62 protein-coding genes (2 of these 62 running past the window's edge) are annotated in these 55,292 nt (G+C 58.1%); 35 read left to right on the top strand and 27 right to left on the bottom strand.

The features are described 5' to 3' along the window. On the bottom strand, positions 1-1,049 hold the 5' portion of the coding sequence (locus tag J3361_RS15930; protein ID WP_207965387.1) for a hypothetical protein. 181 nt of this gene lie to the left of the window's left edge; 1,049 of the gene's 1,230 nt are visible here — the first part of the coding sequence; its start codon is at positions 1,047-1,049; its stop codon lies beyond the left edge, outside the window. 32 nt (positions 1,050-1,081) lie between these two features. After that, on the bottom strand, positions 1,082-1,531 hold the full coding sequence (locus J3361_RS15925; RefSeq protein WP_207965386.1) for a YcgN family cysteine cluster protein: 450 nt from the start codon (positions 1,529-1,531) through the stop codon (positions 1,082-1,084). 160 nt (positions 1,532-1,691) lie between these two features. On the opposite strand from J3361_RS15925, the gene J3361_RS15920 reads away from it, so the two are divergent. Then, the gene (locus J3361_RS15920) at positions 1,692-2,285 is read left to right on the top strand and encodes a nitroreductase family protein (RefSeq protein WP_207965385.1); all 594 of its coding nucleotides are present in this window, start codon (positions 1,692-1,694) and stop codon (positions 2,283-2,285) included. A 271-nt stretch (positions 2,286-2,556) separates the two neighbouring features. Here J3361_RS15920 and J3361_RS15915 read toward each other — a convergent pair whose 3' ends face one another. From J3361_RS15915 to J3361_RS15890, 6 genes are all read right to left on the bottom strand, one after another. Continuing rightward, a complete protein-coding gene (locus J3361_RS15915) occupies positions 2,557-3,489 on the bottom strand; it encodes a D-2-hydroxyacid dehydrogenase (RefSeq protein WP_207965384.1) in 933 nt (310 codons plus the stop codon). A 123-nt stretch (positions 3,490-3,612) separates the two neighbouring features. Beyond that, positions 3,613-3,906 carry a YcgL domain-containing protein gene (locus J3361_RS15910; RefSeq protein ID WP_053120094.1) on the bottom strand — a complete coding sequence of 98 codons (294 nt, stop codon included), beginning with the start codon at positions 3,904-3,906 and terminating at the stop codon, positions 3,613-3,615. After that, entirely contained in the window at positions 3,903-5,036 is a 1,134-nt protein-coding gene (rnd, locus tag J3361_RS15905; RefSeq protein WP_207965383.1) for a ribonuclease D, read from the bottom strand. Before rnd ends, J3361_RS15910 begins: the two co-directional genes overlap by 4 nt. 121 nt (positions 5,037-5,157) lie before the next feature. Next, complete coding sequence (locus J3361_RS15900) at positions 5,158-5,799, bottom strand: class I SAM-dependent methyltransferase (protein WP_207965382.1); 642 nt, start codon at positions 5,797-5,799, stop codon at positions 5,158-5,160. A 69-nt stretch (positions 5,800-5,868) separates the two neighbouring features. Further along, positions 5,869-7,518, bottom strand: coding sequence for a phosphoethanolamine--lipid A transferase (locus J3361_RS15895; RefSeq protein WP_207965381.1), 1,650 nt, complete (start codon positions 7,516-7,518; stop codon positions 5,869-5,871). A 201-nt stretch (positions 7,519-7,719) separates the two neighbouring features. Beyond that, complete coding sequence (locus J3361_RS15890; RefSeq protein WP_207965402.1) at positions 7,720-9,087, bottom strand: glutamine synthetase family protein; 1,368 nt, start codon at positions 9,085-9,087, stop codon at positions 7,720-7,722. A gap of 536 nt (positions 9,088-9,623) precedes the next feature. Between J3361_RS15890 and J3361_RS15885 the strand changes: the two genes are divergently transcribed. Continuing rightward, a complete protein-coding gene (locus J3361_RS15885; protein ID WP_207965380.1) occupies positions 9,624-10,565 on the top strand; it encodes a LysR family transcriptional regulator in 942 nt (313 codons plus the stop codon). Here the strand turns inward: J3361_RS15885 and J3361_RS15880 are convergent. The 6 genes from J3361_RS15880 to J3361_RS15855 form a co-directional block, all read right to left on the bottom strand. Continuing rightward, entirely contained in the window at positions 10,559-10,924 is a 366-nt protein-coding gene (locus J3361_RS15880) for a 5-carboxymethyl-2-hydroxymuconate Delta-isomerase (protein ID WP_207965379.1), read from the bottom strand. The two genes, J3361_RS15885 and J3361_RS15880, sit on opposite strands and share 7 nt — an antisense overlap. Positions 10,925-11,030: 106 nt before the next feature. Beyond that, positions 11,031-11,954 (bottom strand): LysR family transcriptional regulator, encoded by a 924-nt coding sequence (locus tag J3361_RS15875; RefSeq protein ID WP_186704563.1) that lies wholly within the window; start codon positions 11,952-11,954, stop codon positions 11,031-11,033. A gap of 208 nt (positions 11,955-12,162) precedes the next feature. Then, positions 12,163-14,247, bottom strand: coding sequence for a DUF6311 domain-containing protein (locus J3361_RS15870; protein ID WP_207965378.1), 2,085 nt, complete (start codon positions 14,245-14,247; stop codon positions 12,163-12,165). Beyond that, the gene (locus J3361_RS15865; protein ID WP_207965401.1) at positions 14,244-14,579 is read right to left on the bottom strand and encodes a GtrA family protein; all 336 of its coding nucleotides are present in this window, start codon (positions 14,577-14,579) and stop codon (positions 14,244-14,246) included. Before J3361_RS15865 ends, J3361_RS15870 begins: the two co-directional genes overlap by 4 nt. A 44-nt stretch (positions 14,580-14,623) precedes the next feature. Continuing rightward, a complete protein-coding gene (locus J3361_RS15860; RefSeq protein ID WP_207965377.1) occupies positions 14,624-15,334 on the bottom strand; it encodes a methyltransferase domain-containing protein in 711 nt (236 codons plus the stop codon). Positions 15,335-15,336: 2 nt separating this feature from the next. After that, positions 15,337-16,305 carry a glycosyltransferase family 2 protein gene (locus J3361_RS15855; protein ID WP_207965376.1) on the bottom strand — a complete coding sequence of 323 codons (969 nt, stop codon included), beginning with the start codon at positions 16,303-16,305 and terminating at the stop codon, positions 15,337-15,339. Positions 16,306-16,608: 303 nt separating this feature from the next. On the opposite strand from J3361_RS15855, the gene J3361_RS15850 reads away from it, so the two are divergent. The 3 genes from J3361_RS15850 to J3361_RS15840 all read left to right on the top strand — a co-directional run bounded on the left by J3361_RS15850 (position 16,609) and on the right by J3361_RS15840 (position 18,307). Further along, the gene (locus J3361_RS15850) at positions 16,609-16,800 is read left to right on the top strand and encodes a DUF1508 domain-containing protein (RefSeq protein WP_014337049.1); all 192 of its coding nucleotides are present in this window, start codon (positions 16,609-16,611) and stop codon (positions 16,798-16,800) included. A gap of 231 nt (positions 16,801-17,031) precedes the next feature. After that, the gene (locus tag J3361_RS15845) at positions 17,032-17,838 is read left to right on the top strand and encodes an AraC family transcriptional regulator (RefSeq protein ID WP_207965375.1); all 807 of its coding nucleotides are present in this window, start codon (positions 17,032-17,034) and stop codon (positions 17,836-17,838) included. A 100-nt stretch (positions 17,839-17,938) separates the two neighbouring features. Next, a complete protein-coding gene (locus J3361_RS15840; protein ID WP_186730570.1) occupies positions 17,939-18,307 on the top strand; it encodes a cupin domain-containing protein in 369 nt (122 codons plus the stop codon). 11 nt (positions 18,308-18,318) lie between these two features. On the opposite strand, the gene J3361_RS15835 is transcribed toward J3361_RS15840, so the two are convergent. Both J3361_RS15835 and J3361_RS15830 read right to left on the bottom strand, forming a co-directional pair. Next, entirely contained in the window at positions 18,319-19,065 is a 747-nt protein-coding gene (locus J3361_RS15835; RefSeq protein WP_207965374.1) for a phytanoyl-CoA dioxygenase family protein, read from the bottom strand. A gap of 12 nt (positions 19,066-19,077) precedes the next feature. After that, positions 19,078-20,712 carry a methyl-accepting chemotaxis protein gene (locus tag J3361_RS15830; protein ID WP_207965373.1) on the bottom strand — a complete coding sequence of 545 codons (1,635 nt, stop codon included), beginning with the start codon at positions 20,710-20,712 and terminating at the stop codon, positions 19,078-19,080. Positions 20,713-21,054: 342 nt separating this feature from the next. Here J3361_RS15830 and J3361_RS15825 point away from each other — a divergent pair, with 342 nt between their 5' ends. Next, positions 21,055-21,321: a hypothetical protein gene (locus J3361_RS15825; protein WP_041475780.1), complete on the top strand. Its 267-nt coding sequence runs from the start codon at positions 21,055-21,057 to the stop codon at positions 21,319-21,321. A 586-nt stretch (positions 21,322-21,907) separates the two neighbouring features. Here J3361_RS15825 and J3361_RS15820 read toward each other — a convergent pair. From J3361_RS15820 to J3361_RS29715, 4 genes are all read right to left on the bottom strand, one after another. Next, the gene (locus tag J3361_RS15820) at positions 21,908-22,096 is read right to left on the bottom strand and encodes a hypothetical protein (RefSeq protein WP_207965372.1); all 189 of its coding nucleotides are present in this window, start codon (positions 22,094-22,096) and stop codon (positions 21,908-21,910) included. A 307-nt stretch (positions 22,097-22,403) separates the two neighbouring features. Beyond that, the gene (locus J3361_RS15815) at positions 22,404-23,252 is read right to left on the bottom strand and encodes a hypothetical protein (protein ID WP_207965371.1); all 849 of its coding nucleotides are present in this window, start codon (positions 23,250-23,252) and stop codon (positions 22,404-22,406) included. 402 nt (positions 23,253-23,654) lie between these two features. Then, positions 23,655-24,464: a DUF4393 domain-containing protein gene (locus J3361_RS15810; RefSeq protein ID WP_207965370.1), complete on the bottom strand. Its 810-nt coding sequence runs from the start codon at positions 24,462-24,464 to the stop codon at positions 23,655-23,657. Between the two features lie 793 nt (positions 24,465-25,257). Continuing rightward, positions 25,258-26,070, bottom strand: a complete 813-nt coding sequence (locus J3361_RS29715) for a hypothetical protein (RefSeq protein ID WP_207965369.1) — start codon at positions 26,068-26,070, stop codon at positions 25,258-25,260. Between the two features lie 1,252 nt (positions 26,071-27,322). On the opposite strand from J3361_RS29715, the gene J3361_RS15800 reads away from it, so the two are divergent. Then, a complete protein-coding gene (locus J3361_RS15800) occupies positions 27,323-27,856 on the top strand; it encodes a hypothetical protein (RefSeq protein WP_207965368.1) in 534 nt (177 codons plus the stop codon). After that, positions 27,853-28,839 (top strand): HEPN domain-containing protein, encoded by a 987-nt coding sequence (locus J3361_RS15795; protein WP_207965367.1) that lies wholly within the window; start codon positions 27,853-27,855, stop codon positions 28,837-28,839. Before J3361_RS15800 ends, J3361_RS15795 begins: the two co-directional genes overlap by 4 nt. Positions 28,840-28,880: 41 nt before the next feature. On the opposite strand, the gene J3361_RS15790 is transcribed toward J3361_RS15795, so the two are convergent. Continuing rightward, positions 28,881-29,918 (bottom strand): phage portal protein, encoded by a 1,038-nt coding sequence (locus J3361_RS15790; RefSeq protein ID WP_207965366.1) that lies wholly within the window; start codon positions 29,916-29,918, stop codon positions 28,881-28,883. Continuing rightward, complete coding sequence (locus J3361_RS15785; protein ID WP_207965365.1) at positions 29,915-31,672, bottom strand: terminase ATPase subunit family protein; 1,758 nt, start codon at positions 31,670-31,672, stop codon at positions 29,915-29,917. The genes J3361_RS15790 and J3361_RS15785 overlap by 4 nt, the downstream gene beginning before the upstream one ends. A gap of 138 nt (positions 31,673-31,810) precedes the next feature. On the opposite strand from J3361_RS15785, the gene J3361_RS15780 reads away from it, so the two are divergent. The 10 genes from J3361_RS15780 to J3361_RS15735 all read left to right on the top strand — a co-directional run bounded on the left by J3361_RS15780 (position 31,811) and on the right by J3361_RS15735 (position 37,646). Beyond that, positions 31,811-32,641 (top strand): GPO family capsid scaffolding protein, encoded by an 831-nt coding sequence (locus J3361_RS15780; protein ID WP_207965364.1) that lies wholly within the window; start codon positions 31,811-31,813, stop codon positions 32,639-32,641. Between the two features lie 16 nt (positions 32,642-32,657). Next, positions 32,658-33,665: a phage major capsid protein, P2 family gene (locus tag J3361_RS15775; RefSeq protein WP_207965363.1), complete on the top strand. Its 1,008-nt coding sequence runs from the start codon at positions 32,658-32,660 to the stop codon at positions 33,663-33,665. Positions 33,666-33,675: 10 nt separating this feature from the next. Then, positions 33,676-34,374, top strand: a complete 699-nt coding sequence (locus J3361_RS15770) for a terminase endonuclease subunit (RefSeq protein ID WP_207965362.1) — start codon at positions 33,676-33,678, stop codon at positions 34,372-34,374. Between the two features lie 104 nt (positions 34,375-34,478). After that, positions 34,479-34,940, top strand: coding sequence for a head completion/stabilization protein (locus J3361_RS15765; RefSeq protein WP_207965361.1), 462 nt, complete (start codon positions 34,479-34,481; stop codon positions 34,938-34,940). Continuing rightward, the gene (locus J3361_RS15760; protein WP_207965360.1) at positions 34,940-35,152 is read left to right on the top strand and encodes a tail protein X; all 213 of its coding nucleotides are present in this window, start codon (positions 34,940-34,942) and stop codon (positions 35,150-35,152) included. Before J3361_RS15765 ends, J3361_RS15760 begins: the two co-directional genes overlap by 1 nt. Positions 35,153-35,187: 35 nt before the next feature. Next, positions 35,188-36,030, top strand: a complete 843-nt coding sequence (locus J3361_RS15755; RefSeq protein ID WP_207965359.1) for an N-acetylmuramidase family protein — start codon at positions 35,188-35,190, stop codon at positions 36,028-36,030. Continuing rightward, complete coding sequence (locus tag J3361_RS15750) at positions 36,027-36,509, top strand: hypothetical protein (protein WP_207965358.1); 483 nt, start codon at positions 36,027-36,029, stop codon at positions 36,507-36,509. Before J3361_RS15755 ends, J3361_RS15750 begins: the two co-directional genes overlap by 4 nt. Beyond that, positions 36,506-36,712 (top strand): hypothetical protein, encoded by a 207-nt coding sequence (locus tag J3361_RS15745; protein ID WP_207965357.1) that lies wholly within the window; start codon positions 36,506-36,508, stop codon positions 36,710-36,712. Before J3361_RS15750 ends, J3361_RS15745 begins: the two co-directional genes overlap by 4 nt. Continuing rightward, complete coding sequence (locus tag J3361_RS15740) at positions 36,709-37,185, top strand: phage tail protein (RefSeq protein ID WP_207965356.1); 477 nt, start codon at positions 36,709-36,711, stop codon at positions 37,183-37,185. The genes J3361_RS15745 and J3361_RS15740 overlap by 4 nt, the downstream gene beginning before the upstream one ends. Further along, positions 37,182-37,646 (top strand): phage virion morphogenesis protein, encoded by a 465-nt coding sequence (locus J3361_RS15735; RefSeq protein WP_207965400.1) that lies wholly within the window; start codon positions 37,182-37,184, stop codon positions 37,644-37,646. The genes J3361_RS15740 and J3361_RS15735 overlap by 4 nt, the downstream gene beginning before the upstream one ends. Here the strand turns inward: J3361_RS15735 and J3361_RS29525 are convergent. Continuing rightward, positions 37,636-38,424 carry a DUF4145 domain-containing protein gene (locus J3361_RS29525; protein ID WP_243458889.1) on the bottom strand — a complete coding sequence of 263 codons (789 nt, stop codon included), beginning with the start codon at positions 38,422-38,424 and terminating at the stop codon, positions 37,636-37,638. The two genes, J3361_RS15735 and J3361_RS29525, sit on opposite strands and share 11 nt — an antisense overlap. 108 nt (positions 38,425-38,532) lie before the next feature. On the opposite strand from J3361_RS29525, the gene J3361_RS15725 reads away from it, so the two are divergent. The 17 genes from J3361_RS15725 to J3361_RS15645 all read left to right on the top strand — a co-directional run bounded on the left by J3361_RS15725 (position 38,533) and on the right by J3361_RS15645 (position 51,587). Continuing rightward, positions 38,533-39,105 carry a phage baseplate assembly protein V gene (locus J3361_RS15725; RefSeq protein ID WP_207965398.1) on the top strand — a complete coding sequence of 191 codons (573 nt, stop codon included), beginning with the start codon at positions 38,533-38,535 and terminating at the stop codon, positions 39,103-39,105. Beyond that, positions 39,102-39,446 (top strand): GPW/gp25 family protein, encoded by a 345-nt coding sequence (locus J3361_RS15720; protein ID WP_207965355.1) that lies wholly within the window; start codon positions 39,102-39,104, stop codon positions 39,444-39,446. Before J3361_RS15725 ends, J3361_RS15720 begins: the two co-directional genes overlap by 4 nt. Then, positions 39,443-40,354, top strand: a complete 912-nt coding sequence (locus J3361_RS15715; protein ID WP_207965354.1) for a baseplate J/gp47 family protein — start codon at positions 39,443-39,445, stop codon at positions 40,352-40,354. Before J3361_RS15720 ends, J3361_RS15715 begins: the two co-directional genes overlap by 4 nt. Then, positions 40,354-40,971: a phage tail protein I gene (locus J3361_RS15710; RefSeq protein WP_207965353.1), complete on the top strand. Its 618-nt coding sequence runs from the start codon at positions 40,354-40,356 to the stop codon at positions 40,969-40,971. Before J3361_RS15715 ends, J3361_RS15710 begins: the two co-directional genes overlap by 1 nt. After that, positions 40,968-42,167: a phage tail protein gene (locus tag J3361_RS15705; RefSeq protein WP_207965352.1), complete on the top strand. Its 1,200-nt coding sequence runs from the start codon at positions 40,968-40,970 to the stop codon at positions 42,165-42,167. Before J3361_RS15710 ends, J3361_RS15705 begins: the two co-directional genes overlap by 4 nt. Positions 42,168-42,169: 2 nt before the next feature. Next, entirely contained in the window at positions 42,170-42,586 is a 417-nt protein-coding gene (locus tag J3361_RS15700) for a tail fiber assembly protein (protein WP_207965351.1), read from the top strand. A 409-nt stretch (positions 42,587-42,995) separates the two neighbouring features. Beyond that, a complete protein-coding gene (locus J3361_RS15695; RefSeq protein WP_207965350.1) occupies positions 42,996-43,355 on the top strand; it encodes a DUF6124 family protein in 360 nt (119 codons plus the stop codon). A 129-nt stretch (positions 43,356-43,484) separates the two neighbouring features. Further along, positions 43,485-44,654, top strand: a complete 1,170-nt coding sequence (locus tag J3361_RS15690; RefSeq protein WP_207965349.1) for a phage tail sheath protein — start codon at positions 43,485-43,487, stop codon at positions 44,652-44,654. A gap of 29 nt (positions 44,655-44,683) precedes the next feature. After that, positions 44,684-45,199 carry a phage major tail tube protein gene (locus tag J3361_RS15685; RefSeq protein WP_207965348.1) on the top strand — a complete coding sequence of 172 codons (516 nt, stop codon included), beginning with the start codon at positions 44,684-44,686 and terminating at the stop codon, positions 45,197-45,199. A gap of 24 nt (positions 45,200-45,223) precedes the next feature. Next, on the top strand, positions 45,224-45,553 hold the full coding sequence (locus J3361_RS15680) for a phage tail assembly protein (RefSeq protein WP_207965347.1): 330 nt from the start codon (positions 45,224-45,226) through the stop codon (positions 45,551-45,553). 8 nt (positions 45,554-45,561) lie between these two features. Beyond that, positions 45,562-45,681: a GpE family phage tail protein gene (locus J3361_RS15675; protein WP_207965346.1), complete on the top strand. Its 120-nt coding sequence runs from the start codon at positions 45,562-45,564 to the stop codon at positions 45,679-45,681. Next, the gene (locus J3361_RS15670) at positions 45,671-48,214 is read left to right on the top strand and encodes a phage tail tape measure protein (protein WP_207965345.1); all 2,544 of its coding nucleotides are present in this window, start codon (positions 45,671-45,673) and stop codon (positions 48,212-48,214) included. The genes J3361_RS15675 and J3361_RS15670 overlap by 11 nt, the downstream gene beginning before the upstream one ends. A gap of 6 nt (positions 48,215-48,220) precedes the next feature. Continuing rightward, the gene (locus J3361_RS15665) at positions 48,221-48,661 is read left to right on the top strand and encodes a phage tail protein (protein WP_207965344.1); all 441 of its coding nucleotides are present in this window, start codon (positions 48,221-48,223) and stop codon (positions 48,659-48,661) included. Further along, positions 48,658-49,914, top strand: a complete 1,257-nt coding sequence (locus J3361_RS15660; protein ID WP_207965343.1) for a phage late control D family protein — start codon at positions 48,658-48,660, stop codon at positions 49,912-49,914. The genes J3361_RS15665 and J3361_RS15660 overlap by 4 nt, the downstream gene beginning before the upstream one ends. Continuing rightward, positions 49,911-50,159: a Com family DNA-binding transcriptional regulator gene (locus J3361_RS15655; protein WP_347709632.1), complete on the top strand. Its 249-nt coding sequence runs from the start codon at positions 49,911-49,913 to the stop codon at positions 50,157-50,159. Before J3361_RS15660 ends, J3361_RS15655 begins: the two co-directional genes overlap by 4 nt. After that, positions 50,120-50,971 (top strand): DNA cytosine methyltransferase, encoded by an 852-nt coding sequence (locus tag J3361_RS15650; protein WP_207965342.1) that lies wholly within the window; start codon positions 50,120-50,122, stop codon positions 50,969-50,971. Before J3361_RS15655 ends, J3361_RS15650 begins: the two co-directional genes overlap by 40 nt. Before the next feature lie 130 nt (positions 50,972-51,101). Beyond that, positions 51,102-51,587 (top strand): hypothetical protein, encoded by a 486-nt coding sequence (locus J3361_RS15645; protein WP_207965341.1) that lies wholly within the window; start codon positions 51,102-51,104, stop codon positions 51,585-51,587. Positions 51,588-51,882: 295 nt separating this feature from the next. Here the strand turns inward: J3361_RS15645 and J3361_RS15640 are convergent, their stop codons facing one another. From J3361_RS15640 to umuD, 4 genes are all read right to left on the bottom strand, one after another. Beyond that, positions 51,883-52,293, bottom strand: coding sequence for a hypothetical protein (locus J3361_RS15640; protein ID WP_207965340.1), 411 nt, complete (start codon positions 52,291-52,293; stop codon positions 51,883-51,885). A 574-nt stretch (positions 52,294-52,867) separates the two neighbouring features. After that, complete coding sequence (locus J3361_RS15635; protein WP_207965339.1) at positions 52,868-53,635, bottom strand: hypothetical protein; 768 nt, start codon at positions 53,633-53,635, stop codon at positions 52,868-52,870. A gap of 83 nt (positions 53,636-53,718) precedes the next feature. Then, positions 53,719-54,999 carry a Y-family DNA polymerase gene (locus tag J3361_RS15630; RefSeq protein ID WP_207965338.1) on the bottom strand — a complete coding sequence of 427 codons (1,281 nt, stop codon included), beginning with the start codon at positions 54,997-54,999 and terminating at the stop codon, positions 53,719-53,721. Next, positions 54,986-55,292, bottom strand: the 3' portion of a protein-coding gene (gene umuD / locus J3361_RS15625; RefSeq protein ID WP_057452066.1) for a translesion error-prone DNA polymerase V autoproteolytic subunit. 125 nt of this gene lie beyond the right edge of the window; 307 of the gene's 432 nt are visible here — the last part of the coding sequence; its start codon lies off the right edge, out of view; the stop codon is at positions 54,986-54,988. The genes J3361_RS15630 and umuD overlap by 14 nt, the downstream gene beginning before the upstream one ends.

The following is a 55,292-nucleotide window of genomic DNA, read 5'->3' as shown; positions in this document are numbered from 1 at the left end:
ACCGCCTTGGCCACGGCCGCCGGGCTGATCTGCTCGCCGCGCAACGTGGTGACGCCCTTGCTGTCGTGGGCGAGCCGGTCGTTCAAGGCGTGGTAGCGCTCATCGCTCAAGCCGCCGGCGCGGCGCAGCAGTTCGACCGCGTAATACTCGGTCAGCCCCTCACTGATCCAATCGCTACGGTCCTGATCGTTGACCCGGGCCAGTGCCTGCACCAACTCCCGCAACAACGGGCTGCTGCCCCGCTCGCTGACCAGCGGCGGACGGCTGTGCAGGTAAATCGAGTCATGGCCGGCCTGAGCGCCACGCCACAACGGATCGCCGGCGCCAACAATCAGCAACTTGGCCGGATGGCGCGGCACCAGCGCTTGCACCTGCGGCCAAACGAACGTCAGCAGCGTCAGCACGTCCATCCGGCGCATGCCCTGGCCCCGGGGCGAGGCCACCGTCACTTCGGTTTCGCCCAGGCGCGTGCGGCGACTGCCCAGCTTGCCGGCGAGCATCCAGCCCGTGGGGCGGTCGAACAGGCGCGCGGGGTTGTCGATGCGGAAGCGTTGCTTGCCGATACGCGGCCAAGGGGTCTCGATGCTTTTCCAGCCGTCAGGCAATTCAACCTCAAGACGTGCCACCAGTTCGATGCCGTCCTGCTGATCGAGCTTGGCCGACGGCACGAGATCATCCCCGCGCAGCAACGCCCAGGTCGGGGTCATGCGGGTTTCGAAGGTGGCGTTCTTGCGGGCATGGCTGATGCGCACGCGGTAGCTCAGGCTCGCCTTGTCCGCGGCCGGACGCCAGACACCACGGGCCTCTTTGCCTGGGGTGAGCTGCCAGTGGCCGTCGGCCTTGAAATCGCTGTAGCGACTGCCGTCACCGAGGTCGAAATCCAGGCTGCGCACCGCCGAGCCCCGGGCCAGGGTCAGGCGCACTTCGGCCTGATCGCTCTGGGGCAACAGGTGCACGTGATAATCCAGATCGACTTTCTGCGCCGCCCACAGCGGCCCGCACACCGCCAGCAGCCCGGCCGCCAGTATCCGTTTCAATCCTGCAGCCATGGGTTCTCCCAGGTGGCGCGCCGCCCGGTGGTTCAGCCGGCGCGAAAAATCAGATGATCTTCCCAGTCGTCTTCCGGCACGCTGCCTTCGGCCAGCATACGTCCAGACTGGGAAATGCGTTCATGGTGCACGGCATCGCGATCGCCACAGACCAGGTGGTGCCACAACGGCAAGTCCTTGCCCTCGCTGACCAGCCGATAACCGCAGGTCGGCGGCAGCCATTTGAACTCATCGGCCTTGCCCGGGGTGAGCTGGATACAATCGGGCACGAACTCACGACGGTTGAGGTAGTCGGTGCACTGGCAGGTTTTCAGGTCCAGCAGTTTGCAGGCGATGCGGGTGTAGTAGACGCTGTTGTCATCTTCGTCTTCGAGCTTTTGCAGGCAGCACAGGCCACAGCCGTCGCACAGCGATTCCCATTCCTGGGGATCGAGCTGATCGAGTGTCTTGCGTATCCAGAACGGTTCAACTTTGGCGGCCATGGTTCGAGCATCAACATCAGGTGGTGAAAAGGCCGACAGTCTAGTGCCGGGGCCTCTTGAGGCCAAGCATTGGCGACTGTCGGTATACAGGGGCTTGTCAGGCCGGGCGGCGGGACGTAGGTTGCTTGATTGTCTTTCCACACTCGAGCCAGGTAAGCCCATGAGCGCCAACTCCCGCATTGCCGATTACGCGATCCATCCCCAGTTCATCGAACGCTGGTCGCCCCGCGCCTTTACCGGCGAAAACATTGCCGAAGAAACCTTGCTGAGCTTCTTCGAAGCCGCACGCTGGGCCCCTTCGGCCTACAATTCCCAGCCTTGGCGTTTCCTGTACGCACGCCGCGACACGCCGAACTGGGAGCGTTTCCTGGGCTTGCTCAACGAGTTCAACCGCGGCTGGGCCCAACACGCCTCGGCGCTGGTGATCATCGTCTCGAAAACCACCTTCGCGGTGCCCGGCGCCACCGAGGAAACCCCGGCGCAGAGCCACACCTTCGACACCGGCGCGGCCTGGGGCCACCTGGCGCTGCAAGCCAGCCTCAGCGGCTGGCACACCCATGGCATGGCCGGTTTCGACCAGGAACTGACCCGCAAGGAACTGAAGATCCCGCAAGGCTACGCCCTGCACGCCGCCGTGGCGATCGGCAAGCTGGGGGACAAATCGACCCTGGCCGAATACCTCCAGGCCCGCGAAGTCCCAAGCCCACGCCGGCCGCTGAGCGAACTGGTGGCAGAAGGTGATTTCACCCTGTAACCCCTTTTATGCTCACTAAAATAACCACTGTGGGAGCGAGCCTGCTCGCGATGGCGCCAGATCAGCCACTTCGATGGCGACTGACACACAGCTATCGCGAGCAGGCTCGCTCCCACAATGGGTTCTGTGGCGAACGCATTTTTTGTGGCCACTGAAAAATCACTGTGGGAGCGGGCTTGCTCGCGATAGCGGAGTATCAGTCAGCATAAATGTTGAATGTACCGGCCCTTTCGCGAGCAAGCCCGCTCCCACAGTTTGATCGAGGATGGCTTCAATAGCCCCGGCTGAAATCCACTTCACCACGCAGTGCTTCGCCCGCCTGATAGGCCCGCAGGTTATCCAGGAACAACTGCGCCATCATCGGTGGCGAAGTCGGTGCCGAACTGTGGCCGGTCAGCAGCAGGCCCCAGGCGGTCCAGAACGGATGGCGCTGCGGCAGCGGCTCCTGGCGACAGACGTCGATCACCGCGCCGGCCAGGTGCCCTTCCTTCAGGGCTTGCACCAGGTCTGCATCCACCACTGCCACGCCGCGGCCAACGTTGATAAACAACCCGGTCGGTTTGAATTGCTTGAACAGCGCGGCGTCGTAGATGTCATGGGTTTCCGGCGTGTTGGGCAGCAGATTGATCACGTAATCCACCTCGCCCACCAGCCGCGGCAGATCCTTCAGTGCCCCGACCTCAATGAACGGCGCCATTTCCCTGGCTTCGCTGGCGATGCCGTACAGCTGCACGCCGAACGGCACCAGGAACTGCGCCACACGCTGGCCGATGTCCCCCGTCCCGACGATCAACACCTTGCGTCCAGCCAGGCCTTGCCCCTGGCGGTTGTCCCACTTGCGCTCGACCTGGCTGACCAACCGGGCCAGCACTTCGCGCTCGTGGCCGAGCATGTAGGTGAGCACGTACTCAGCCATCACCTGGCCGAAAATGCCCACGGCGCGGGTCAGGCGGTAATCGCGGCTCAGGCCATCGGCCAGCAGCGGCGTGATGCCCGCCCAGGTCGATTGCAACCAACGGGGCTGGTGGCCTTGACGCAACAAGGTGGCCAGCAGATCAGGCTGGCCGAGCCAGACCGGGCAATCGGTGGCCAGTCGCGACAGTTCGGCGGAATCGCCGCTGGTCAGGACTTCAATATCGGGTGCAGCCTGACGCAAAAGCTGGGCATACACCGCGTGATCGTGTTCGGCAATCAGAACGCGCATGAATCAAACCTTTCAAAAACAGTGCAGACGACCGCCGGCAGAGTGTCGCTCTATCCTTGCGATCATCGTCAATAAATCATTCCGTTTTTCAAGAAGCGCCCAGGACAGGCGCCTCCAATACCATCAGACCGGGTCGTTGCGGCGCAGCAACTCTTCGGGCAAATGCTCGATGTACTCGTCCTCGGCCGGCGGCATCTGCAAGTGATAGCCCTGGGTGTCGAGGTTTTCCAGCACCTTGTTGATGTCTTCCCGGGACAGCTCACGCTCGGGGCTCAGCACCAGGTCAAAGGCGTGGATCGCCTTGCCGAAGGCGGCCATCAATGGCTCGGGCACACGCTTCAAGGCATCGCTCTTGAGCACATACAAGTACATCTCGTTTTTCTTCGAGCTGCGGTAGATGGAGCAGATACGTTTCAAGGCTGTTCTCCGGCAGTGGCCAGGCTGTCGAGCAGCGCCTGGCCCATCAACTCGCGGCGCCAGCCACGCAGCGAATCGGGCAATTGGTAAGGGCCCTCGGGAAAGCCGCTCTTGATCAGCGCTTCGAGGGTTTTCTTGCGCAGCATCAGCTCCGGGGCAATGCCCAGGCGCTCGGCTTCAGCCTGCCCCAGCGCCCGCAGGCGCTTGACCAGGGTCGCGGCCTCGATGGGCAACGGCTCGGCCACGGCCGGCGGCCATTGCTCGGGCGGGATGCTGGCGGCGCGCTGGATCAGGTCCAACAGAAACTGGCCGTCCTGGCGCACGGTACGCGGGTGCATGTCTTCGATTTTCGCCAGCGCGCCGAGGTTATCCGGCTGGGTGCGAGCCAGGGGCCACAGCGAATGCTCGCGGATGATGCGGTTGCGCGGCAGGTCACGGGCCCGTGCCTCACGTTCACGCCAGGCGCACAGCTCGCGCAGCACGGCCAATTGGGCGCGGGACAGTTTCCAGGCCAGCTTGGCCTCGCGGTAGACCTCGTACGGGTCGACCTCGCGACGCAGGTTGGCCACCAGTTCGGCGCCATCCTCCAAGACCCAGTTGTATTTTTCGTCAGAAAGCTTTGGCCGCAGTTGTACGAAAACTTCTGCCAGATGCACCGCATCCTCCGCCGCATAGCTGATTTGCGTCTCGGACAGGGGCCGTTGCAACCAATCGGAGCGGGTCTCGCCCTTGGGCAGCTCGATGCCGAGTACTTCCTGCACCAGCCGCGAGTAACCCATGGAGAAACCCAGGTTCAGGTAAGCGGCGGCCAATTGGGTATCGAACAGCGGCGCGGGCAGGCTGCCAGTCAGGCGTAGCAGCACTTCAAGGTCTTCGCTGCAAGCGTGCAATACCTTGAGCACCGCCGGGTTTTCCAGCAGCGCGGCCAACGGTTGCCAGTTGTCGATGGTCAAGGGGTCGATCAGGTAGGCACGTTTGCCGTCGCCGATCTGCAATAAGCCAGCAATGGGATAAAAGGTGTCGACCCGCATGAATTCGGTGTCGAGGGCGACGAATGGCAACTGCTGCCACTCGGCGCAAAACTGACCGAGGCTATCGTTGTCGCGAATCCAGTGAATATCGATGGCCACACGGCTCTCCCTTGAAGAATGGCGCGCAGTATATATCGCCGCTGGCGATTGCGAGCATCCATAGAGCAGCTGTCTGAGAGAAATCGCCTGCGAGAAAGCAAGAATAGTCCTACATCAAGAATTAACCGGTCTTACGCAATACATAAACACGCGTCAGCGCAAAACCGGGTAGGAAATCCTGATACCAAAGCACGCTGAAACCCGCCTGGCGAAACTCGGCTTCGACATCGGCCTTGTCGGCCGGGCTGCGTTGCGGCACCTGGCCCATCTTGAGACGCCCTTCGATTTTCACCGAAACGATGACCGTGTCGCGACTTACCCGATGAAACTCGCGCAGCAGCGCCAGGCGATGCTCGCTGGCGCGGAGGTGGCGAAACAGTTGCAAACAGAAAATGCAATCCACTGCGTTGGCCGACAGCCCAAGGGTGAAGGCGGAACTCGGGAAGGTCTTGACCCGCTGGAGCAACGCGTCGCCATGGTGGGTCAGCGCGTGTTCGAGCATGTCCGGCGACGGGTCCGCCGCCAGGATCACCCGGTTGGCATGCTCGGCCAGCACCGGCCAGAACCGTCCTGCCCCACAGGCCACGTCCAGCACCAACCCCGGCTCGCCCGCCACCTTGAGGGCATTGCGCACCATTTGTTCGTCGCGCCAGAACGCCAGGCGCAAGCGGCGAGGCGCCGGTCGGCAGCACACCTGCGCATGTTCCTGGTCATGCTGCCTGGCGAACTCAAGCTCGATCGTGGATGGGGGTAACCCGGACATACAAACGGCTCTTGGAAAAAGTCTGGATGACAGGTTAACCAACCCCGCGTGAAAAAAAGGTCCAGGCGCTCACTGCCGTGCCAGGACACCGTCAATTACCGCGCCGCGACAATTGGCGAACAGGTCCAGGTCGCGGTTGTAGACCTGGCTGTTGACTTCCAGCAACCCAAGCATCGAGTGAAACAGGTTGTCCTGGCTCAAGGGCTTTTCACGACTCAGTTGCAGGCAATGGGTGTCGACCGAAAAGGACTTCTGGTAGCTGTCGGAGAACCAGGCCAGCATCGCCACGCGTTTCTGTTGTTCCGGGGCGAGCATGTAGGGCGTGCCATGGAGAAACAGGTTGTACTCGCCCAGGGACTCGCCATGGTCCGACAGGTACAGCATGGCCGTGTCGACCTTGTCCTGGTTGGCCCGTAGCAGATCGATCAGAGTCGACAGCACATGATCGGTGTACACCAGCGTGTTGTCGTAGCCGTTGACGATGCTCTCGCGGCTGCAATTGTTCAGCGCATTGCTTTCGCACACCGGCGTGAAATGCTCGTACTCCTTGGGGTAGCGCTTGAAATATTCCGGCCCGTGGCTGCCCATCTGGTGCAACACCAGCACCGTGTCCTTATCGAGGGTGTCGATGAAATGCTGCAGTCCCTGGAGCAGGATCTCATCGCGGCACTCACTGTTGGCGCACAGCGTCGGGTCCTTGAGGTTGCTGACATCCTGCAGCGTGACGCGGTCGCAGGTGCCCTTGCAGCCAGATTGATTGTCCCGCCAGATCACCTCCAGCCCGGCGCGCTTGAGCACATCCAGCAAGCCCTCCTCATTCTTGGCCTTGCTGGCGTCGTAGTTCTTGCGGCCCATGTTGGAAAACATGCAGGGCACCGACACGGCGGTCTCGGTGCCGCAGGAATGCACGTCGGTGAAGGCGATCAGGCCGGCCTCCTTGTCCAGTGTCGGCGTGGTATCGCGGTTATAGCCGAGGATGCCGAAGTTCTCGGCCCGGGCACTCTCGCCCACCACCAGAACGGTCAGGGACTTGCGGCCGTGGGTTTGCCACGCCGGGTTGCGCCTCGCGTCCTCGCCCAAGGTGATGAACGGCTGTTTGGCCGACGCGACCTGCTCACGCAAATACCCAAGCGAGGCGCCGATGTAATTGCTCGGTACGACCATCAAGCGCAACTCGTGGTGGTTGCGAAACAGTGACGACAAACCTTGGTAGTTGACCAGGGCAACCACGCCGATCACGGCGGCCGAGGCCACGCCGACCAGCAACTTGCTTAATAACTCCTTTGGCCAACGACGGTAGTTGATCGGCGTCTTGAACAACAACCAGCACGGCAAGACACCCAATAAGCCGATATAGACAAACAACTTCAACGACAACAGATCACGGACTTCCGTGGCATTGGTTTCAGCGAAGTTGCGCAACATGCCCGCATCGATCAAGACGCCGTATTGGGCCATGAAATACGCCACGCCGGCACTGATCAAGAACAACAGCATCAACACCGGCTTGAGCAGCGGGCGGAAGGCTACGAGGGTCAGCACCAGATTGAACGCGCAGAAAATCATCAGGCCAAACGCCACGCACATCAGCAGGCCCCGAGCGTCCGCCGTCGTGATCGCCAGCAAGTGTTGCCAGAGCACGAGGTTGAAGCCCACTAACAAAAAGGCACTGGCGGCCAGCGTCACCCACTCGGGGCGCACGGCTTTAATAGTCAGCATGATGATTGAGGGTTTCCTGAAGTTGCTCTTTGAAAAAGAAGTGCCGCAGGAAACATGTGAAAAATGTTTTCTACGGCAACACAAACTTTAGGTAGCCCACCATCAATTTTTCGTGAAAAAGTTGCTGGTAAATAATTATTTAAGCGGCAAGCTGCAAGTCCTATCGGCTTGAAGCTTGAAGCTTAAGGCTTGCAGCTGCTGCTAAGCCCGCTTCAGATACCAACGCCAGTCCTGCTCGCCGACTTCCCCCATGAACTGCCGGTATTCGGCGCGCTTGACCGCCAGATAAACACCCAGGAACGCCTCGCCAAACGCTCCCCGCGCCCAAGTCGAAGCTTCGAGGGCGCGCAGGGTGGTGAGCCAGTCGGTGGGCAGCCGTTCGGTCGCTTGGGCGTAGCCGTTGCCTTCCACAGGTTTCCCGGGATCGCACTGTTCACGCAGGCCGTGATGGATGCCGGCCAATATCGCCGCGGCCGCCAGGTAAGGGTTGGCATCGGCGCCGCAAATACGATGCTCGATGTGCCGCGAGAACGCCGGGCCGCCCGGGACCCTCAGGCTCACGGTGCGGTTGTCCACGCCCCAGGTGGCGGCCAGCGGTGCGTAGCTGTTGCTTTGGAAGCGCCGGTAGGAATTGGCGTTCGGGCAAAACATCAACAACGAATCGAGCAAGGTATCGAGCATCCCGCCCACGGCATGGCGCAACAGTGGCGTACCGTCGCCGGCTTCACTGGCAAACAGGTTGTGGCCATCGCGGTCGGCCAGGCTGACATGCATGTGCAGGCCGGAGCCCGCCAAGTGCTCGAACGGCTTGGCCATGAAACACGCCTGCATGCCGTGCTTGTGGGCCACGCCCTTGACCAGTCGTTTGTAGCGCACCGCTTCATCCATGGCTTGCAAGGCATCGCTGCGGTGTTCAAGGGTGATTTCCACTTGTCCCGGAGCGTATTCGGAGATCGCGGTCCGCGCCGGAATGCCTTGTAGCTTGCACGCGGCGTACAGGTCGGCGAGAAACGGCTCGATCTGCTCCAGTTCGCGCAAACCATAGACCTGGGTGGCGCGCGGTCGACCACCGTCAGCGTCCCGCGCCGGTTGCGGCCGGCCTTGGGCGTCGCGCTGTGCGTCCAGCAGATAAAATTCCAACTCCGCCGCCATCACCGGGTAAAAACCGTCGGCCTGCAGGGCATCGATCACCTGGCCGAGCAGATAACGCGGATCGGCGATGGTCGCTGGCATGCCTTCCTGGGGATGCATGCTGACCTGCACCGCGGCGGTGGGAATCAATCGCCACGGCATGCGTTGCAAGCTGCCGCTGAGGGGATAGGCGCGGCAATCGATGTCACCGACATCCCACACCAGCCCGGAATTTTCCACATCATCGCCATTGAGGGTCAGCCCGAGAATCGTACTGGGCAGCGGCCGGCCACTTTCATAGACCGCCAGCAACTCGTCCCGATGCAACAATTTGCCCCGGGGCACGCCGTTGTTATCGAGAATGAACAACTCGAACAACTCGATATCGGGGTTCTGCGCAAGGAACGCCTGGGCGTGTTGCACGGGTGCGAAAGACATCTTGGCAAGGCTCATGAGAAGACTCGTATTTCCGTGTCGGACGGGCGATCACGCGCCGTCAGTCTGTGCTCGCCATCGAGCGAGCACCGTAAAGGTTCAACAGGAAAAACGAGTGTCCGGAGGACGCGCATGGCGACAATGCCAGAGCGCCCAAAAAGCCAGCTCGGAGGGCAGCGCACTAAGGGAGGGGGCGACGGCAGGCGTGCACCTGCCGACCGGATCGACTGCGGCGAATGGAGGGTATTGCACTGCCTGGGGCCAAGCGTCCATGAGCGCATCACAGGAAACACATCGGGCAAGCGTCCCACGGCATTCTGGACAATTAAACCTGGATTTGATGGAGCTTGGATCGCAGCGAACTAAACATAACAAACGGATCGATCGTTGATCGACACGTCGTGTTCCCTACACTATTTGTCCCGTTCCCGACCATGAAAGCGCCTGCCTGGCATTCTCTTGGTACCATCGTTCCGTTAGGATCGTCAGCCTGGTTTGCGCAAGATCCGCGCAAGGAAGCAGAGTGAGAGACAGAACGGATGCTGAACAGTAACGCCCTCAGAAAGCTCGACATGCAGGACCTCATGGTGTTTAGCGCCGTGTACGAGCAAAGCAGTGTCACCGGTGTGTCCGAGGCCTTGTGCGTCAGCCAGTCAACCGTCAGTTATTGCCTCAAGAAACTGCGAACCTGTTTCGAAGACGAACTGTTTATCAACACCCGCACCGGCATGCGCCCCACTTGCAAGGCCGAGGGCATGTACAACCATGTGCGCGCCATTTTACAAAGCATCAACCTTTGCCATGCCGGTGCGCCGAGTTTCGATCCGACCCGGCAAGCCGTTACCTTCAACATCTGCGCACCAGAATATTTCGAACACCTGATCCTGCCGCAATTGCTGCAAAGCTTCGACTACGCCAATTTGCCGGTGGTGGTGAATGTGCATAAGCTCGAAGCTGACATTCCCGCCGAGGAATTGCGCGACGGCAGCCTGGACTTGGTGATCTGCTTCGGCCCGAACGTTCACCGCAACCATGCCGATTTCAAATCCCGGCAGTTGCTGGAGGAAGATCTGGTCTGCGTGGTGGACAAACGGGCGACGCCACTTGAGCCGCAACTGAGCCTTCAATCTTTCGTACAGCGCCGACACGTGTTTGCGACGCCTTGGGCGTCAGTGAGCAACAGGGTGGACGGCTGGCTGTCGCGGCAGGGCCATCACCGGCAAATCGCCGCGCGCGCCAACAGCTACAGTGCCGCGCTAAAGATGATCACCGGCACTGACTTCATCCTGACCCTGCCCCGCCGCATCCAGAAACTGCTGGCCAATGAGGCGATCTTCAATCACCACGAAGCGCCCAAGGGCTTGCCGGGGTTGACCTTGGACATGCAGTGGAGCCCGGCCCTCGATCAGGACAGTGCCAACGCCTGGCTACGCGAACAGATCATCAAGGCCTGCGCCCACACAACGCCTGCGCGTCATTGACCGATCAAGGCCTTGGCATAAGGCTCGCGGTCGATGTCGAGGATCTCCACGCACAGTTGCACACTGACTTCGGCCGGCCATGGCCCCAGGTCCTGGATCACCGCCAGCAGGCTTTCAGCCAATTGCTTCTTGATTTCCGGCGAGCGGCCGCTGAGCAGGGCCAGCTTCACGTGCACGAAACCCCGTTCGCCCATCCCTGTACCCACCCGGAACGTCTCCAGTTTCACGGCCCGGCTCTTGATGTCGTGCTCGGCGGAAAATTGACCGGAGGCCACCAGCGCATTGTTCAGGCGCAGCAGTGCCACTTCGGCCTTCAGCTCGGGCAGGTTGGCGGTGTACTCCATGTGCAGGTGAGGCATTGTGTTCGACTCCGATTCGAAAAATATGACAAGGGGATTTCCAGCCGCCACAACCTTACCTCGACTTCATTCGTTCAGGCAGATTTTGTTTCAGTGCGGGCCGGTATCAAGGTTGTGCCAAGGGCCCGCGTTCCCCCATGAAAGCCTCCAGCCGCGACCGCAACCAGCGCTCGGCCGGGTCACTGTCGACATGACTCAGCCAGACCATGGACAAGTCCAGGGTTGGGGTCTTGAAGGGAAAGGGTTCGTTGAACAGCTGCCCCGAGGCCGCCATGGCGGCAGCGGTATAGTCCGGCAGGCTGGCGATCAGGTCCGTGCCGGCCAGCAACGCCGGCAATGCGCTGTATTGCGGCACCGACAGCACGACCTGGCGCTTGCGCCCGATCTCGGCCAGCCATTCGTCAGCGAACCCGGCGACGTTGGCGGTATGGGACACCAGCACATGAGGCCGCGAGCAGTATTCGTCCAGGGTCAGCGGCGTGTCCGACGCATCGGCGCGCAACACGCGGGGTTGGATGTGGCGCAACAGCTTGCGCTTGGCGTTGGCCGGCAGGCCACGCGTCTGGCTGATGCCCACGGTGATGTCGCCCGAGGCCAGCAAATCGGGGATGCGCCAGTAATCGACATGCTGGACCACGAACACGATTTGTGGCGCCTCTTGCCGCAGGCTGCTCAACAGGGGCGGCAACAGGCCGAACTCGACGTCGTCCGACAGGCCGATGCGGAATGTCATGGCGCTGTTGGCCGGATCGAAATCGTGGGTCAGGCTCAACGCTACCGACAGCGAATCGAGCGCCGGCGAGAGGTGCTGGATGATTTCCTCGGCCCGGGCCGTCGGTTCCATGCGGTGGCCGACGCGAATGAACAGCGGATCGTTGAACATCTTGCGCAGACGATTGAGGGCCGAGCTGATGGTCGGTTGGCCCAGGAACAGTTTTTCCGCCACCCGTGTCACGTTGCGCTCAAGCATCAACGTTTCGAACACCACCATCAGGTTGATGTCGGCCTTGCGCAATTCGTTGCGGTTCATCCATTGCCCCTCGATCCCTTGATGGGGTGCAGTGTAGAAACGCTGGGGGTTGTGCGTCTATGCGCTAAACGTCCAGTCGCCTGCTTTTGTGGCGAGGGAGCTTGCTCCCGCTCGGTTGCGCAGCAACCGCAAAATATTGGGGCCGCTTCGCAGCCCAGCGGGAGCAAGCTCCCTCGCCACAATGAGTAAGCCGTAGTGAAGTGGAAAACTACCTCACGGTCAGCGATTTCAATCCCAACGCCATGACGCGCTCGTCACTCCCCAACCCTAGCGCCTTGGGACTGATGGCATCGGGCAAATGGAACCGCACCCGCACTCGCCCATCCGCGCCCATCGTTTCACGAATAGCTGCCGTCACGGGCAGTTCCAGGGTGTTGTCCTGCAGTCGGTTGAACTGCGTCGCCAGCACCGCAACGCCGTTGATCGAGACCTCCACCCGCTGGCGCGTGTGCGAGGGCTGCACGAACGCCGCGGCTTCGATCGAGAGGGCACGCGCTTCTGGCGGTATGCGTAAAACAACCTCAGCCTCAGTCCCTTCCGACCAAGTGCCCCAATCCTCGACCCGTCCCCAGCCATCGGCCAACATCGCATTGATTCGGCTGAACACTTGGCGCTCGCCGAGCTTGACCTGCAGGTCCAGCGTCTCGTCAGCAAACGGAGGGCATTGGGTGCATGTCTTCCAGCCCGGCGCCAGCACCACCAGGCCATCGATACGGGTCAACAGGTCGGTCTGGCGATTGACGGTTTTCGCTGCCTGGAACGCGGCGCCAGGGTCGAGGATGTACAGCGAATCCGCGGCGTACTGGCCGCTGGCAAGCATCTGCTCGGCGTGTCGCTGGGCGCGCTCGATCGCCCGGTCACTCATGCGTCCCAGGTACACGCCATCGGTTTCCAGGCCGTGCGTCAGGGCGTATTGGCTGGTCAGCAGCCAGTTGTCCGGCTGGTTCTGCGGCACTAGCGTGCGAACTTTCGAATAATGACCGGCCGCACTGGCCCAGAACGGATCAGTCAGGGGCGTAGGCCAACTCGAAGCCGCCGGCGTCATCCGGCTCTGGCGCAGGCCGGCCCATCCCGCGCGGGTATCCAGGACCTGCACCACCAGGGCCACGGCCAGCAGACACGTCGCCGTCCGTGGTTGATTGCCGCGGATCACCAGGAAAATCACCGTAAATACGATGGCGTAGAACACCGGCCAAAACATCCGACCGGCCGCGCGAAAGACGTTTGCCAGGAGTTCAAGGGGTTTGGGCAGCCAGTAATGCACGTTCTGCATGCCGATGCCGAGATGGTTGGTCAGCGAAAACAATGTCAGCCCGATCAATGCCCACAACAACAGGCGCCTGTGACGCACGGCATTCGCCAAACCGGTGTTGCCTTGCAGCAATGCCACGCCGGCGCAGATCGCCAGCATGAGGACGCCCAATCCCAGGTAATTGAAACCTTCGTAGTCCCCGGGTCCCTGAGGCATATCGCGCAAGGTGTAGGACCAGCCGCTCGGGTTGACCAGCGACATCACATTCAGGCGATACAAGCCAAAACCGCCCGCCACGGTCCCGCCCCCCACGCTGAAATAACCCGCCTGCCAACAACAGAACGCCACCAGTAAAAACAAGCCACCCAGCTCGATCAAGGCATCACGCCGGGGCAACCGTCCCTTCGTGGCCTGGCTGGCCAGGTCGGCCAGCCAGATCAACGCCACCATGGCCAGCAGGTAGGCATGCACCAGCGCGGTGGCGGCCAACAGCACGCCCCAGGCCAGCCGCCGCTTTTGCAAGCCAGGCCGCAGCGCCAGGTACAGGGCCGCCAGGATCAGGAAATGCCCGGACAGCGACAAGTGCCCGCCCATGCGCAGAAACATCGGCGGCGAAAACACAAATAACCCAGTACCCAACAGCCTGATCCACAGCGACGGCGTCAGCAGTCCGACGAGTTTCCAGGCGAACCAGGCCTGCAGGACGAAACAGGTCAGCAACCACAGGCCAAAATACTGGAACGTCTCGGGAAGCCAGGCGTTGAAGGGTTTGAACAAGAACGCCAGCAACGGATTGGAGTCGGAAAAAATGATGCCGTTGCCCAACTCCAGACCATAGGAAGGGTTCATGCCCAACGGAAAGGTCCAGGGTGAACTGCGGAAAAACGCCCAGCCCATGTAATGGGTCGCCGCATCGCCCTCCCCCAGCCAGGCGATGTTGGTCGAATCCAGCACCCGAGGACCGATCACCAGCAGAAACGCCAGCGCGCCCAACAATATGGGCAACAAGGAAGCCGGGAAACGCTGACTACGAACGGTCATCGATACGTCCAGAAATTATGCAGGATGAAGGTGTACACCGGGATGATCAGCGCCACGGCCATGATGCCCGCGAGGTAACCCAGGCCGACGCTCTGGGCCACCCAGGCCACCAGCATCGCGAGCCCGAATCCGCCGATCGAGACCACCACGAAACGGCCGAGAGTCCGGCCATGCAAACGGCTGGAAAAACTCCAGAGGGTGTTGATCAGGTACGACACCACGGTCGCCACGACAAAGGCGAAACCATTGGCCAATGGCGGGTTGGCCAGGATCAGGTGCACGAACAGCACGGCCGCCACCACGTGGACGCCAGTGACGAGCAGGCCGGTCATGGCAAAACGCAAGGCACGTCGCAGCAAGGGCGAGTGCGTCCAGGTCACGGCTTCTGCGCCAGGCAGAATACCGTCAGGCCGGCGATGCGATTGGCCCCCATGAACGGACGCTCCAGGCTGCACAGTGTCTTCAACACGCCGTTGACCAGCGGATGATGCCGCGCCAGTTGCGACTTGGCCGGCGCCCCGGTGGCGTTGCGCTGTAACAGGCGCAGGCCAGCGGCGATGGGAAATACCAGGCCGAAGTAGTACGCACCTTGCTGGACCTGCAAACCGGCCTGCGCCACGACGCTCTCTAACTGCTTGAGGGTATAGCGGCGCTTGTGCTCAAGAAAATCGTCATGCCCGCTCCAGAGGAACTGGAACGCCGGCACGGTGATCAGGAAACGGCTGCCGGACGGCACCTTGTCGACATAGGCCTTGAGCAGGCCCACGTCATCGTCCACGTGCTCCAGCACATCCATCAGCAACACCAGGTCAGCGTCCAGCGTGTCGATGGCGCGTCGGTAGCGGACCGGTTTACCGGCGGTGCTGGCGTCGGAGTCGGCTGGGTAGCTGATGTCCACGCACCAGGCCTGGGCGGTTGCGGTATGGGTCAACAAGTGATGGGAAAAAAAACCCGACCCGGCGCCCACGTCCAGCAGCGTACTGGCCGAGGTGCCCTTGAGCATGTGCAGCATGGCCCGCGCTTTCGACCGGTAGTACCAGTGCTGCTCGATATCGGGACCGAGGATGTCGGTTTCCTTGAGGTCCATGGTCAGTCCTTGGCGTCATAGATGCGCCGCACCAGGAAAACCGGCCGACGCTTGGATTCGATATAGGTGCGGCCCAGGTATTCACCCAACACGCCGATGCCGATCAGTTGCAACCCGCCCAAGAAGGTGACCGCGACCATCAGCGAGGCATAGCCCGGCAGGTCGACCCCGGAAATCAGGGTCCGCAGCACGATGAAAATGGCGAACGCAAAGGACACCAGCGACACACAAAGCCCCAGGTACGTCCAGATACGCAGCGGTTCGGTGCTGAAACTGGTGATGCCTTCGAGGGCAAAATTCCACAAGCGCCAGCCATTGAACTTGCTTTCTCCGGCGCAGCGCTCGGGCCTGACGTAATCCACGTAGGTGGTCCGGAAACCCACCCAGGCGAACAGTCCTTTCATGAAGCGACGCGATTCCGGCAGGGTTAGCAAGGCATCGACCACGCAGCGATCCATCAAGCGAAAATCGCCGACATTTTCCGGCAGCTTGTGGTCGGCGATTTTGTTGTGCAGTCGGTAGAAGCCGTTGGCGGACACCTGTTTGGCCCAGGAGTCGGAGTCGCGATTGATCCGATGGCCCAGCACCACTTCGGCGCCGTTGCGCCAATGGGCGATCATTTCCAGGATCACTTCGGGAGGGTCCTGCAAATCGACGTCGATCGGCACCACCGCCTGGCCACGGGCGGCTTGCAGGCCGGCGCTCAATGCCGCCTCCTTGCCAAAGTTGCGACTCAGGTCGACGATCCGGATGCGCGGGTCGGCCTTCTGCCTGTCCAGCAGCAACACCAACGTATCGTCGCCACTGCCGTCGTTGACGAACACCAGCTCCAGGCTCACCAGTGATTCATCGGCAAAGACCCGGTCGATCCGGGCCATGAACAAATCGATGGACTGGGCTTCGTTGTAGACCGGGATGACAAGCGAAAGCGTTAGACGACCTTGTAGATCCACTCCTGGATATTCAGTCACTTGATGGCTCTTTTTCTTATAGTGTTTGCAGTCCCATCGGGCTTCCGGCCCTAGGCGTCGAAACGTATTAAGCAGGACCAGGCAGGGCAACGCAAGGATCAAGCCCGAACTTCCAGCCGACCCTATGTTCGCAACGTGACTTTTCTTATGGAAATAGTCGAATAGCCTGTCCAGCCTCATGCCCGGCAATATTTGAAAACCAATGGAAACGATTTTCCCGTAGCCAAAACCATCCACTTGGCTAGGCTTGCAGCCACATGTCCAATGCATGTCTTAAGTGAATCAATCGCAGGGAGCGAACCGATGTACTTTGAAATCTATCGACAGACCCGAGGCACCCCGAGCACCGGAAAAGGCCAATGGCGCTGGCGCTTGAGGGCCGGCAACCACGAAACGATCGCCAGTGGCGAATCCTATGTGAACAAGAGTGACTGCCTTCATGTGATCGGGCTGATCAAGAATGTCCAGGGTGAGACGCCGGTAAAAGAGATCTGAACGGCGCTGTAAGAGATTGGCCTGGGCTCAACTCACTGGCTTGTTTGAATCATTGTGGCGAGGGAGCTTGCTCCCGCTGGGCTGCGAAGCAGCCCTTTTTTGTGAGCGCTTCGCACTGGAGCGCCAGCCCGGTCAAGCGGGAGCAAGCTCCCTCGCCACAAGGTTCATCATTTTTCTTGAGAGAACTGCGTTAGGTAGGGTATACGGGACAAAAGCAGGAGGCCCGGCGCAATGACTCGATCCATCCACAACCGCGACTGGCTGGTGCGAGCACCCGAATCGAGGAAAATGGAACGCATCGAGGCTTATTTCAGTGGCCATGGCTACAGCACCCATCGCCATGACACCTACGCCATCGGCATCACGCTTTCGGGTGTGCAGAGCTTCAACTATCGCCACAGCAAACGCCACAGCCAGCCCGGCGGCACCATCGTCCTGCACCCGGACGAGGTACACGATGGCGAAGCCGGGACGAGCGAGGGTTTTCGCTACCGAATGTTCTACATAGAACCGTCGACGATCCAGCACGTACTGGGGGGCAAGCCATTGCCCTTCATCGAAGGTGGATTGTCCAACGACCCTCGCCTCAACATCGCGACCCGCCGATTGTTGAACAGCCTGGATCACCCCCTTGACCCGTTGGAGGAAGAGGACGCCATCTATGACGTGGCCCAGGCGCTCGACCTTGCGGCGGGCAACCGGCGTGGACGGCGATTGATCGACTACCCGGCAGCAGAGCGTGCCCGCCTGTTCGTTCACGATGCCCTCGACCAGGTGATCTCCCTGGACGACCTGGTGCAGGCAAGCGGCAGGGATCGATGGAGCCTGTCCCGGGATTTCCGGGCGCTGTACGGCACCAGCCCCTATCGCTATATCACCCAGCGGCGCTTGCATGAAGCCCGGCGCCTGGCATTCCACGGCACGCCATTGAGCGAAGTCGCCCTGGCCTGTGGTTTTTTCGATCAGAGCCACATGACCCGGCTGCATACCCAGGCCTTTGGCATTTCACCGGCACGCTGGCTGAACATGCTGCGCTAAGGCATCGGCTGCGCGCGGCAAAAAGCTGCACGATCATCCAATACGCACGTTGGCTCGAACAATAAAGTAGGACGCACCACCCACCCAGGAGCATGCCTCGATGACCCGTTATTCCCCCATCAACTTCGCTCAGAAATACACCCTGTTCCAGGAACAGTGGACGCCAAAAGTCGTGGCCGAAATGAACGACTACCAATTCAAGCTCGCCCGGCTCGAAGGTGATTTCGTCTGGCACACCCACGCCGACACCGATGAAACCTTCATCGTGCTGGAAGGCGAGCTGCGTATCGACTTTCGCGATGGCGCGGTGACCCTTGGCCCAGGCGAGATGTACGTGGTCAAAAAAGGCGTCGAGCACAAGCCCAGCGCCGCGCAGGAAGTGAAACTGCTGTTGATCGAGCCTCGCGGCGTCATCAATACCGGCGAAGAAACCAATGAGCGAACGGCGGTCAATGATGTATGGATCTGACTGAGCCCGCCTCAATCGTATTCAGCTTCCTGGTGATCACCCAGTAGCCGCCGCTGGCGAGGTGTCGCCGCGGCCAGCACCTCAGGGTTGAACTGCCAGTGCAGATAGGGTGAAAACTTCTGTGCGACCATCCGCCGGCCGTAGTGCACCTGAAGCATGTAGCGTATGCGGTCGGCGGTGCGGTTGTCGCTGCCGGCGTGCCACAGTTCGCTGCGCAATATCAAGGCATCGCCCGCCCCGCACAACACGGGCTGCGCGGAACGCCCCTGCCAGTGCGTTTCACCCGCTACCGGCGCTCGACCAGCCTTGTGGCTGCCAGGAATCACCTGGGTCGGGCTCAAGTCGGCGTCGATGTCATCCAAGTAAAACTGCGCGGTGAACACCTGCATTGGCAGCTCGAAGGCTGGGTCGGCCAACAGCGTGGGCGGCAATTTCATCGCCAGATAATCCAGGTGCAACGGCGCCCCTTTGAAACCCGGATGGCAGCGCCAGGCCGTCTGGCCGATAACATGACAGTCATCGCCGAGGGCCGCCTCGGCCAGTTCGATCACGCCGGCCACCTCCAGGAACGGCAGCCAGAACGGGTCGCGATTAAACACACATTTGTAGTGATCGATGACGCCGCTGTAGTCCCAGTGCTGAGGCTTCAACTGGTCGATGGCATGGCGCAGGTTGGCAATCTGCGCGGCGTCCAGTACGGCTGGCATCAGGACGAAACCGTCCTGATGCAACGCTCGCAGGCTATCGCTGATGGCCACAGCGCGCCTGCCTCAAGTGCGGAAGCGGCCGACCAGCCCAGCCAGGTTTTGCGACAGAGAGGAAAGCTGTCGGCTGGCATGCATGCTCTGGGCGGAATTGGCAGCCGCTTCGTTGGACAAGTCGCGGATATCGGAGATGTTCCGGGCAATCTCTTCGGTGACGCTGCTCTGCTCCTCGCAAGCACTGGCGATCTGCGCGGCCATGTCGTTGATCCGCTGGATCGAACCGCCGGTACCGCTGAGCACCTGGTCGACACCCGCTGCACGTTCGACACTGTCCCGGGCCTTGCTGCTGCCCACATGCATGGCTTGCACAGCCTTGGCGACACCGCTTTGCAGCCGCTCGATACGAACCTGAATGTCTTTGGTCGAGTCCTGGGTGCGGGCCGCAAGCGCCCTGACTTCATCGGCCACCACGGCAAAACCACGGCCCTGTTCACCGGCCCGCGCCGCTTCGATGGCAGCGTTCAGCGCCAACAGGTTGGTTTGTTCGGCGATGCCACGGATCACTTCGAGCACGGCGCCGATACTGGACGTTTCCTGGGCCAATGCCTCGATCGTGCCCGAAGCGCTCTCCACTTCCTGGGCCAACTGGCGGATCGACTCGATGGTACTGCTGACCACCTCAGCGCCGTCACGAGACTGGCTGCTCGCCTCCTGCGCGGCGCCCGAGGCGCTCGCCGCGTTATGCGCCACTTCATGCACCGCCGCGCTCATCTGGGTGGCGGCGGTACTGACCTGATCGAGCGCCGCGTGCTCGCTGCTGATCAATCGGTCATTCGTCGAGGCCATGTCGGCCATGGCCCGCGCTGCGGAGTCTACCTCTCCGGTCACCCGCCCAACCTCGGCGATCAACGGTTGCAACTTGTCGAGAAAACGGTTGAAGGCACTGCCGAGCTGTCCCAGCTCATCGGCCGAACGTACTTCGAGACGCCCTTTCAGATCGCCACCGCCCTCGGCAATCTGCTCGACGCGGTGCAACAGTCGACGCATTGGGCTCAACACCACGAGTGGCAGAACGACAAGCACCAGGATGCAACCAAGCAGGCCGACCAGCAGAATCACGCCTTGATGCACGCCGACCGTCTCACCGTTTTCAATCGCAGCATCGCCTTCGCGATGGGACGCCGCATCTTCCAGCTCACCCAGCTTGTCGATGGAATCACGCATGGTTTCAAACAGGCGCTCACTGTCACCGAAGCTCAGCGCACTGGCACCCTGCGGATCGCCTACCGACAGCTCGAGGACCCGCCGTGAAACCTGCATCCATTTGCCGAAGCTGTCATTGAACTGACTGACCAACGCCTGCGCCTCGGCACCGGGCTGCATCGCGGCGTATTTCTGCACACGGTCGTAAGCCTGCTTCGCATTTTCGCCATGGCTGGCGCTCAGCGCTTTCAAATGCTCGTTTGCATGACCGTCCAGCAGGCTGCGCTCGGCCACGAATGCCTGGTAGAGGTCGCGGTCGGCATTGAGCAACAGGCTGATGGCCGGCAAATAACGTTTGGTCAACTGCGTGCTGGATTCGGTCACCTGACTGATGCCGCGCATCCCCGCGCCCCCCATCAGGACCAGCAACACAGCCAGGAACGCTATCGGGAGAGTGATTTTCCAGCGAAAGCCCAAGTCGGCGAAGAACCGCAGCATGGTGTCACTCCTTACACGGGGGGAATACCTGCCTATCGGCAGCCATGCCTTGAGCTATAGCCCATTAGTCTGATTGTCACAAAGGTTTTGGTGTGAAGGGCTGTGGTTATTCAGGATGCGGAAGGGAGTTGAGCTGGATAAAAAGGTACCGTCTGGACGCAGTATCGCGGGGAATTTTCTGACATTTTCCGCTCACATAATTCAGGGAAGCTTCCTACGCATCGTCTGATTGATGATCTCTACAGAAAGGCCCTATAGTCCAAGCGTCGTTCGTATGAGCGGCTTGGGTTTGGCGACTCGACTACAAATGGTAAGAAGGCCTTCAATCAAACGGAGTTTGAAATGAACAGATACATGGCTCTTACTAGTAATGCCGACGATCAACCCCTTTTCGTCGATACCTCCGCACCGTTGCACATCCTGCTCGATACGGCGGGCTATAGAATTCGCGCGGTTACCCAGCTTTTAGAGAACCTCGCCATGCGAGGGGATATTCCGAGTGACTCAGTGGTCCTTCAGGACTTTGCACAACTGTGCTGCATCTCCTTGAGGGATGGTTGTGACGTGCTTGATGTCATCGCCCGACGGTTGGACGCAGAGCCGGCCTAGTTCAAAGGGCCTCTCACGGGTAATACCGATCAGAAAGTGGATACCACGAGGAAACACACAAACCGTGGCGAGGGAGCTTGCTCCCGCTGGGTCGCGAAGCGGCCCTGTTTTTGGTGCTGCTACGCAGCCCAGCGGGAGCAAGCTCCCTCGCCACAGGGTGATTACCCGGCTTTATATCGCTTAACTGACTGGCATTACTCTCACGGGGCCCATCTCGTCGAAACGAGTATGGTTCGATAACACCAAACCTCCGGTTGCCAGGACTCGATTAGTCACACAAGCCGATCAGCATGAATACACACACCTCGGAGGCTCCGATGGCCACCACAAAAAAGTCGACAAATCGCACAAAAAAATCACTTCAGACCAGCCTGAATAAAACTGAAGTCGCTCCCCTTGTATTGCGTCAGCTAACTGACCGTTACTTACCAACGTACGAGCTGGATGGAGGCCCTTTGACCGAAGATCAGATAGCCGCAATTCGCACCTCTAGCCTCGCTACGGCTTTTCCGGAGGAAGGTGTAACTAGAAAGCTCTATTAACCTATGACAGCGTCTTTTCGCCCACTACCGACGTTAAGTCACGCTTAGTCTTCTTGGTGCTCGCGACGACGATTGGCGTCTGCGTGATTTCGAATGATTTGAATTCGCCGCAACAGGCCACGAGAGACAGGCCGAACCCTTTCAGGATTATCCTTGATGTCCCTATTGAGCAGGTCGACAAACTCTATGTCTGTCTGAGCCTTCGTGTCTCTTTCGGAATTATTCTTAGACATGACTTCCCTCCAATAAGAACTCTCCTGCAATATTACACATCATGACGATATTGCGCCGCTCTTGTATAGTTTCTTTTCCTCAGTGCCACCAGTCGTTTGCTGTAGAACGGCAAGACTTTGAGGGAAACGGGGGTTTTTCGTCAGAACACGTCTACTTGAGAGAAACAGGGGAGAGAAACAGGGCGAGAAACAGGGAGAAACAGGGGACAGACCACGACTTTTAGTTCACTGGTAATCGACCCGCCTCATAATCGTGGTCTGTCCCCGCCCCCCCCGTTTCCCTTACAATTGTAATTCCAAGAGAGTTTCAGCCTGGTCCGGCGTCAGGTTTTTCCCGAAACAAATCCATTGTATTTCCAAACTCGGCCCCCATTACCGTCCATTGGCGCTCTAGCTGTTGCTCAAGAGCAGGAATATCACAGACAATTCCGAGATCATTGCGAATAGACATCATGAGCTTTAGCTGCATCTTGGAAAGCTCTTTCATATCTGGCATCAGCAATTTGTTAAATTCCCCCAATCGAGCATTGTAGACATCGTATGCAGTCGACCTAGCATCGGCGTAATCCTGAGCCTGATTGGAAAAAAACTCGTAAGAGTTTTGGAGAGTTTGAAATATCACAGCGTCCTGTCGCCCCTCCTCATTAAACTTATGCATTTCTCGCAATATTCTTGAAGCTTCAGCTGATGAACTTATATAGCCCGTATCATTTATTTCAATATCGGCTTTTGCATCCTGCACCGGAAGAAGCCTCTGTAGTAGTTTCAAAAACAATACTCCGAACGCCACACTTAGCTCCCCTGCTAGCTGCGTGGTTTTCGGCTCAGCCACTAACTTCAACTTTGCCATCGACGCTGTTATTGCCTGAAGCTCAGAATTCATAGTCAATGTAGACAAATCACGACTAGCCAAACTGCCAACATGGATATTGGTTACTTCAATATCCTCAACAGCTTTTAAATAAACCTCACGCCGAAGATTACTGATCTTCTCCTTAGACTTCTCGCGTGCATCATGGTCAAGCTGAAGCTTCAGCCGAGCATTGTTACTTCTATTCGAGAGCATGACACCTATGAGCGTAATGCACGATGCAACAATACCTGACCAAATTACGTCCGGAACTGACTTTAATAATGTAACTAACCCATACCACATGGACGTATCCTTTCTTAATATTATTCGCCCGAGGGCGAAACAGCCTTTCTCTTATAAGCAATAGGAAGAGAGACCACGATTTTGAGTTAACTTATAATCGCCCCACCTCAAAATCGTGGCCTGTCCCGCTTCCCCCGCTCTCATGACTGGATCAGTCAGTGACGGCAACCTCAGCGCCTGTCAATATCGTGAATTTGCAAAAAAGTTGATTCCGGCTCAAATCTGTCGTTTTGGTGCAGATATTCAGGAATGAAGCTATCTTCCCGAATCGAGCTTATCCATGGAACATGGAAAACCCCGAAAAAGCTGGCTTAGAGGAGCAACATTCAAGAAAGCAACGTTCTTATAGCCGACTTACCAAAAAGGTCTCCATTAGGTTTAATGGAGTCCTTTAAGAAGCTTTTACACTCGATTGACGCAAACTGCCCCAAACTGTTTTCCGAGAGAGGTAACCTTAACGACCCCATGCTTGAATACGCAAGTATGTTTCATGCTCTCTATATCCATTTTCAATGAAAGAACATCAGTAGACTTTTCAAGAATCTCGTAAACCCCCTGATCTGTATAACTTTGACCATCGGGTATTTCTATCAACCCTAGCCGGCACAAATTATCGAGATAAGCTGGCGTTAGGTGCAAATGCTCCACGTTGGCATCCTTCCCAAGCAAGGAGAAATTCACTGCCACATCCCTCTTGCCGCCTTCCGCTTTCCGTGCTTGCACAGTGATTACAGGGGAGACCCTAGACCGTAACAACAAGGCCATCAACTTTGCCTCATCAGGAGTAAGCTGCTTGATAATCTCAACGAAAGCTGGGTGCGCACCGTTTGCTGTGTTCTTGTCCATCGCAGCAGCAAGGAGGTTGGCATACATATCGCTCAAAGACTCTTCATGACCTGTATATCGTAACGCTTCAATTGCAGGGCCTGCTACATTCGGCTTTGGCGTTATGATGTCTTCAGGCGGGACGTCCTTGAGACGGTCCGCCACCTTTGTTGATATAAATTCCTGGCATTTTTCATAGCCCCACACCAGCATGCCAACCGGAGCAAGGGCGACATTAATTGCCTTACCAACAGTCTCCAATGATTTACCTAATTGCTTTGCCGCTGGCTGAAGTGCGTCCTCATAGACTGGGACAGCTTTAACCAAGCCCGTCACTGCCTCGATTGTCTCCTTAACCTTGTTCTCACCACCAGCATCTTCGCCCATTGCCCGCTCCCAATCCATGACTGACTTAGTAAGAGCAGAATGCCATGCCCTGCTCGTCTCGCACAGCGGGGAAATACAAGACAGGGGCAACCTCAGCACACCAATCAACATCCAGTGCAGCGGCGAAGCTGACAGAGCGTTAGTGCTGTAAAATGGCCGAAATACCACCTAACCTAACAGGCATGAGATGCAATATCACATTGCTATTGCCTGGATCCAATCTAAGCTCAGATAGCTTTCAGGCTGCGTGTTGCACGCCTAAGCGATATCTGCCACGGGGATACAAAATGAGCAAAGCGCCAATTGGAACTACAGGTAAAACAGGCGAGAGATCGCCAGAGAGCGGTGTATGGAAGTCACAGGATACTCCTTCGACCACCGCACCAATTGCTAAAGGGAACGTCTTTCCTCCACACAATGGCAAAGCTGTGACGTGGAAGCTGATCTCATACGCATAAGATCTGCTGCGGCAGGAAAGCTCCAGCCCTGGAGCTTTCCATCCGTCTAGTTGAGTGCCCTCTGCATCCGAGAAAAGACACAGGATAGAAGCGCAAACCGACATGCTGTGAAAAGAATTTTACGTAGAAATTTTATGTAGAATCCTGAAACGAAAAAACCCCGTAGACTTTGATCTACGGGGCTTTACGTATGATGGCGGAGAGATAGGGATTTGAACCCTTTGGGATGACTGTCCATGCCGCTGGAGGCCCGATTTTCTAAGGGATCTCCATCTATGGGCGGCCTAAGCCGGTGCCAAACGGTCCTGGTTTTGCCCTAAATTTGCCCTAGATCTTTATGTTTTGCAGATGCCAGCATCATCGACTGAAGGAATGCGCTCTATCCTCAAGTTACCAGGGGAGCCAAAAGCGCCATTTGCGCCTCCTGGGCCTGTTGACCCTTGGTGCTTTCCTGGTCCACCCACTCCCCCTACACCTGCGGCTCCGCCGCCCCCTGGGCTCTGCAAAATCTTTAGTTTGGGGGGGCGGTCATTTGCACTGCCCCAACAAACCGTCGGGTCGCTATTTCTCCAGCGGAAATGTAATTCGCCCGCATTTCCCCCTTGACCGCCTGTACCACCCGCGCCTCCCCACCCGCCATCGCCCTCACCACAGAACTTCGAATTCTTAGCCCCGCCTCCGCGCCCTCCACGTCCCCCCACGCCGGCGTTCCCGCCCATAGCACCGTTGAGAGTAATTGTTAGCCCATCGATCCGCTTTACATCAATGAGCATTGCTGTATTCACTCCATTTTGTCCACGTCCTCCGTTACCCCCACCGCCGCCGGTTGGCCCCGCATGACAGTGTGAAGCCTGTTGATTATTGTCACTGCCAATCGCACCAGAATTTCCAGGTACTCTGCCACTAAGGTCAATAATAGTGTCGGAAGCGGCATCTAAGGATTTTATGTGAATATTGATTGAATCTAACGGCTCGCCAACAATCAATTTTCCGCCCTGCTCTATTACCAAAGAGTCAACTCTAAGAAACAACCCCCCTTCCAAGTCTTTTTTATAGATAACTTTTGTTTCGTTTTTTGCAATGAAAAGATCCGCCCCCATAGAAGGCGCTGACAAAGCAAGGCAAAAAATAAAAACACTTCCTTTCATGATAGAGCTCCGAGCATTGAATTGAATGTAGATCAAACTTCCTCAGGCAGACTCCCATCGAAATCTAATGTGATGGGGTTGCATAACGTCTCCCAACAATAAGCCTTTGCCGTGCACCAAGAGCGACCCTATCTGAAGAGAATCGTCTTACAGAGAATCTTCGCAGGGCTATGTTGAGGATCAGCGTAGCAGCAATTTGCCATGATTTCGTTGGGCGACGAAAATTAAACTCGGTCCGTGATTTAGCTAAATCTGTCCATTCTCCTACTACCATATCTTCCCAAGCGGACTGCGAGGGTTCGATTCCCTTCACCCTCTCCAATATTTTCATGGATTCCGGCGGTGCGGTGCCTCGCCTCATCAATCTGCTGACAGATAGCGAAAATGCAGCAAGGTTTCATAGCACGGCGCATAAGCTCAGGTGCGTTTTTCAGAAGGCTGCCGGAAACGAGTAAGATTAGTAATCTTTGCCCACAGCCTCTCACAACCAATTGATTTTTCTTAATTTTTTATAAAAGACACGAAGTATTTCTTAAGTGAGCAAGAAGCTAGATTATTACTAATGCAAGAGTAATGATCTATCCAACCCGCCCCTTACAAATCAATTAGTTACAGAAGCATCAACTTTTCCTCACTTAAAATTACCTACTGCAGTAATCCTCTGGACCAGGCCTTTTCAAGGCTTTGAGTCCTTTTCATCCAATTACCTAACCGTATTACCTGTTCCCGTACGCCGACCTAAAAATCGCTCCCTTGTCTGTTTGGTTCAAGCCTGCCCGCAGTACTCATCAGGCCCATCCCACATCCCTTCGCAGGGTTCCGCAGGTCTCTTGTCGGTACATAGCGCCCCCACAGCGCCTAAAATATCCCGATTTCCACCTGATGCAGGTATGCGGAAAAAAGACCTATTTAGCCCGCAGGCGTGGTGGGGGGATGACGGCGCGCGCCAAGAGCGAAAACACTGCACTCCTCAAACATCCCCATTTGAGCCCCCTTGGGCGCGGCCCACCGCGCACCATGTCCACCGGCACGAAACAAGCGGTTGAGGCTGCCGCAGCGCCCTAGCGAGGGGGCATGACTCCGAGAATTTATAAACCGCAGAAACATGAGAAACTGAGTAGATAACGACAACCCCATGGATGATTGCTGAGGACGTTACCGACGAGCCTGTGGACTCACGCTGGTGTGGCGGACGGCGTGGATGTGACAGAATTGGCAACTGGGTATCGCTTCGGTGAAGGAGTTTCAAGCTTTGGATGAGACAGAGAAGCAATATAGAGCGACAGCCACTAACAATAAAAAATACCCTAAACGCCTTACAGATTACATTACTGAGTTAGTAAAGCTCGGTAGAATACTTGAGGCCAAACACCTCTTCTTAGAACTATGCAACATAAAACCTAATCATAGTAAAACCATACGATTAGGCTACACTATTGCGATCGCCACCTTTGATGATGAACAGGTAGTAAAGTACGACCGTCTTTTAGTGAGTTCAGCCATCGACGTCAGGGAGATTCTATGGTTCCAGCTACGCTATTACCATTCGCGCAACAACACTCTTGCTTGCAAGACTACAATTGACGCCCTTTTTGAACACCGTTTAGATTTTGATCAGCTATCGACAATCATTGGTATTTGCCTCGAACGGCAGAGTTACACCATTACTGAATCTCTGGCACGATATTTAGCCAAGAACCGTCTAACACTATCTTCGAGAACCAACTCCTGGCTCAAACAAATAGTCATCACGAAACTTATGAATATCATCCAGAGGTCCAAATGAATAATTTTTTGGTCATCAAAGTTCTGGATAATAGAAGCATTTCACTCCCATCCACTTTAATTTATGGCGATGTCGAGCTGCGTTCTTACTCTGCCGATACCCATGCCGAAACTGAAGCATTCGAAGTGTCTGCATCTGAATCTGGTTTGGATTATGGAAAATTCAAAATTTCCGCGCGAATTGCTACGATAGTCAACTGCGAGACGCAAATTGAAGCTGTGCATATCGCCGACATCAGGTTCCTTAAAGTTCTCGATTTGAAATCTGTTGAATTTGCGGTTTCCGCAATAAAGACATCGAAAATCGGCTTAATAAAGATTTTGTCTTCCGGCGAAATTATTCCAATAAAAAAATCTGGATTCCAGCATTCCATTACTTTTGTAGTAGGGCAAGGTGATACACAACGGTTTGACATCACTAATTATTTACTTTCGCTTGAGAATGAGCTAGGCGACCGCTACATGCGTTCTTTACACTGGGCGAGGAACAGCAAGCATGAGGCCAATCCGCAGCTGAAAATTATATTTTTATGGTTTTCGCTGGAGGCTTTATTAAAAGCAGACGAAAATGATAATTGCGTCGAGAGTTATATACGCTTATTCCTCGGCTTCCCGAATGGTCAGCAGCTAGGGGTTCTTTCCTCCCCTGTAAGAAACGCTCTGGAAAATCACGCCAGGTATAAATACTGGCAAAAGGAACTTATAGAAACGGTCAAAGACATCCGTGACTTCAGAAATAACTCGGTACACTCAGGTTTTCGGAGCGTAGATTTCACCAAAGAAAAGCTTGAACTATTTAGCTCAGTGATGACCTATGCTGTAAGCAGATGTCAGAATGGGGTAATGCAAGGACTGCTTAACAACATAGGCACTCTTTCTGACTTTAAAGAATACGCGGTTCCGATATTTGAAGATAATACAAATTTAATAAACGACGTCCACCACAATATCATTTACTCCCTAGATAACCCCATCAGTTACTAGCTATATCTAGTTTTGTTTTCGCATTTACCCTGTCACCTCACTTATTCTGCGGAGGTTAAGCCTCCGCCGGTTTCATAGGACTTAAAACGCAAGACCTCCTCCCCTAGCCAGTGATTCAGTTGCGTCATCCGCGTCTGAATGGGCTCCAGCTCATTGGCCGCATAAATCTGCGCCGCCTCCCTGATAGACCCGAACCCACCCGCGTTCTGCGGCACGATGCCCATCAACTGTGGCGGAATGCGCAGGCTTGCCAGCACGTCATCACGGGTCTGATTCTTGATCGAGTTGAATTCGTCTTTGGCCGTTACCTCGCTGACAGGGATTAGCTGAATCCCATCCTTCTTGCCCGTGGGCGAGTAGACAAACAGGTTTCGAAAATTCCCCGGCCCCTTGGACTCCTTCAGCGCTTTACGCAAAGCATCAATATCCGCCTCAGTCTGCGCCGCATCCGTCATATACAGAATGAACCCTGCATGACTCCCATTCTCATAATATTTACGCCGAAACAACGTCGCCGACTCATTCAACAAAGCCGACTGTAAAGCACTGATCCACTCCGGCAGCCCATAAATCTCCTGATGCAAATCCGCCTCGCGCAGATGAAAAATGCTTCCCGGCTCAAACGCATGCTCATTCTTCCATCCCTGCACCTGATAGAACTGCCCCTCCGGCCCCACCCGCATGTACTTCGCCAGCGACGGCACCAGTTGCCTCGTGCTACCCAGCACCGACCGGCGCTTCTCCAGATACCCATTGCCCAGGCAAAGAAAATCCAAGGCGAACTGCTCAAAAGCCGCCCGAGACAGCATCGGATGCGGCACAAACGTCTTGCTCAACAGGTTGCGCTTGAACATCAACCCCGAATGCAAATGCACGCTCGCCCCCACCGACCGAGCCAACCCGTTAAGCGACAACGGCGGCTCATACCACCGCCCGTTGAACCAGCACTCCAGGTAGTCGAACACCTCCCGACCACCCAACACCGGCGTCGGCTCCCCAAAGCTGAACACCTGGGTCCCTGCACTGGCGGCGTCAATGGTGGCCGGCAAATGTGCCTGGCTGGCGAGTTGTTCGGTCATGTGAAAATCTCCATACGCCCAGTATTGGCAGCGGTCTGCCCTTCGAGCGGTTCATTGTGCAATGCATGAAAGAGCGCCCAAGCCAGGTCGGCATGACCGGTGTTGTCGTTGCGCCCTGCGGTATAGGTGAACTGCCGGCCACCTGCGGTGATGGTTTTGCGAATCGCCATGAGCGACTGGGCCATATCAGTCCAGCCAGCATCAAACTCCAGCCGCCCCTTGTGAATGACGTCATAGGCTTTGAGAACCAGGCGGGTTTTCACCTCGGGCGAGTAGCTGAAGGTGGTCACAGCCGGGAAGAACTGGCGCACCAGCTGGGCCACGCCGCTGCCCAGGCCGGTGACATCGATACCGATGTAGGTCACCCAGTAGCGGTCGCACACGCCCTTGATGGCGGCGGCCTGGGCTGCGAAGTCCATGCCGCGAAATTGGTGGCGCTCGAGCACGCGAAATTTGCCGCCGGGCACCAGGGGCGGCGCGACGACCACAAGGCCGGAACAATCGCCCGTCTCGGCCGGGTCGTAGCCGACCCACACCTGACGGTCGCCAAACGGACGCATGGCGAAAGGTTTGTAGTCCTCGGCCCACTCCACCCAGCTATCGACCATGCAAGACTGCAACACCGACAGCGGGAAGATGCTCGCGCCGTCATCAACGAATTCGCACATCAGCAGGTTGGCGAAGGCCTCGGGGTTGTACTCCCGGCGCAGCTCTTCGATGTCAAACAGATCACACCCGCCCCGCTCGGCGTCGAGGATGGTGACGATCTGGCGCCACAACCGATCCTCGCAGAACCGGCCCTGCTGGAGCGCGCCGTGGGTCACGTCCACCTTGGTGTGATGCGCGGCCGGCTTGCCCTTGTTGAAGCGCTCACCCGTCCAGAAGCTGTAAGCCTCGTGGGCCATGCTCGACGGTGTGGAAAAGTAGGTTTTGCGCCACTTCTTGTGCATCGCCATGCCCGAGGCGACCTTGTTCAACTCCTCGAACTTGAACGTCCAGAAGAATTCGTCGAAGTAGAAATTGCCGTGATAGCCCTGGGCGGTGCGGGCGTTGGTCCCGAGGAAAAACAGCTCGGCGCCGTTGGGCAGTACAATCGGGTCACCGGTCAGCTCGACGCCGATGACTTCCCGGGCGAAGGCCTGGATGTAGCCCCGGAACAGGTAGGCCTGGTTCTTCGAAGCCGACAGGAAAATCTGGTTGCGACCAGTGTCCAGGGCGTCGATGAACGCCTCGCGGGCGAAGTAGTACGTGGCGCCGATCTGCCGACTTTTGAGGATGACGCGGGTGCGCTGATTGCCGGCCCGGTACCAATCTTTCTGGTAGTCGAAACAGCCATCGATGAACGCCTCGCGCAGCAGCTCGACCTGGTCTTCGCTGATGTCGTTCTTCGGTGACTTTTTCTTCGGTCCCTCGTTGCGCTTGGCGAGGTTCGGGTTAAGGTCGGTTTCAGTGCCGCCGCCCTGGAATCGCTGAATGCGGGCCTGGCGCTCAAGCTGCCGATGCAGCAGATCGATCTCTTTGAAATCGCCGCTGGTCTTGTTGTCCTTGAGGATCAACTGCACCAAGCGCGCTTCCAGGGCGCCGCCGATGCGTTCGATGTTGTCAGCCCGGTCCCACTTGTCGCGAGCCTTCCAGCTGTGTAGCGTTTTCTCCTTCTCGCCCGTCGCCTCGGCGATCTCACAGACGCGCCAGCCCATCCAGTACAGAAACTTGGATTGGCGTCGGGGATCGATGGGCAGCAAGGCGGTCGTCATGCCGAGATGCTGCCGCCCGCCGCGGCGACTCAATAGCGCCGCCCCTTGTACCCTCCCCGCCTACAGTCCCGCCCCGTTGCCGCCACTCGCGCCCATACCGACCATGCCCCTCATTGCAACGCACTGAGAATCCCCGGCATGAAGAAGTACCGCAGCAACTGGTTCCGCGTCGCCATCGAAGGCGCCACCTCGGACAAGCGCACCATCAAACGCATCTGGCTGGAACAAGCCGCCAAGAACTTCAACCCGTCCACCTACGGCGCCCGTATCTGGCTGGAACATTTCCGTAGCCTGCTGCCGGACAGCCCTTTCAAGGCCTACGGAGATGTACTCGCGGTAAAAGCCGAAGAGGTGGACGTCAACGGCCAAAAGAAACTGGCGCTGTTCGCGAAGGTCGAGCCCACCCATGACCTGATCGCCATGAACAAGGCCAAGCAGAAGATCTACACCTCTATCGAGATCGACGAGAGCTTTGCCGACACGGGCGAGGCCTACATCGTCGGTCTCGCCGTGACCGATTCACCCGCCAGCCTCGGCACAGACGTGCTGGCATTCTCAGCGCAGAAGCCCGAAGCCAGCCCATTCCAGGACCGTCACTATTCCGCGACCTCCATGTTCACCGAGGCAGTCGAGACCGAGCTGAGATTTGAGGAAATCGACGAGAAGCCGAGCATCGGCGCCCAGCTCCTCCACAAGGTGCAAACCCTCCTGACCGGCAAACAGACCAAGGATGACAACGAGTTCACCCAGATCGGCGAAGCGGTGGAAGCCCTCGCCGAACACGTCAAGGATTTGCCCGACCAACTCGCCGCTGAAAAGAAATTTTCGGCTGGGCTAAAGACCCGACTCGATCAAGTCAGCACCGAACTGACCGAGCTGAAAACCCAGCTCTCCAGCACCCAGGATCCCAACCAGAAAACGCGCCCGCAGGTCTCCGGCGGCGGTAACCAAGTCATGACCGACTGCTGAATCAAGGACGATCAACATGCGTAACGACACCCGAGTACTGTTCAACGCCTACCTGCAGCAACTTGCGCAACTGCATGGCGTGGCTGACGTCACCACCAAATTCACAGCAGACCCAAGCGTCGCCCAGACCTTGGAAACCCGCATGCAGGAATCCAGTGCGTTCCTCAGTGCAATCAACGTCTACCCCGTCTCGGAACAGTCGGGTGAAAAGGTCGGTATCGGCATCGACGGCACCATTGCCAGCACCACCGACACCACCGTCAAAGACCGCGAACCACGCGATCCAAGCGGCCTGGATGATCGAGGGTACACCTGCACCCAAACCAACTTCGACACCAGTATTCGCTATCAAAAGCTGGACCAGTGGGCCAAGTTCAAAGACTTCCAAGCACGCATCCGCGACGCGATCATCAAGGCCCAGGCGCTCAACAGGATAATGATTGGTTGGAACGGCATCAGCCGCGCCGCGACATCCAACCCAACCATCAACAAGCTCCTGCAAGACGTGAACATCGGCTGGCTGCAAAAGATGCGCGAGGAAAACCCGGCCCGGGTCATGACCGAAATAAAAGACGGCAGCGGTAAAATCGAAATCGGCGCCAACAAGGACTTCGCAAACATCGACGCCCTGGTCGTCAGCATGGTCAACGAGTTCATCGAACCCTGGTACCAGGAAGACACCGAGCTCGTGGTGATTTGTGGGCGCCAACTGCTGGCCGACAAATACTTCCCGATCATCAACCAAGTGCAGGCGCCATCTGAAATGTTGGCCGCCGACATCGTCACCAGTCAAAAGCGCCTCGGCAACCTGCCGGCCGTGCGTGTGCCGCACTTTCCGGCCAGCGGCCTGATGGTCACCCGCCTCGATAACCTGTCGCTGTACTGGCAGGAAGGCACCCGCCGCCGCACCGTCATCGACAACGCAAAGCGCGACCGCATCGAAAACTTCGAGTCGGTCAATGAGAGCTATGTCATCGAAGACCTGGGCTGCGCCGCCCTGGCCGAAAACATCACCTTGAACTGAGGCGGCCACCATGACCAACCCCTGCCGCCGCCACTTTGAACGCGTCACCGCCGCTGTCGAAGCGGCGGCCATAGACCCCACCCAAACCATGGCCGGCGCCACGGCTTACGAGCATCAGCTAAATCAGTTGCTGCAGGACCGCCTGCGCCTGAAACAGGTCCAGTCCAACCAGGGCAAGGCGGAACTCAAACGCCTGCTACTGCCGAGTTACGAATCCTACGTGCAAGGTGTGCTGGAGGGTGGCAAAGGCGCTCAGGACGAAGTGATGACCACCGTCATGGTCTGGCGCTTCGATGCTGGCGACTTCACCGGTGGGCTCGACATCGCGACCTACGTGTTGAAGTACAGGATGGTCATGCCCGACCGCTTCGCCCGCACCTTGGGTTGTCTGGTCGCTGAAGAAGTAGCCACAGCGGCCTTCAAAGCTCAGAAAATTGGCGAACCGTTCGACTTGGCGATCCTGCATCGCACCGCCGAACTCACCGACGCCGAAGACATGCCCGACCAGGCCCGCGCCAAGCTGTTTCTCGCCATGGGCCGCGCCACGCTGGAAGGCATCACCGAACAGGCCCCAGGCCAACCCGGCCAGCTTCAAGCCGGTGTGGATCTGCTGAAAAAAGCCATCGCCCTGCACGACGCCTGCGGTGGCAAGAAAGACCTGGAGCGGGCCGAACGCCTGCTCAACAAACTTGCCGGCCCTGCCGGCTAACCGAGCGTCCCCACGCACCCCGCCGGCTCGGGGCGGATCGGCCAGGCCGCTCCCCCTGAACGTGAAGCCCCGACCACCGGCGACCTATTTTTGAGTGCTGTTCCATGAGCGGATTTATAGCCGGCGGCACCGTCGCCAGCGGCCTTATCAATACCGATCCCTTCTGGCCCTCGATCGATCTGGATCAGTTGCGCGCCACGCTACGGATCGACGCGAGCGTTACCGCGCCACGCCTGGAAACCGCCGCGGTGGCCGCCGCCATCAGCGTTAACCGCGAGCTGAGCGAATGGCGCGCCATCCAGCAGGCCTCAGGCCATACCGAACTGGCGGACGTTCCCGGCGAAAAGATCAACGACGTGTCTGTCCTAGTGCACCTCTACCGCCGCGCCATCGAAGCCGCGACCGGCGCCGAGGTGTGTGAGCGTTACCGCTCCTACGACAGCACCAACAGCGGCAACCAGAACGCCGAAGACCTCACGCCCAACATCGACGACTACCGCCGCGATTTGCGCTGGGCGGTGCGTGACCTTCTCGGCATCAACCGCACCACCGTGGAACTGATTTGATGTCCGTCACCGTCCGCGCTCACCAAAACGACACCGTCGATTCCCTTTGCTGGCGTCACTACGGCCGCACAGCTGGCGTGACCGAGGCGGTACTCGAAGCCAACCCCGGCCTGGCCGACTACGGGCCGATCCTGCCCCAAGGTCTGGCCGTGCAGATGCCCGAAGCCCAGACCGCCGCACCACAGCGGCAGATGGTGAACCTATGGGACTGATCAACCTGCAACTTCACTCGCAAGGTAAAACAACTATGACGACGCTTCGCCACGGCGACCGCTCGCAAGCGGTGCGCATTCTGCAAAAAAACCTGAACGACCACGGCGCCGGGCTGGTGATGGACGGCGACTATGGCGATTCCACCGAGGCCGCCGTGCGGGCGTATCAGTTGAAAGTCGGATTGGTCGCCGATGGCATTGCCGGCGAAAAGACCCAGGTCAGCCTGGCCGGCGGTGGCTGCCAGTTCCTACTGAAAAACGAGGACCTGGTACGGGCCGCTCAGATCCTCGACGTACCGCTGGCAAGCGTCTACGCCGTCAACGAGGTTGAATCCAAGGGCAAGGGCTTCCTGGCGAATGGCAAGCCGGTGATTCTGTTCGAGCGGCACATCATGTACCGCCAGCTCGCCACGCCGCGCCACGAAGGCGACAACCCCGACGAACTCAAGCGCCACGCCGACCAACTGGCCGCCGCCAATCCGGCCATCGTCAATCCGAAGTCCGGCGGCTATGCCGGCGGCACTGCTGAGCATCAGCGCCTGAGCCATGCGCGTCTGATCGATGACACCGCCGCGCTGGAGTCCGCCTCCTGGGGCGCATTCCAGATCATGGGCTTTCACTGGCAGCGCCTGGGCTATGCCAGTGTGCAAGCATTCGTCGAGGACATGAGCGCAGGCGAGTCTCAGCAGTTCGCCGCCTTCGTACGTTTCATTCAGACCGACCCAGTGCTACACAAGGCCTTGAAAGGCCGTAAATGGACCGAGTTCGCCAAGCTCTACAACGGCCCGGACTATCAGCGGAACCTGTACGACATCAAGCTCCAGCGCGCCTATGAGCGGCACGCTGAGTGCGGCTGCGGCCAGGCGGTGGCGGCATGAGCGCCCCTCAAATCGCTTACCTTGAAATCAGCCCGAGGCAAACGGGGAAAACCGAACGACTTGTTCGCCATGCGAAATCCTGTCTCGCGGCAGGCAAAAGGGTGTGCTTCGTCACCTTGCAGGGTGCGGTCGAAGATCTGCGCCACCGACTGCCTGACGCATTCATTTGGGGAAATGACGAAGAGGTGCCCTGCAGAGAAGACGATGAGGGTGTTGTCTGGTTTTACGACGAATTTGACTGGCTCAACTCAACCAAAATCCAGGCCGGCGCCTACTACGCAACCACACCGAAATTCCTACGAACGTTGGGCGAGCAAACAGCAGAACACGATCTCCTTTTAGGGCTGATCGAAGCCAACGATCGACAGCTCTGCCGATATACCTGGCCGGTCGATTTGTCCGACATGCTCAAAGAGGCCCGCGCTTCGTACAGCCCCGAAGAATTCCGGCTGCTCTACCTTGGAGAGTTCCTAAAATGATCGATCTTGAACGCGTGCAACAGTTGAACGTGCAGGACGGCAACTTGCTGGTGGTGCCCGAAAATACCGAGCAAGCCGATATGGAATTGCTGTGCGAAGCCCTGGCCTACATAACGCCAGGTTGCCGGGTCGGCATCGTGCGAGGTCCCGTGGAGCTGATGGACGTTGGCGTCATGAACAAACTGGGCTGGAACCGCGCATGAATAAACCCGAAAGCCTGCGCGCCCATCTGCTGAGCACACTGGCCGAACTCAAGCACAACCCCGACCGGCTGCTGATCTTCATCGACAACGGCAAAATCCGCTGCACCGCGGCCGCCTCGCTGTCGTTCGAATACAGCTTTGACTTACAGGTCATCCTCACCGACTACGCCGGTCACCCCGACAGCGTCATGCTGCCGTTGCTGGGCTGGCTGAGCGTGAACCAATCCGATCTGCTGGAGAACTTGAACAAGTCCGCCGAGGACATCCAGTTCGAGGCCGACATTCTGGACAACAGCAAGGTGGACCTGAGCCTGACACTGCCGCTAACCGAGCGTGTGGTTGTGGGGAAAGATGCCGACGGCAATACCACCGTCCACCATCCTGGCGAACCTAAGCAGGTGGCCGCATTCCTCGACCCGGCGTGGATACCTGGTGCCCAAGGCACCGGCGGTGAATGGGTCGTGCCGAAGTGACCAACCGATTGGAAACGCTGGCGGATTGGGCCGCCGGCCTGCTGGGACAACTGGAACCGGCATCGCGCAACAAACTGGCCCGTAGCATCGGCCAGTCCCTGCGGCGCAGCCAGCAGCAGCGAATCATCGCCCAGCGCAACCCGGACGGGAGCAAGTACGCGCCGCGAAAGCAGCGCAACCTGCGCGGGAAGCAAGGACGGGTAAAGCGAAAGGTGCAGATGTTTCACAAGCTGCGCACAACAAATTTTTTTAAAGTCCAAGGTGACGGTAATGCTATCAGCGTAGGGTTTACAGGACGGATTGCGAGGATTGCCAGAGTGCACCAGTATGGGTTGAAGGATCGTGCCGAACGTGGTGCCCCAGACGTGAAATACGACAAGCGTGAATTACTTGGATTAACGGATGCTGAGATCGACGTAATCCGAGACAGCCTCCTACAATACTTGTCCACTAGGACTTAGAGTCTCTTTCAGCGATAGCCTTTAATATAGAAGGTGAAAGAGAGTTATAAACCTCTGCCACATGCTTGGGCTCTGAGATGGTTTTATCTACAATTAGATTTAACAGCCTGAATAATGTCTCTGCGGTGGGACGATCATCCCGCAAATCTATCTGCCCAGGATGCACTGCGCTATTTCCAATCACACGAACAGCGTCCAATGCTTGTTGCACACGAGGATCCAACCCCTTGGCAACCAGCGTTTTTATATCGTCATTAATATTTTTTCCTTCTTGCCCGAGCACTTTACAGAGTTTCTGAATTGCCAAGCGGATGAGAGCAGCTGCCCCTCTAGGAGATTGGTTTAAAATTGAACCTGCTTCATTGTAATCCTGACGAATATCATCGGGCATATCTGGATTTGCAGGCGGCACCTCACCTTTGTATGGAAAATATAACTTGTCGTAAACCCACAGAGAATTTTTACGACAGTTAAAGCACTCACTCACGCTGACGTTAAACAAGTCATAATACGAGTAAGCTCCTTTTTCTCGACGTTCCCTGAAAGGTTCACCGGAAACCATCTTAACCAGCCATGTCCGATGTTCTTCTCTCTCTTGCTCATTTTGAATGGACTCAAGATCAGAATCCTTCATGCTTTGCTCATCGACTAAAAGAGGGAGAGGATACTTTTCATCCTTATCCACGGTTGCCAAACCAAACCAAAACTGCTTTGCCAGCGCCCCACAATGAGGGCAATTGAAAGCGGTTTCGCATACCGATGGTGGTACGTATTTCATAATCTCTCCCATTTATTTGACCTTCATCTATTTAAGCTCACTTGTAACGCCCACGTACACAAATCTCTACTGATGAACTCGTATGCTCGCAACGCCACCATCGGCGCCATGAACGACTTAGCCAACCTCGCCCGCCTGATCGAAAACCTCATCCGCTTCGGCACCATCGCTGCCGTCCAGATGCAGCCCCCGCGTGTGCAGGTCAAAACCGGAACTCTGACCACTGCCTGGCTACCCTGGATCGCCCTACGCGCCGGCGCCGACCGAGAGTGGAACCCACCGACTGTCAATGAACAGGTACTGCTGTTTAGCCCCTCGGGCCAACTCGCCAACGGCGTCGCCCTGACCGGCCTGTTCAGCGACTACATCCCCGCCAACGGCGACCGCGAAGGCCTGCACCGCGTCACCTACCGCGACGGCACGGTGATTGAGTACGACAGCATCGCCCACCATCTCGGTGCCACCCTCACCAAGGGCGGCACCACGCATCTGGTCAGCCCCGGCGGCATCAACCTCGTCGGCGACATTACCCACAAGGGCAACTACACCCAGACAGGCAACCAGAACGTCACCGGAAAGGTCACCGTCTCGGCGGACGTGGTGGCCGCCGGCATCAGCCTGGTGAAGCACCCGCACGGCGGCGTCATGCCTGGCAGCGGCAAGTCGGGAGGACCGGAATGAACCGACACACCGGTGCCGCCATCACCACCGAGGAAAGCATCGCCCAATCCATGAGCGACATCCTCAGCACGCGCATCGGTACCCGAGTCATGCGCCGCGAATACGGCAGCCTATTACCCGAACTGGTGGACCATCCGTTCAACGACATCACCCGCTTGCAGGTGTACGCGGCCACCGTGATGGCGCTGATGCGCTGGGAGCCGCGTATCAGCCTGAGCCGTGTGCAGTTCCAGGGCACCACGCTGCAAGGTCAATCCTCATTGGACATCGAGGGCAGCATCGTCGATAGCAACGAGCCGCTGAGCCTGAGCGTGCCTCTGAACTTAGGGGGTAGCGCATGAACTCATTCGTCGCGATTGACCTAAGCCAGCTCCCTGCGCCCGACGTCGTTGAGCAGGTCGATTACGAGCAGATCCTCGCCGAGCGCAAGGCCTACGCCATCAGCCTCTGGCCGGTCGAGGAACAAGCCGAGATCGCTGCACGGCTTGAGCTGGAATCTGAGCCCCTGACCAAACTGCTCCAGGAGAACGCCTACCGCGAGATGGTGTGGCGCCAGCGGGTCAATGAGGCGTCCGTCGCCAACATGCTGGCCCTGGCAAAGGGCAGCGACCTGGAGAACCTGGCCGGCAACTTCAACGTCAAGCGCCTGGTCATCCAGGCGGCCAAACCCTCGGCCGTGCCACCGGTTCCGTTGCTGATGGAAAGCGACGACAGCCTGCGGGAGCGGGCTCAAATGGCGTGGGAAGGCCTCAGCACTGCCGGCCCGCGTAACAGCTACATCTTCCATGCGCGCTCTGCGGACGGCCAGGTGGCCGACGCCACTGCCGAGAGTCCTGCCCCGGCCGAGGCGGTGGTGACCGTGCAATCGATCCTGGGTGACGGCACCGCCTCGCCCGCGCTGCTGGCGAAGGTCAACGCCTACCTCAGCGACGACGACCGCCGCCCTGTCGCGGATCGGCTCACCGTGCAAAGCGCCCAGGTCATCAACTACCAAGTCAAAGCCAAGCTGTTTCTTTCAACGTCCGGCCCCGAGAGCGAGTTGATTCTCGCGGCAGCCAATGCGCAGTTGCTCGCCTTTGTGCACCAACGGCGGCGGCTGGGCTTGGAAGTTTCGGAATCGATTATCCACGCCTCGCTGCACGTCGAGGGTGTGCGCAAGGTCGAGCTGGAGAACTGGGCGGACATCGTCGCCACGAAGCACCAGGCCCCGTACTGCACGGGCATCGACCTGGCACTGGGAGTTGAATGATGGCAGACGCGCCCCTGCTCCCCAGCAATTCGACGCCGTTTGAGCGTCAAGCGGCGCAGGCGCTGGCCCAGATCCAACGTGTGTCGGTTCCGCTACGCACGCTGTACAACCCGGACCTATGCCCGTTGCCCCTGCTGCCTTATCTGGCCTGGACTTTTTCAGTGGATCGCTGGGACAGCAAGTGGCCCGAAGCGGCCAAGCGCGCTGCCATTCGTAGCGCGCACTACATCCACTCGCGCAAAGGCACCATCGGGTCACTGCGCCGCGTTGTTGAACCGCTCGGCTACCGGATCGAAATCATCGAGTGGTGGCAGACCGATCCGGTCGGCCCTCGCGCCACATTCAGGCTCAAGGTCGGGGTGCTCGACGCCGGTATCACCGAAGAAATGTACCAGGAACTCACGTGGCTCATCGACGATGCCAAGCCCCTGACTCGCCACCTTACCGAGCTCGCCATCAGCCTGGAAACCACCGGCCTTGTTCATATCGGCGCCTGCATCACCGAGGGCGACGAGATTGATATCTACCCACCCACACAGCGAGACATTGAGGTCACGGGCTACATCCACCAGGGCGGCCGTGAACACCAGATCGACACCATGGACATCTACCCATGACAGACCAAAACAGCCAGTTTTTCGCCATTCTCACTGCCATCGGCAAGGCCAAGCAGACCAACGCGGACGCCTTGGGCGTTGCGTGGACCTTCGCGCAAATGGGCGTGGGCGACGCCAATGGCACCGACCCAATCCCCAGCGAGCAGCAGACACGCTTGATCAATGAGCGCCGCCGTGCCCCGCTGAATCAGTTGAAGGTTGACCCAGCCAACCCCAACATCATCATCGCCGAGCAGGTCATCCCTGAGAACGTGGGTGGCTGGTGGATTCGTGAAATCAGTCTGTATGACACTGACGGTGACATGGTCGCGGTGGCGAACTGCGCGCCAAGCTTCAAGCCGTTGCTGTCTCAAGGGTCAGGCCGTACGCAGGTGGTGCGGATGAACCTCATCGTCAGCAACACCGCCAACGTCGAGCTGAAGATCGACCCGTCCGTTGTGCTGGCGACCCGTCAATACGTTGATATGAACTTGCAGAACATCACCCACGGCTTTGCTCGCTTGCTGTCGCCGACCTTTACCGGCATCCCCAAGGCCCCGACGCCCGCCCAGCACGACAACACAAAAGCCTTGGCAACCACTGAGTTTGTCCAACGCGGCATGGGCAACTATCGAGGGTTCATCAACGCCACCGACTCATTGACCCTGACCGCTGCCAGTATCGGGGCGGTCGTGAGCTGCATTGGAACCTTCACGGTGACGCTCCCCCCGGCCGCTGATAGCCGTAGCGGCTCAACCGTCCACGTTCGAAATATCGGAAGTGGCACCATCACCGTCGCTTGTGCTGGGGCCGATACGATTAACGCCGGCTCCGGTCAGGTCATGAGCATGGAGCTTGAGCCCGGAACGAACCTTGAATTGATCGGCAACGGCGCTTCGAGCTGGTGGGCCTCTGGGTCTGCCCAGCTTGGATACTCCGATATTTTCAGTGGGCAGTACTCGCCCGCTGGTTTCCAAAAATGGCCGAACCGTTTTATCGAGCAATGGATGCAAGTCATCTTGTCGGCCTCGGGTATCAGCACAATTACCTATCCACAAACGCTATCGGCGGTGTATGGGATTCACCCCGTGGTGATTTTCGGTGGGGCCCACTATGGCGTGTCGGTTGACGGTACGCCCGGGTTGTCCTCCTGCGGACTGAGAGCGAGCACAGCAGCACCGCTGCACGTATTTGTCCGCATCATTGGGAGGCGTTAACCATGCCTTACTACATCGCTGATATTCGTGGATTCGATCATTCCGAAATTCCGCCCGCTGGATCGGTGTACATTTCCGATGAGGACTTTCAAGCCTTGTTCAGGGACGTGGCGAGTCGCCCTGGCGCCTCGATAGTCCCTAACCGACAAGGTTATCCGGTGTTGCAGGAAGCACCTGAACCGACATCGGCAGAACTGGCCGCTGCGGCTTTGGTTCGTCGTGATGAACGGCTGGCCCGGGCAGCCTTGCGAATAGCGCCGCTACAGGATGCGGTCGATACTGATCAAGCCTATGAAGCAGAGGTACAGCTATTGAGGTTGTGGAAGAACTACCGGGTTGAGCTCAATCGGATCGATCAGCAGGACGGTTTCCCTACTTCGGTTGCCTGGCCCATTGAGCCCGGGTCCAGCGAAAGCTGACGTTGGCCTGGCTGGGTAGGCTCGATAAACGCCGGTGCGATTCGACTGTAGGCCCTGACCTACAGCCATATACCCCGTAACACCGAGTGCTAGTCCCGAGGCTACATCGCCTTGCGCCTTTGCCTACAACTAAGCCAGAATCCGCCCGCTTGTGCGCCTTGCGGCCGGGCTCTATCGTTTCCTGGTCGCTGAAAAGAATCAGCGATCGGGTTTAGCGACCCGAACCATAGGCACATAAGCAACCATGCTCCATTGCGGGATCTAACCGCAATTGCGTTATGGCGGCTGTATGTAGGAGACCTTCGGGTCTACCGGGTGCCTATGTCCGGTTCGCTAACCTGCGTGCAGTCGCCACCATTCTGTTTAGCGACAGGTCGTGACGGCTCCCATTTCTCATAGGAGCGTTACCATGTTCAAGGTCACACCCAATCCTCCGGAATCAGATCCCACCTCTTCCTACTCAAGCCTCGACCCGGAAAAATTCCACGAAGCCACTGAGCGGGCACTCAACCATTATTTGAAGCCGCCACCGGCCAAACCCAAGAAAGAACCAGCGGCGGATCAGCTCTTCACTGTCCTCGAGAGTGTCGACACTGAAAGCCTGCTCGCCAACCTCAGCGAAAACCTGGCCTCGGCCAATGCCATGATCAGCGACCTGGCATTCGATCTGAAAGGCTCTCGCCGACATGTTGCGATGGGCATCCAGCAAGTCATTGAAGTGAGTGAACTGCTGGCGAATCGTGCTCTGGATATCATCGATCCGCGTTAGCAATGGGGCCGTGACCGAAAGGGCTAACCGGCGCTTGTAGCCCCCCTGCCTACAAGGCCGTCGGCTCGCCCAATCGATGCAAGCGCGGCAGCCTGTGCAGTGTCATTTCCAACACTGCACAGGCACCCCATGACCGATTATCTCCATGGCGTGCGGGTCATCGAACTCAACGACGGCACCCGCCCCATCCGCTCCATTCCTACCGCTGTCATCGGCATGGTCTGCACGGCCGACGACGCCGATGCGGCAGCCTTCCCCTTCGACACGCCAGTTCTGCTGACCAACGTTCAAACCGCCATCGGCAAGGCCGGTACCACGGGCACCCTGGCGTCCAGCCTACAGGCCATCGCGGACCAGACCAGGCCCTACACCATTGTCGTGCGCGTGAAGGAAGGCGCCACCGAGGAAGAGACCACCAGCGCACTGATCGGCACCACCACCGCCGAAGGTAAATACACCGGCATGAAAGCCCTGCTCGCCGCCAAGGCACGCGTCGGCATGGTGCCGCGCATCCTGGGTGTGCCAGGCCTTGACAGCCTGCCGGTCGCCACCGCCTTGGTGTCCATCGCGCAGCAGGTACGCGGCTTCGCCTACGTCAGCGCCTGGGGCTGTAAAACCAAGGAAGAGGTGGTCGCCTATCGTGAAAACTTCGGCGCCCGTGAAGCCATGGTCATCTGGCCTGAATTCCAGAACTGGAACACCGTTACCAACGCCACGGTGACCGCCTCGGCAGTGGCCCGCGCCTTGGGTCTGCGCGCCAAGATCGACCAGCAAGTGGGTTGGCACAAAACCCTGTCCAACGTCCCGGTCAATGGCGTTACCGGCATCAGTGCCGACGTGTTCTGGGACCTACAGAACCCGACGACCGACGCCAACTACCTCAACAGCAATGAAGTCACCACGCTTATCAATGAGGGCGGCTTTCGCTTCTGGGGCAGTCGCACCACCAGCACGGACCCGCTGTTCGCTTTCGAGAACTACACCCGCACCGCGCAGATCCTCGCGGACACCATGGCCGAAGCGCACATGTGGGCTTTGGACGTTCCGCTACATCCCTCCCTGGTGCGTGACCTCATCGAAGGACTCAACGCCAAGTTCCGCGAGTTGATTACGGCGGGTTATCTGATCGGCGGCAAATGCTGGTACCCGGACGATGCCAATGACAAGGACACGCTCAAGGCCGGCACGTTGACCCTGGACTACGACTACACGCCGGTGCCACCGCTGGAAGACCTCACGCTGCGCCAGCGCATCACCGACCGCTATTTGATGGACTTCGCCAGCAAGATCAATAGCTGAACCCGCCCCTGCGCACCGGAGAACCCGACATGGCCATGCCCCGCAAACTCAAAAACCTCAACCTGTTCAACGACGCCAACAGCTACCTGGGCGTGGTCAAGTCCGTCACCCTGCCGCAGCTGGGCCGCAAGATGGAAGGCTATCGCGGCGGCGGCATGAACGGCCCGGTCAAGGCTGACCTCGGTTTCTCAGACGACGGCATTCAGTTGGTTTGGAAAACCGGTGGGCTGGACCTGATCGTTCTCAGGCAGTTCGGCGCGGTCAATGCCTCGGGCATCGCGTTGCGTTTTTCCGGCGCCTTTCAGCAGGACGACACCGAAGCCATCAGCGCGGTCGAGGTGGTGATGCGTGGTCGTCACGAGTCCATTGAGATGGGTGAAGCCCAGCCCGGGGAAGACACCGAGCACAGCATCACCACCACCTGCACTTACTACAGATTGATCGTCGACAACGAAGACATCATCGAAATCGACCTGCTCAATTTCATCGAAATCGTGGATGGCGTGGACCTGCTGGACAAGCAGCGCAAAGCCATCGGCATCTGACCTACCCCACCCTCTGGACCCGCTATGAATACTCAAGACAACCTTGAAGCCCTACCCCCGCAGGACGACAACACTGTCCGCCTGGATACTCCGATCATCCGGGGCAAGACCGTCATCGACAGCATCACCCTGCGAAAACCGCAGTCCGGCGAGCTGCGCGGAGTGCAACTGGTGGACCTGCTGAATATGGACGTGGCCACCCTCATCAAGATCCTGCCGCGCATCAGCACACCCGGTATCACCGCGTCCGAAGTCGCCAGCATGGACCCGGCCGACCTGCTCGCCTGTGGCAGCAAGATCTCCAGTTTTTTGTTGCAGAAGTCGGTGAAGACGGACGCATCCCTCGTTGCGTAGAAGACGCCATGGCCGACCTGGCCGTGGTTTTCCATTGGGCACCGGCTGACATGGATCAGCTGGGCCTGCAAGAACTAATGGAGTGGCGCGAGCGCGCCCGTGTGCGGAGTAACACCGATGGCGAATGACTTGAAATTGCGCGTCCTGCTCGACGCCATCGACAAAGCCAGCGGCCCGCTGAAGGCCATCGACAAAAGCAGCATCGCCACCGCTCGTGCCTTGAAAGAAACCCGCGACCGCCTCAAGGCCCTCAACGCGCAGCAGCAAGATGTCAGTGCCTGGCGTGCTCAACGCTCGGCCGCACTGCGCACCGAACAGGCGCTCAACGCAGCGCGGGAAAAGGTCAAGACACTCAGCCAACAATTCGCCGCCACCGGGGCGCCGACCCGCGCCATGACCCAGCACTTTCAGAAGGCTGTCCGGGCCGCTCAAGCGCTCAAGCAACAGCATCAAAAACAAAACGAACAGCTTCAGACACTGCGCAGCCGAATGTCCGCCGCCGGCATCAGCACCCAACACCTGGCCCGCGATGAACGCCATCTACGGCAACAAATCAGCGCCACCACTACCAGCCTCACTTTCCAGCACAAACAACTGACCGCGTTAACGGAACGACGCCGACGCCTCAACGCTGCGCGGGTCTCAATGGACGGCTCTCGACGCACCGCTGGCGAGCTGGCCGCCAAGGGGGCAGTCGCGACGGCGGGCGGTGGTTCGGTGTTGTATGCAGGGGCGCGATTGCTGTCGCCGGGCATAGACTTCGATGCCAGCATGAGCGAGGTGCAGGCCATCACTCGACTCGAGGAACAGGCCGACGCGCTCAAAGCCTTGCGCGCCCAGGCGCGTCAGCTGGGCGGCGCCACACAATTCACGGCGGGCCAGGCGGCCGATGCGCAGGGCTATCTTGGCATGGCAGGTTTTGAGCCCCACGCCATCCAGACCGCAATGCCAGGCATGCTCAATCTCGCGGCGGCCGGGGGCACCGAACTGGCCCAAACCGCCGACATTGCGTCGAACATTCTTTCCGGACTGGGTCTCACGGCCGAGGAAATGGATCGTTTGGGCGACGTATTGGTGGGCACGTTCACCCGTTCGAATACAACTTTGCAAATGCTGGGCGACACCATGAAATACGCCGCGCCCATGGCGAAGACCTACGGCGTGAAGTTGGAAGTGGCTGCGGCGATGGCCGGCAAACTCGGCGATGCGGGTTTGCAAGGCAGCATGGGCGGCACGGCGCTCAGCTCGATCATGAACCGCCTGGCCGCACCGCCCAACGGCGCGGAAAAGGCCCTGAAACAGCTGAACATCATCACAGCCGACACCGCCGGTAATCTGCGCCCGCTGCCGGATCTGCTGAAGGAGATCCACGACAAAACCCGCGCCCTGGGCACTGCCGAGAAAGGCGGCCTGTTCAAAGCCATCGCCGGTGAAGAAGCGGTAAAGGGCATGGCTCAGTTGGTCGAACAAGCCGGCACCGGGCAGCTACAGACACTCATCGCCAGTCTGCGCCAAAGCCGAGGGGAAGCCGCTCGTACCGCCAAGGTCATGGCGGACAATCTCAAGGGTGACTTGATTACCCTCAGCAGTGCCTGGCAAGACCTGGGCATCGAACTGCAAGACCAGCAGAACGGCCCATTGAGGGAGCTGGTTCAGTCCGTGATCGAGCTTGTCCGAAGCATCAAAAACTGGACGCGGGAGAATCCAAAGCTCGCGGCCGGGCTGGTGAAAGCCATCGCCATTATCGCGGCGCTGGCTGTCGGCGTCGGCGGTTTGATGCTGGCCCTGGCGAGTGTGCTGCTGCCTTTCGCTGCGCTACGTTATTTCTTGGTTCTGCTGGGCTTTCGCTTGCCCGGGTTGATTGGCCTGCTGACGACGCTGGGCCGTACCGTGCTGCCCTTCCTCGCCAAAGGACTGTGGATGGTCGGGCGTGCATTGATGCTTAACCCTATTGGCTTGACCATCACTGCTATCGCCGGCGCGGCGTACCTGTTGTATCAACACTGGGACGCCGTGACGTCCTACTTGCTTGGCGCTTGGGACGAGATCCAAAGCGGCTTTGATGATGGGCTGGGCGGCATCTTGAGAGTGCTCGCAGACTTCAGTCCGGTTGGACTGATCTACCAAGCTTTCGCCGCGGTTATGAAGTACCTGGGCGTCGATTTGCCCAATCGCTTTACCGCCTTTGGTGGACTGATGATCGATGGCCTGGTTAAAGGATTGACCTCCGGGATGGGCAAGCTCAAGGAGGTGGTCGATCGGCTTGGCACCCGAACGATTGATGCCTTCAAGGAAACCCTCGGCATCCACAGCCCCTCGCGAGTCTTCGCTGAACTGGGCGGCTTCACCATGGACGGTCTCGTCCAAGGTTTAACACGGCGCGCCGACGACCCCGTGCGCGCTATGACGGTCTTAAGTCAACGGCTCATCGAGGCCGGTGAACGGTTGGTGTCCGTTGATTCGTTGACGATTGATCATCGCGCCCCGATCAGCCCTCGGCCCGCCCAGCACATCGACAGTCACGACACCTACGCCATTCACATCCACGCAGCGCCCGGCATGGACGCCGATGCGGTCGCCCGGGCTGTGCGTGCCGAGCTGACACGGCACCAACACGAGCAAGCCGCCCGACGCCGCAGCCGCCTTGCGGACCTGGAGTAACCGACCATGATGCTTGCCTTGGGCATGTTCGTCTTCAGCCTTTCCACTGCGGCCTATCAGGCATTACAACGTCAAACCGAATGGCGCCATGCAAGCAATCCACGCGTTGGCGCAGCACCAGCTCGACAGTTTGTCGGGCGCGGAGACGACACCATCACCCTGCCCGGCATCATCCTGCCGGAGCTGGCCGGCAGCGCACTGAGCCTCGACGCGCTGCGTCTGATGGCAAACACCGGTAAGGCCTGGCCGATGGTTGAAGGGAGCGGCCGGATCTATGACTTGTGGATTATCGAGAGCCTGAACGAAACCAAAACCCTGTTCTTCCGTGACGGCACGCCACGACGCATCGAGTTCACGCTCAGCCTCAAGCGCATCGATGACGACCGTATCGACCTGCTCGGCGCAGCCTCCCGCGTGGGCGTCAGCATCATGAGAGGGCTGCTGTGATCGACGCGGCGCTGTCCAAGGTCACCGGCTACATCGAAGGCTATCGCCGCGATGCCGCCTACGCTGTGCCGGCGTATCGCATCACTGTCGATGGCAAGGACATCGCCCAGTTGATCAGCCCGCGCCTGATGAACCTGGACCTGACCGACAATCGTGGCATCGAGGCAGACCAACTCAGCATCACCCTCAGCGATCATGATGGGTTGCTGACTATCCCACCGAAGGGCGCGGTCATACGCCTGTGGCTGGGCTGGAGCGATACCGGCCTGGTAGACAAGGGCAGCTACACGGTCGACGAAATCGAACACAGCGGCGCGCCGGACGTGCTGAATATTCGCGCCCGTTCGGCAGACCTGCGCAAAGGTTTCAAAACCAAGCGCGAGCGCAGTTGGAGCAACACCACGCTCGGCGCCGTGCTGGGCGATATCGCGTTGGGCAACGGATTGAGCGCCAGTGTTGCCGACGCCTTGGCCGGGTTGCCCATCCTGCAGCTGGACCAGGCCAACGAGTCCGACGCCAACCTGATCAGTCGTATCGGCGAAGACTTCGACGCCGTAGTCACCGTCAAGGCCGGTTGCCTACTGTGCCTACCGGCCGGCGGCGGCAAGACCGCCAGCGGCGCCGATCTGCCGCACGTCACCCTCACCCGCGCCGACGGCGACCAACATCGCTATCTGCAAGCCGACCGCGACAGCTACGACGGGGTGCGAGCGTATTTCTACGACGTGAACAGTGCGAAGAAACAGGAAGCCATTGCCGGTGGTGGCGATTATCTCAAGGACCTGCGCCACACCTACAGCGACCGCCAGTCAGCCTTGCGCGCCGCTCGTGCTGAATTCAACCGGTTGCAGCGCGGTAGCGCGACGCTCAGCTACACCCTCGCCCGGGGGCGGCCTGACCTGATTCCCGAATTGACCTACACGCTGCAAGGCGTGAAGCCGGAGATCGACGCGATCATCTGGTACGGCGGCAACGTGCTGCACAGCCTCAATGCGGACAACGGTTACACGGTCGACCTGCTGCTAGAAAGCAAGCTGCCCGAGGACAGGGTTGAGGATCTGGCTGAAGAGAATAAAGGCGACTTCACCGGAGTGATTGCTCACTACCGTGACAGGAGGACCGGGAAGGAAAAGACGGTGTCGGTCGGTGATCAGAGCAGGCCTAAGCGACTGCGGTGGTTGTACGCCACGGAGAAATCGGCCAAGCGAGCGATTGACCGGGAGTGGCGACGAATGCAGACAGAGACGCCATGACTCGGGCACGAAAAAACGATTACGAACAACTCAAGGATGATTGCATGCAGGACATACGTTGCGGCCATTGCTGCCGCAAGCTGGCCGCCGCCAGCGGCTTCCAAGAACTCCAGATCAAATGTCCGCGTTGCCGGACACTCAACCATTTGAAGGCCCAGAGCCTCCCCTCAGTGTGCCGCGAGCATCCAGAACAACGAGTTCATGAATGCAGCAACCCACTATCGGAAGCCTGTTCGCAGGCATAGGAGGCTTTGATGTCGGATTTGAAAACGCGGGCTACCGCAGCGCCTGGCAAGTTGAACTCAACCCCATCAACCGGGCTGTGCTTGCCGACCGATTTCCCCATGCACAGCAATTTGAAGACGTGCGCCAGTGCGGCGCCCACAACCTCAGCCCCGTCGATGTCCTCACCGCCGGCTTCCCCTGCCAGGACATCAGCCTTGCAGGAAACCGAGAAGGCAACCACGCCTCCCGAGGACTACGGGGCGAGCGCAGCGGCTTGTTCTGGGAAGTCATACGTATCCTCAAAGAGATACAACCTTGCTGGGTGGTGCTTGAGAACGTCGTTAACCTGCTCGCTGTCAACGATAGCCAAGACTTTGAGACAGTCGTCAGGGCCCTTGCGGACTGCGGGTATGTGGGATTTTGGCGAGTGCTTAATGCTCAATATTTCGGAGTCCCCCAGCAACGTCGTCGCATATTCCTGGTCGCCGGTTATCGACGAATGCCCCCCTTCGAGTTCCTGGCTGACGCCGCGCCAGTGGACGCAATACCTCCAGCGTCTCGCTCGATCCAGTGGCCTCGGCCCGCGGATGCCTGGGCTGCCAATACTCTATTGGCAAACAAGGCCGGCTCCCAGATCGCTATGGGCTGTACCACTTTCGTCGCTCACCCGAACGGATGGGATCAGATGGTTGAGCGGCAGCGAGCGGCTGAAGATGATGGGTTTTGCCTCGGACTGGATGCGGCCAACCTTGCGGAGGCTTTCAGTGCCGGAAACGCCGTTGTTACGCAGGTCGCGGAGTGGGTTGGGCGGGGGTTGATCACGGCGGGGTGATGCATCGCGGCAGAGCTTCAACAACATCGTTGGGCTCCCTTCAGTTGTTACGCGCTGTGTCTCTACCCCGTATTTTTGGCAAACGCTTCCATCGTTCAGGCAAGATGCCATTTTTTGATCGGGACGCACCATGCGCTGGGGAGATGTTACAGACACTGATGGCAAGGTCTACAGCCTCGCGCACTTGCAGCCTTTTACTGGAATTTTCCGCATCGAGGAGGTCGATATAACGATCTCCTTCACCTTCGGTTTTCACTGCTTCACGGATGAGAAAGGTAACGGCAGGTGGATTGACTGCCGGGGCGAACGACGGTCATTTTCCCCAGATCGCTGGGAAGCGAGTAAAGAGCTGCCAACCTGGATCAGAGAGCGCATGCTTGACGCCACGGTCAGACTATTTATTTCAAATAAACAGCGTCGCTATTTCTGTCTGGACATCTACGACTACGTGCTGATTTTCCAGATTACCAAGCCCAATAACACTGAAAACACTCTAAAAATGCTACTCATTACCGCCTATGAGGTTGACCAATGGGGATTAAGCACCCTCCCCAAGGGCCCGCGTCATAACCTGTCCTGGGTCTTGAGTCAGCGCGCTCAGGGCATCACCCTTTAGATAGCAAAAAGCCCCGATGCTTTCGCATCAGGGCTCTTTGTGAATCTCATTAAAGGTCTAACCTTTTCACGCTTTACGCGCTTATCCAGCCAAGGCTCGGAGAGGCTTTGCAGCCTCCGGATCGACACCCCGACCACCTAAGTGGAAGGTTCCAGTCCGTGTCGACAGTTCTAAATCTACTCGGCTTTGACGCTTCAGTCAAACCGGAATAGTCGTGTATGCCTGGGCAGGGCTCTGTCATTTCGTTCTACGATGGTGGCCCGTCAAGGCTCTGTGACAGGTTTTTGGCGGCCCCTCAGGCCATGAACGCCAGGACCGGAATTATTTCCTGTGGAACACGGCCTGTTAGCACGAGGAAGCGCCGCCAAACGCCATAGGGAGGCGCTTTGCTGCCATCCTTGAAGGCCCTCACTCGGCGATCCGAGGACAAGCCTAATAAGGCCGCTAGCTTCGCGTCGGTGTTGTATGCCGGGAAATGCGCCTGAAAGTGTCGGAAATACGCACCGATCAAGTCCCGGTGCGGTGGCTCCCATCCTTCCTGCTCGGTCAACAGGTGGGTACGCGGGTACTGGCTTTCGTCCACCTCGGTTTGCCCAGGCAGTTTCGGCGCCTTCAGGTTGGCTTGGAGCTGCGCCACACCCGCCTTCGTTGCCGCCTCGAACACAAAAGCCTGCTGTTCGGTAATGCTCGGTAGATCGATGTTCATAAACCAATTCCTTAAGCGCCTGTGAAGCGTCAGGGGCCTTGCGGCCCCCTTTGCTTACCGTGGCGACAGCTCGATACGTCGAACGTCTGAAACACGGATATTGACCAAGCTCAACGTCCCGGTGGCTACCCTTTGCCAGTCGCCTCGCTGGTGGATCGCCGCGAGACAGTAGAACAGGTAATCCGGTAACAACAGATCAGTTCGTTCCACCCGTAACCCGATGTGCTCGGGGTTGTAGCTTCGGGTGGGCTCGCCGCACCTTTGTATTGAGCCCCGCCGTACGATCCAGAAATGTGCCTCGGGAAAGCGCGTGCGGATGGTCGCTACCTCAGAAAGTTTCATCTCGTTCTCCGCCGGCGGCATGGCTAGCCCCCTCAGAGTCGAGTGGCTTTCTGCATGCCACCAACGGAATCGATATTAGGCTCTTTGAGCCTATTTGAATAGTCGCGATTAGGCTTAAAGAGCCTAGATATATTACAATTTATCTCATTCCGTGCCTGTCGCATCGCTAAACTGTTTGGTCCTACTTAATTCCGCAGCAGGTCAGCAAATTAACGACGTACCATGTGCATTTTTAGGTATTTCTCTCGTTAAATTTGTATTGCTTGCCTTCTATTTCCACGACGGTTTCGATGCCACCTTTGATTAGTTCCATTCCGAGGTCAAAGGGGGGAGCGGAGCCTTCCGGCATGAGAGAGACATAGATATTTACGTTTTCATAAAAACAAAGATGGATTAAGGAAAACCCAAATTTGTCCGGATCGGCAAGCCGATAGTAAAAAACTTCGGGATTGCTTCCGCTTTTCTCCCTCAGATCAATTTCCGCCCTGTGAGCAATAAAAGCCTTGAATGCGTTGTGGTTTTTATTGGCTGAATGTAGAAAGCCCATAAACACCTTAATTTTTCCGTTGAAAGACTCTTGAAAGTGGTATCTATATACTCCGTAGGCAATATGTGTAAAACAGTCGATAAGCCTCGCATAGTCAGGCTGACCAAAAATCAGATCAAGAAATTTATTTTCGTCACCCAAACGCAATGTATGTTTTGTGAGAAACACTTTATCGAGTAGCCTGTTCGCACGCCGTTTCAAAGCACGCTGAACTTTACCATGATAATGCTCATAGCCAATTGAATTGTTGCCTAATATCCCAGCGAGGCTGACCATGAGAAATTCATCGTCTCGGCTTTTGTTAGCATTATGTACATCGCATGACGGGACGGTAATTAAATTATCTCTTAGATTTCGCTTTACATCTTTATGCTCTGGAAATATGCACTTCGGAGGCACGTGCTCGTCCGATGTTGCCGGGGAGTCACACATGTAGCACTTTTTATTCTGCATTTTGCAGCTTCCTTTTTTGATGTGACACGTCGACCTTGATCCATAGGCATCGGAGACATTAGCGCAAAAAGGGTTATTTGACCTTAAATGCTTTTGACAACCCAGAGCTGATCAAGCTTTGTGGTAAAACTTTGACTCATCATTTCTCGCCTCATCGCCCAATTAGGACTGGAAGGCACACTACCAGTGCGCAACGTCCCACGCCCCCAGCGCTGATTGATCTCGTCCAACACGCCCATCACCTTTTCGGCTGCTATCGGTTGAGACTGGGCGAACAGGTCGTCCGTAAACTCGCCAGGTTGGTGTAGATCCATCAGCAATATCTCAGCTTTGCTATATTTGAAACCCGGCTTGAACAAACGATTTACCGCCTCGGTCGCCGCCTTCGTCAGCAACCGCACATCGTTGGTAGGGTAAGGGAGTTCAACCAGCGCGCCATTGGCGTACTTCGCCTCTTCTGGGTTGAACATGCCGGTGCGAATGCTGACGCGGATCTTTTTGCACAACGAGTTTTGCGCTCGCAGCTTTTCCGCCGCTCGGTGAACATAGGTAGCCACCGCTTCCTTGATCGGCTCTATGGTCGTGAGGCGCTTGCCGAACATACGACTACTACAGATCTCCTGCTTGGGCGGCTCGGTCTCGGAAAGCTCCAGGCATGAGGTGCCGGCCAGCTCGCGAGCGGTCTTCTCGATCACCACGCTGAATTTCTGCCGGAGCATCCAGGGGTCGGCTTTCGCCAGGTCCATGGCCGTCTTGATGCCCAGGCCTTCGAGGTGGACTTTCATCCGCCGGCCCACGCCCCACACCTCGCTCACGTCAGTGTTGCGCAGCACCCAGTCACGCTTGACCGGGTCGCAGATATCCACGACGCCACCGGTGTGGGCTTGAAGGCGTTTCGCGGTGTGGTTGGCGAGCTTGGCCAAGGTCTTTGTGGGAGCGATGCCGACGCCCACCGGAATGCCGGTGCGCTTGTGAACCGCGGCGCGAATGGTGCGACCGAACGCCGTTAGATCGCCCCGAATACCTGTCAGGTCGGCAAAGGCCTCGTCGATGCTGTACACCTCCACGGCCGGTACCATCGATTCAATGATGGTCATCACCCGCTCGCTCATATCGCCGTAGAGCGCGTAATTGCTGCTGAACACCTGGACGCCGTTGCGGCGCAGTACGTCCTTTATCTGGAAGTACGGCGCGCCCATCTTTACAAAGGGCTTGGCGTCGTAGCTGCGTGCAATGACGCAGCCATCGTTGTTGCTCAGTACGACGATTGGGGTCTTCGCCAAGTCCGGCCGGAAGACGCGCTCGCAACTGGCGTAGAAGCTGTTGCAGTCGATCAGCGCAAAGACTTGTTCACGGTTTGCCATGGTCGCGCACGCTGTAGGTCACCACACCCCAGATAATCAGCTCGTCGCCCTCCATGACGTAGCGCGGCGGGTACTTGCTGTTCGCCGACAACAGGATGATTGTGTTGTCACGCATGTGCAGGCGCTTACAGATGGGCTCGGAGTTGAGCCCGGCGATGACGATATCGCCGTGCTCGGCGGTCAGGCTGCGATTGACGACCACCAGGTCTCCGCAAAATATGCCGGCGCCTTGCATGCTTTCGCCCTCGATTTTTGCCAGGTAAACGTGTGGGGCCCGGATCTCGAACAGCTCG

Source organism: Pseudomonas sp. OA65 (assembly GCF_017498305.1).
GTDB classification, from domain to species: Bacteria; Pseudomonadota; Gammaproteobacteria; order Pseudomonadales; family Pseudomonadaceae; genus Aquipseudomonas; species Aquipseudomonas zanjanensis.
This window is presented reverse-complemented; position numbering and strand designations above follow the sequence as displayed.

What these genes read in the sequence shown, in the direction of transcription:
- J3361_RS15900 (WP_207965382.1), bottom strand. Translation starts at nt 5,799, where the DNA reads ATGTCCGGGTTACCCCCATCCACGATCGAGCTTGAGTTCGCCAGGCAG.
- J3361_RS15645 (WP_207965341.1), top strand. Translation starts at nt 51,102, where the DNA reads ATGCGCTGGGGAGATGTTACAGACACTGATGGCAAGGTCTACAGCCTC.
- J3361_RS15790 (WP_207965366.1), bottom strand. Translation starts at nt 29,918, where the DNA reads ATGACCGAACAACTCGCCAGCCAGGCACATTTGCCGGCCACCATTGAC.
- J3361_RS15915 (WP_207965384.1), bottom strand. Translation starts at nt 3,489, where the DNA reads ATGCGCGTTCTGATTGCCGAACACGATCACGCGGTGTATGCCCAGCTT.
- J3361_RS15760 (WP_207965360.1), top strand. Translation starts at nt 34,940, where the DNA reads ATGTCCGTCACCGTCCGCGCTCACCAAAACGACACCGTCGATTCCCTT.
- J3361_RS15785 (WP_207965365.1), bottom strand. Translation starts at nt 31,672, where the DNA reads ATGACGACCGCCTTGCTGCCCATCGATCCCCGACGCCAATCCAAGTTT.
- J3361_RS15780 (WP_207965364.1), top strand. Translation starts at nt 31,811, where the DNA reads ATGAAGAAGTACCGCAGCAACTGGTTCCGCGTCGCCATCGAAGGCGCC.
- J3361_RS15840 (WP_186730570.1), top strand. Translation starts at nt 17,939, where the DNA reads ATGACCCGTTATTCCCCCATCAACTTCGCTCAGAAATACACCCTGTTC.
- J3361_RS15810 (WP_207965370.1), bottom strand. Translation starts at nt 24,464, where the DNA reads ATGGGCGAAGATGCTGGTGGTGAGAACAAGGTTAAGGAGACAATCGAG.
- J3361_RS29715 (WP_207965369.1), bottom strand. Translation starts at nt 26,070, where the DNA reads ATGAAAGGAAGTGTTTTTATTTTTTGCCTTGCTTTGTCAGCGCCTTCT.
- J3361_RS15740 (WP_207965356.1), top strand. Translation starts at nt 36,709, where the DNA reads ATGAATAAACCCGAAAGCCTGCGCGCCCATCTGCTGAGCACACTGGCC.
- J3361_RS15845 (WP_207965375.1), top strand. Translation starts at nt 17,032, where the DNA reads ATGACTCGATCCATCCACAACCGCGACTGGCTGGTGCGAGCACCCGAA.
- J3361_RS15765 (WP_207965361.1), top strand. Translation starts at nt 34,479, where the DNA reads ATGAGCGGATTTATAGCCGGCGGCACCGTCGCCAGCGGCCTTATCAAT.
- J3361_RS15920 (WP_207965385.1), top strand. Translation starts at nt 1,692, where the DNA reads ATGAGCGCCAACTCCCGCATTGCCGATTACGCGATCCATCCCCAGTTC.
- J3361_RS15710 (WP_207965353.1), top strand. Translation starts at nt 40,354, where the DNA reads ATGGCAGACGCGCCCCTGCTCCCCAGCAATTCGACGCCGTTTGAGCGT.
- J3361_RS15675 (WP_207965346.1), top strand. Translation starts at nt 45,562, where the DNA reads ATGGCCGACCTGGCCGTGGTTTTCCATTGGGCACCGGCTGACATGGAT.
- J3361_RS15750 (WP_207965358.1), top strand. Translation starts at nt 36,027, where the DNA reads ATGAGCGCCCCTCAAATCGCTTACCTTGAAATCAGCCCGAGGCAAACG.
- J3361_RS15775 (WP_207965363.1), top strand. Translation starts at nt 32,658, where the DNA reads ATGCGTAACGACACCCGAGTACTGTTCAACGCCTACCTGCAGCAACTT.
- J3361_RS15925 (WP_207965386.1), bottom strand. Translation starts at nt 1,531, where the DNA reads ATGGCCGCCAAAGTTGAACCGTTCTGGATACGCAAGACACTCGATCAG.
- J3361_RS15635 (WP_207965339.1), bottom strand. Translation starts at nt 53,635, where the DNA reads ATGCAGAATAAAAAGTGCTACATGTGTGACTCCCCGGCAACATCGGAC.
- J3361_RS15745 (WP_207965357.1), top strand. Translation starts at nt 36,506, where the DNA reads ATGATCGATCTTGAACGCGTGCAACAGTTGAACGTGCAGGACGGCAAC.
- J3361_RS15715 (WP_207965354.1), top strand. Translation starts at nt 39,443, where the DNA reads ATGAACTCATTCGTCGCGATTGACCTAAGCCAGCTCCCTGCGCCCGAC.
- J3361_RS15665 (WP_207965344.1), top strand. Translation starts at nt 48,221, where the DNA reads ATGATGCTTGCCTTGGGCATGTTCGTCTTCAGCCTTTCCACTGCGGCC.
- J3361_RS15640 (WP_207965340.1), bottom strand. Translation starts at nt 52,293, where the DNA reads ATGAACATCGATCTACCGAGCATTACCGAACAGCAGGCTTTTGTGTTC.
- J3361_RS15820 (WP_207965372.1), bottom strand. Translation starts at nt 22,096, where the DNA reads ATGTCTAAGAATAATTCCGAAAGAGACACGAAGGCTCAGACAGACATA.
- J3361_RS15865 (WP_207965401.1), bottom strand. Translation starts at nt 14,579, where the DNA reads ATGACCGGCCTGCTCGTCACTGGCGTCCACGTGGTGGCGGCCGTGCTG.
- J3361_RS15755 (WP_207965359.1), top strand. Translation starts at nt 35,188, where the DNA reads ATGACGACGCTTCGCCACGGCGACCGCTCGCAAGCGGTGCGCATTCTG.
- J3361_RS15875 (WP_186704563.1), bottom strand. Translation starts at nt 11,954, where the DNA reads ATGAACCGCAACGAATTGCGCAAGGCCGACATCAACCTGATGGTGGTG.
- J3361_RS15850 (WP_014337049.1), top strand. Translation starts at nt 16,609, where the DNA reads ATGTACTTTGAAATCTATCGACAGACCCGAGGCACCCCGAGCACCGGA.
- J3361_RS15695 (WP_207965350.1), top strand. Translation starts at nt 42,996, where the DNA reads ATGTTCAAGGTCACACCCAATCCTCCGGAATCAGATCCCACCTCTTCC.
- J3361_RS15795 (WP_207965367.1), top strand. Translation starts at nt 27,853, where the DNA reads ATGAATAATTTTTTGGTCATCAAAGTTCTGGATAATAGAAGCATTTCA.
- J3361_RS15690 (WP_207965349.1), top strand. Translation starts at nt 43,485, where the DNA reads ATGACCGATTATCTCCATGGCGTGCGGGTCATCGAACTCAACGACGGC.
- J3361_RS15885 (WP_207965380.1), top strand. Translation starts at nt 9,624, where the DNA reads ATGCTGAACAGTAACGCCCTCAGAAAGCTCGACATGCAGGACCTCATG.
- J3361_RS15825 (WP_041475780.1), top strand. Translation starts at nt 21,055, where the DNA reads ATGAACAGATACATGGCTCTTACTAGTAATGCCGACGATCAACCCCTT.
- J3361_RS15725 (WP_207965398.1), top strand. Translation starts at nt 38,533, where the DNA reads ATGAACGACTTAGCCAACCTCGCCCGCCTGATCGAAAACCTCATCCGC.
- J3361_RS15815 (WP_207965371.1), bottom strand. Translation starts at nt 23,252, where the DNA reads ATGTGGTATGGGTTAGTTACATTATTAAAGTCAGTTCCGGACGTAATT.
- J3361_RS15705 (WP_207965352.1), top strand. Translation starts at nt 40,968, where the DNA reads ATGACAGACCAAAACAGCCAGTTTTTCGCCATTCTCACTGCCATCGGC.
- J3361_RS15720 (WP_207965355.1), top strand. Translation starts at nt 39,102, where the DNA reads ATGAACCGACACACCGGTGCCGCCATCACCACCGAGGAAAGCATCGCC.
- J3361_RS15655 (WP_347709632.1), top strand. Translation starts at nt 49,911, where the DNA reads ATGACTCGGGCACGAAAAAACGATTACGAACAACTCAAGGATGATTGC.
- J3361_RS15770 (WP_207965362.1), top strand. Translation starts at nt 33,676, where the DNA reads ATGACCAACCCCTGCCGCCGCCACTTTGAACGCGTCACCGCCGCTGTC.
- J3361_RS15680 (WP_207965347.1), top strand. Translation starts at nt 45,224, where the DNA reads ATGAATACTCAAGACAACCTTGAAGCCCTACCCCCGCAGGACGACAAC.
- J3361_RS15870 (WP_207965378.1), bottom strand. Translation starts at nt 14,247, where the DNA reads ATGACCGTTCGTAGTCAGCGTTTCCCGGCTTCCTTGTTGCCCATATTG.
- J3361_RS15895 (WP_207965381.1), bottom strand. Translation starts at nt 7,518, where the DNA reads ATGCTGACTATTAAAGCCGTGCGCCCCGAGTGGGTGACGCTGGCCGCC.
- J3361_RS15880 (WP_207965379.1), bottom strand. Translation starts at nt 10,924, where the DNA reads ATGCCTCACCTGCACATGGAGTACACCGCCAACCTGCCCGAGCTGAAG.
- J3361_RS15890 (WP_207965402.1), bottom strand. Translation starts at nt 9,087, where the DNA reads ATGTCTTTCGCACCCGTGCAACACGCCCAGGCGTTCCTTGCGCAGAAC.
- J3361_RS15830 (WP_207965373.1), bottom strand. Translation starts at nt 20,712, where the DNA reads ATGCTGCGGTTCTTCGCCGACTTGGGCTTTCGCTGGAAAATCACTCTC.
- J3361_RS15685 (WP_207965348.1), top strand. Translation starts at nt 44,684, where the DNA reads ATGGCCATGCCCCGCAAACTCAAAAACCTCAACCTGTTCAACGACGCC.
- J3361_RS15650 (WP_207965342.1), top strand. Translation starts at nt 50,120, where the DNA reads ATGCAGCAACCCACTATCGGAAGCCTGTTCGCAGGCATAGGAGGCTTT.
- J3361_RS15860 (WP_207965377.1), bottom strand. Translation starts at nt 15,334, where the DNA reads ATGGACCTCAAGGAAACCGACATCCTCGGTCCCGATATCGAGCAGCAC.
- J3361_RS15630 (WP_207965338.1), bottom strand. Translation starts at nt 54,999, where the DNA reads ATGGCAAACCGTGAACAAGTCTTTGCGCTGATCGACTGCAACAGCTTC.
- J3361_RS15700 (WP_207965351.1), top strand. Translation starts at nt 42,170, where the DNA reads ATGCCTTACTACATCGCTGATATTCGTGGATTCGATCATTCCGAAATT.
- J3361_RS29525 (WP_243458889.1), bottom strand. Translation starts at nt 38,424, where the DNA reads ATGAAATACGTACCACCATCGGTATGCGAAACCGCTTTCAATTGCCCT.
- J3361_RS15670 (WP_207965345.1), top strand. Translation starts at nt 45,671, where the DNA reads ATGGCGAATGACTTGAAATTGCGCGTCCTGCTCGACGCCATCGACAAA.